We start from the raw sequence: 41,341 nt of genomic DNA on the forward strand, positions 1-41,341 counted from the left end.
GTGCCGGTGTTCATGGAGTCGGCAATGATACCTGCGACGGTACGTTTCTGGGCCGGGTGGACGAAGGCGTCGGTGATGATCTGGTTGTCGATGTGAAGTTCAGCCGGTACGTCATAGACCGTTTCAGGTTGGGCGATTCCTTCTTCGATGACAGCTGCAGTCGTTAGAATTTTTTCGGTTGAGCCGGGCTCAAAGACCTGGGTGATGGCGCGGGGGTTCATATCGGCCAGTTCAAAGTCCTTGGAGCCAGGGTCCATGGTGCTGGAATCGGCCATAGCGAGAATGGAGCCGTCACGGATATCCATAACGATGACGGTGCCCCACTCTGCCTTGAGCTCCTGGGCCCGGGCGGCGATAATCTGCTGGGCGAAGTACTGGACGTCCTGGTTAATGGTCAGGCGCACGGACTTGCCGTTTTGGGCCGGAGTGATGGATTCTTTGCCGATGGGGATACGGATGCCGTCAGCTGAAATCTCGTAGGTCCGGTGGCCGTCAACGCCAGCTAGTTCCTTGCCCATGGTCCGTTCGATACCTACCGAGTTATTGCTGGTGCGGGTTTCAGTAGGGCTTCCTTCGACAGCTTCTTCAATCACGGAGTAGCGGCCAACGACTGATCCGGCGACCATGCCGTTGGGGTATTTCCGGTCGGAGAGAATTTCCCCGTAGATGAAGGGGGCCTCTAACTCATCGACCTTGTTGAAGATTTCGGGTGTGACGTTTTCTTTGACGATCCAGTATTTGCGGTCCCCGTCCAGGGCTGCTTTGACGTCAGCGTCGTTCATTTTGAGGATGTCAGCGAGTTCGTAGACCAGTTGGGTGGGGCTCACTGAAACGTATTCGTCGCGGGTTCCTGGCACCCGGCGTTCAAAGGTGGAGACGGCGCTTTGGTCAACGGTGATGTTGTATCGCTGGACGCTGCGGGCCAGCACGTTCCCGTTGATGTCGAGGATTTCACCGCGCAGGGCCGGGATGGTTTGGACGCGGGTGCGGTTGGAGCGGGCTGTTTCGGCAAGTCCGTTGGGGTCAAGGCCCTGCAGGTAGGCCATTTTTGCTCCGACCGCCCCGAGGCCGGCGAGGGCTATGGTGCCTGCGATGAAGCCCCGGCGGTTGATGCCGCGTTGGATTTCATCCACTGGTGTTGGATGCTGCTTCCCGCTCACGGGGCCCCCTTCTCTAGTTTCCTCTTTTGTGGTTCGTCAGGTTTGCGCGTTGATCAGCCGGTGAGAATTCACCAGGTGCCTACCGTTGGGGCAGGCACCTGGTGGACGCTGGTGGTTATTGGCCACTCTGGCTAGGTTGCGGGGCTGGTGCGCTGGGATCGCTTGAGGCTTTCGCTTCGGCTTCTTGCTTAGCCTTGGCTTCGGCTTCTTCCTTCTTACGTTGTTCTTCAGCCCGGGCACTTGCTTCTTCGTAGGCTTTGGTATCAGCGAGGGCAGGTGGGGAGATGAGGTTTTTGGTGGCTGGATCTTCCCCGGTGACGGCCATGGGGATACCGCTAATTTCGCCGGTATTCAGGTCAATGGTTGCCTGGCTTGAGGCGGCGACGAGGCCGAGTTGGCTGGCGCGGATTGCAAGGTCTTGGGGGGCCTGGTGGAATTCGATTTCCTGGGCGAGGGCTTCGTTGCTTTGGATCAGGGCCTGTTCCTGGGCGCGAAGGTCAACCAGTTCGTATTGGCGGGAGGCCATGGTAATACTCAGGCTAAGGACGACGATCAGTGAGAAGAGGAGGGCGCCGAGGCCGAAGAAGACCCGCCAACGGTTGTCGTAGGCGCGGACGTAGCGGGCACGGGAGAGCGGACGACGGGCGGGGCGGGGTGCGCCGTTACCGTCGCCTTTGACCAGGGTCAGCCTGGGTTTACTGCTGCCCTGGGTGGCGTCTCCGGTGGAGTGGGGGAAACGGGGTTCCGCGCTCATCGTGGTGCCTTAGTGGTTTTGATTTTTTCTGCGGCTCGGAGCTTAGCTGATGCGGCTCGTGAGTTCTCTTCTATTTCTGCTTCGGTGGGGGGTTCTGCCCCGCGGGTGATGATCTTGAGTTCAGGTTTGTGTTCTTCAAGTTCAACGGGGAAGCCCTTGGGTGCGCTGGAGGTTGCGCGGCTGGTAAAGGCTCGCTTGACGATTTTGTCTTCGAGGCTGTGGTAGCTCATGGCAACGCAGCGTCCGCCGAGGTTGAGGGCGTCGATGGCTGCGGGAATTGCCCGTTCGAGGGCGTCGAGTTCGTGGTTGACCTCGATTCTCAGGGCCTGGAAGGTTCGCTTGGCGGGGTGCCCGCCCTTGCGCTGGGCGGCAACGGGGACTGCCTGCTGGATGACTTTGACGAGCTCGCCGGTGGATTCGAAAGGACGGCTGGCGCGGGCTTCAACAATTTTTGAGGCTATGCGGGCGGCGAACTTTTCTTCACCCCACTGGCGGATGATGCGGCGCAAATCGTGTTCGTCATAGGTATTGACGACGGTGGCTGCGGTGAGCTCATCGGTGGTGTTCATGCGCATATCCAGGGGCGCGTCGTAGGAGTAGGCAAAGCCCCGGGAACGTTCATCTAGCTGCATGGAGGATACGCCAAGGTCGAAGAGGACGCCATCAACTTCGCTGACGCCTGCTTCGGCAAGGGCGCGGGGGATTTCGTCGTAGACCGCGTGGACCGGGATGAAGCGGTCGCCGAAGCGGGCCAGGCGCTCCCCTGCCAGCTTATGGGCCATGGGGTCCCGGTCAATGCCGATGAGGGTCAGATCCTCAAAGCGTTCTAGCATGGCTTCTGAATGGCCACCCATGCCCAGGGTTCCGTCGATGACGACGGCGCCGGGGCGGGAGATTGCGGGCGCGAGCAGGTTCAGGCAGCGGTCAAGCATGACCGGAATGTGCCTGTCTTTGGCTTCCTTGCCGGGTGAGAGGTCCTCTACCTGAGTCAAGGTGCGCTCCTCTGTTTGGGTGGTTGGTGCGATATTTTAGGGGGTGGGGCCGGTTCCTACAGGAGGAGGCCGGGCAGGAGCTCTTCGTCTGTCTCGGCGAAGCTTTCTTCCTGCTCAGCCAGGTAGGATTCCCAGGCGTCAGTACTCCAGATTTCAGCCCGTGAGCCTGCGCCAATGACGGTGAGTTCTTTATCAAGACCGGCATAGTCCCTCAGATTCTGAGGAATGGTGATACGCCCTTGCTTGTCTGGAACCTCGTCTGATGCCCCCGATAGGAAGACACGGATGTAGTCTCGGGCCTGCTTGGATGAGAGCGGTGCTGTGCGAAGCTGCTCGTGAATCCGTTCAAATTCTGCCAGCGTGAACACATAAAGGCAGCGTTCCTGGCCCCGGGTGAGCACGAGCCCCTGCTCAAGCTGGTCCCGAAATTTTGCCGGTAGGATAAGTCGCCCTTTAACGTCCAGACGCGGGGTGTGAGTCCCGAGGAACATTCCACCACCGCCTCTAAGTCTTGCTTCGGAAACTCCCGGCTGACGGGAGAAACTACATCAGTGTTGTTCTATCCCCTCCACTTTACTCCACTCCGCACCACCATGGGCACAAAAACCCTCATATTTACCGGCTTTTTGAGAGTTTTCACAAGGTTTTTGCATGAAGGACTCTAGGACTGGTCGTTCCTTCTCAGGCCTTTTCTTCCAGCAGAAACAAACACTGCCCAGCTAAAAGCCGGGCAGTGGTGAAAAGTGGAGGGTCTCGGTGAGCACCCCAGAGCAGGTTTTAGCCTAGGGGCGGGAGCCGCCTTGACGTTCATCCCATTTATCTTCGAGGTTACGCATAAAATTTGAGTATTTACCGGACTGGGCCTTTGAAGCCTTGGCGGTGGAGGACGCTCCGGCGGTGGCTTTGGCCCCCGCCTTGGGGGTGAGGGTGGCGAAGTAGATGCCACCGCAGGTAATCAGGAAGCCCAGGACGCCAACCACAATGAGCTTGGTTGAGACACCGGCGATCAGGACGCCCAGACCCAGCACGGCAATCAGCGCCCCGATGACGAGGTTTCGGGCAGAAGCCTTGGGGGCAAGGTCGAGGGCGGGCTGGGCCCCGGTCATGGTCGAGCTAAAGGCCGGGTCTTCGTTGAGCTGTTTTTCAAGCTGGGCCAGTAGTGCTTGTTCCTGCTCTGATAGCGCCATGGGTGTCTCCTAGTACTGGGGGCAAGAGCGGCAATGTTCTTGCTCTCGTGCGGTGGGGCTATGCTTGCCCTGGCACCTACCCTCCTATCTTACATTTTTCAGGTGGCCGCTTCACCCGAACGTTTCGATTTTTGCGTCGATACCTCATACAGCCCCTAGCGGGATTTACCGGGCCGCTGACCTTCTGAATGGATTGGTTCAGAAAGCAGCCGGGCCGGCAGTAGGCCAGATGCCCCGAATTTCTGCTGGATGGTATCCATGGCCCGCTCCGCCCCGCCCCACCGCTGACGCTGGTCAGCACTGCCAGGGTCTAAGTCTTCACCGAGCAGGGAGAGCTGGATGCCAACGTCCTCCCCCTCAAGCTTTTCAGCCCTTACCCCCACCAGCCGCAGGGGCCTAGGGACTGCTCCGCCACCGTCCATCACCCCTCTTTTCTTCAGCTGGGCCAGGGCCGCCTCGTACATCAGACGGCCTGAGGAGGTGGCTTCAGGCAGGGGGCAGGCCCGGGTGAGGGTTTCAAAGTCACCGTAGCGCACCTTGAGGCTCAGGGAGCGGGTCTGACGGCCAGCAGCCCGCAAACGCCGCCCCACCTGCAGGCACAGGGCATAGAGTTCAGCAGAAATAACCTGGGGATCGCTTTGGTCCTGGGCGAAGGTATGTTCAGCCCCGATGGATTTTTCACTCCGCTCGGTCACAACCTCTCGGCGGTCAATCCCCCGGGCCATTTCATAGAGGTGGAGGCCAGCTGCCTGGCCAAAACGGCCCTGCAACCAGCCCAGCTCATACTCCCGCAGCTGGGCGACCTGGTGGATCCCTAAGCCCTCCAGCTGACCTGCAGTTTTAGCCCCCACACCCCAGAGCTTTCCGATGGGCAAAGGATCAAGAAACTCCTGGACGCGGTGGGGCGGCACCACCCACAAACCATTGGGCTTAGAACCGGTGGAGGCCATCTTAGCCACAAATTTGGTGGGGGCGATTCCGGCCGATGAGGGCAGGTGCAGGTCAGCGGCAATCCTCTCGCGCAGCCCCTGAGCAATGAGTACGGGATCCCCCTGATGCTTCACCGCCCCCGTCAAATCAACAAAGGCCTCATCCACACTCACCTGCTCCACCCGGTCGGTCACCTCCCGCAGAAGGGCCATGATTGCAGCTGAGTACTCGCGATAGGAGGCAGAGGGCTCCACCAGTACAGCCCCGGGGCAGATTTGCTGGGCCCGGGTCAGGGGCATGGCAGAGCGCACCCCGTACTGCCTGGCCTCATAGGAGGCAGAGAGGACGACCGACCTCGGGGAATTTCGGGCCACAATAATTTTCTGCCCCCTCAACTGGGGCTGGCTCAGCAGTTCGACATTGACAAAGAAGGCGTCCATGTCAAGGTGCATGATGATGCGCCCCCGAGCCGACTCAGAACTTGCCACCTGACGCACAGCGCCCTCCTTTCGCCATCCCACCCAGCATAATCGAAAATATGTTCTAATTTAGTTTAGGGCAGAAACCGGCCAAGCACCACACTTTTCAACTACACTAAAGAACACCAGGTCACCCCACTCAAGGAAGCCATGAACTCCGCATCCTCCCCCACAGCCGACGAAACCTCTCGTTACCTCGCTGCCCTTGAAACAGAGATGGGTAGCTTCTTCGCCACCCAACGAGAGATCATGGCCCATGTCTCTACAGAAACCCTGCCCCTGATTGACTCCATTGAAGCCCTCTCCACCGGAGGAAAGCGCCTGCGAGCGCTACTGGCCTACTGGGGCTACCGCGGCGCGGGTGGGGCTGAGTTGGCTGAATCCATCGTCAAGGCCGGGCTGGCCATTGAGCTCTTCCAGACGGCAGCCCTCATTCACGACGATATTATTGACGCTTCAGATACCCGCCGGGGGGCCCCGTCCGTCCACCGCAGGTTTGAAGCCATGCACACCGACCGGGCCTACAAAACCGACCCGGCTACCTTCGGTATCTCCAGCGCGATTCTTGCCGGGGACCTCTGCCTCTCCTGGTCTGAGATGGTCTTTTCCTCCATCCCTGAGCTGACCGCTACCAGTGAGGCCCGCTTTATCTTTGACCTGATGCGCACCGAAGTGATGGCCGGGCAGTACCTAGATATTGTGGGTGAAGTGGTGCCCGAGGAAGAACCCCAGGTTGCCCTGGAACGGGCCCTGAATGTGATCCGCTACAAGTCAGCTAAGTATTCCTGCGAGCACCCCGTTGCCCTAGGCGGTGCCCTGGGCCTAGGTCTGCAGCATGGCCATCCGTCGGAGCTGGTTGCCGGCTACCGGGCCTTTGCCCTGCCCCTGGGTGAGGGCTTCCAGCTGCGGGACGACGTCCTGGGGGTCTTCGGGGAACCAGAAACCACCGGCAAGCCTGCTGGCGATGACTTACGCGAGGGCAAGCGGACCGTCCTGACCGCCTTCACCGCCATGAAAACTGATGAGCCCGCCCGGGCCCACCTTGAGGCGTCCCTAGGTAAGCCCGACCTCGATGCGGCAACCATTGCTCAGATCCAGCAGCTCATGCGAACCAGCGGGGCCCTCGATGAGGTTGAAGTCCTAATCGCCCACAAGAGTGAGCAGGCCCTGGAGGCCCTCGCTGCTCTGCCTATTGCCCCGGAGGTTGGTGCTGCCCTGCACGCCATTGCCCTCAAGGCCTTACACCGCAGCCACTAAACCCACCTTGCCCCCACAAAAATAACCCCGCCCAGGATGAACCGGGCGGGGTCTAAAAATTTGGGTTACCAGGCCAGGGCTGAGGCGCGGCGGCGGATCTCGGTCTTACGGCCGTCAATCAGGGCGTCAATGGGGCGGCCGGGCAAAGAATCGTCAGCAGTGTACAGCCAGACGATGGATTCTTCAGCGGTAAAGCCCGCATCGGTCAGGACGCTGATGGTCCCCTTGAGGGGCTCAAGCACGCGGTCTTCTCGCATGAAAAGGGCCGGAACCTTCCGGACGCCGGTTTCCGGGTCGCGCAGGGCCAGGAGGGTGCCGTCTGCTAGCAGGTTGTGGACTCGGGTTACTTTGAGGTCGAGGGCTTCAGCGATATCGGGGATGGTGAGCCAATCGCCGACCAGGTCCATTACTTCTTGAGTGGTTTTTTCTTCAGTCACCCCTCTATTGTGCCCTAGAACCTGGCCTGGGAGAACTAGCAACCGCAGAGTTTTATGGTGGGGGGTGTCTCCTGCTTTCTCTTTCTCTGAGGGAACTCCCAGGGCTTTGCCCCTACAATAGTGGGGAGATGAGTGAACAGAGAACCGCCCCCACCTCGTGGCTGACCGGCCACGCTTTTGCTGACCGCTACGCCTTAGGTGCCCCCATTGCTCGAGGAGGCATGGCTGAAGTTTTCCATGCTGTTGATTTGTGGTCGAACAACCCGGTGGCGGTGAAGGTTCTGCTCCCCCACCTGGCCCATGATCCGGCCCAGCAGCAGAAGTTCTTCCGGGAGGGTAATGCCCTGCAGAAGATTAGACACACCAACGTCGTGGGTGTGGTGGCCTCCGGCAGTGAGGTCGTGCGGGGTCAGGAGGTCATGTACCTGGTTCTGGAGTATGTTCACGGCTGCACCCTGCACCAGCTACTCAAACTTCGGCCGGTCTTGTCGGTGGCTGAGATGCTGGAGGTGATGGTGCCCATCGTCGAGGGCCTCTCAGAGGTTCACGCCCACCGGTTAGTTCACCGGGACTTCAAGCCCGCTAACGTCCTGCTAGACGGGGCTGCCTGCACCATCAAGCTGTCAGATTTTGGGTTGACCCGCAGGGCTGACCAGGACGGCACCGGCGAGCTGATGGGGACCCCCGCCTACGTTGCCCCGGAAATTCTTGACCCTCGGGCTGCCCCCGGCCCGGCCGCTGACGTTTTTGCCGTTGGCGTGACCATGTACCGGATGCTGACCGGCCGGATGCCCTTTGACGGGCTAGAGAGCGACCAGCAGGTGCTCTACCACAACACCAACACCGATATCCCCTCCGTGACAGCCCTCCTGCCGGGGGTCAGCCCCGATATTGCCGGAATCATCAGCTGGTGTACCCGCCGGAACCCGGCTGACCGGCCCCAGGACGCCACTGAACTCTACCGGGCCTTAGCTGATTCCCAGGAGAAACTCACCCGGGCTGAGAAGGCCTACCGGGCTGAAGCTGCCGACCACCCGGTAACTACCCTGTGGGATGATGTCGCAGAAATTGCTGAACGATCCGGCCGCACCAGGGTGCTCAGCTCCACCCCGATTTCAGCCCACGGCCAGGCAGAAGACCTCATTGATGAAACCACAGACTGGCCCCTGACCACAGACCACGAGAAGGCTGCCCAGTTAGCTGCCGATGAACCGGCTGATATCTACGAGCCCACCGATATATCAGTGGGCCCGCAACCAGCCGATGATGCAGGCTATGACAGTATCAGCGGCGCCTACCGGAACCCCCGACCCGGCTACCAGCGGCAGGGGGACCAGGCCTCCCCGGCAGCTTCTGCAGGCACCTATTCGGCCCAGCCCCCCGCCTCACTCGATCCCCGCCGGACTCCCGAGCCCTGGCGTCCTGCCCCTTCTGTGGCCCTGTTGGTCGCCTATGCGGTGCTCTTTCTCCTAGGTTTTGTTGCTGCCAGTTTCCTGGGCTGGTGGCTGGCAACCTTCTTGATCTAAGCCCCTCCAGCCTCACCCACAAAATTCGCGGCGGGGGCGTCCTTGAGAAGTTTTCAAGGACGCCCCCGCCGCGTTTGAGTGCTACCGGTCAGCTAGTTGGGATGTCAGTCTGGCTGAGCCTCTCCACCCGGTTAGCGGCGGGCCAAGTACTCAGCGACCTGGAAGGCAATTTCCAGGGACTGCTGGTGGTTCAGGCGAGGATCGCAGAGGGTCTCGTAGCGGTCTGCAAAAGCTGCCTCTTCAATGGGGTCAGAGCCACCCAGGCACTCGGCAACGTCATCGCCGGTCATTTCAACGTGGATACCACCGGGGAAGGTACCCAGGGCCTCGTGGACCTCAAAGAAGCCGTTGACTTCGTCCACAACGTCGTCGAAACGGCGGGTCTTGTAACCGGAGGGTACGGAAATGGTATTGCCGTGCATGGGGTCGGTCACCCAAACAACCTTGGCGCCTTCCTTCTGCACACCCTCAACGATGGCAGGCAGGTTTTCCCGGATTTTGCCTGCCCCCATGCGGGTGATGAAGGTCAGACGGCCCGGCTCGCGGTTGGGGTCCAGCTTATCGATCAGGGCCATAGCGTCATCTGCGGTGGTGGTGGGGCCCAGCTTGACGCCGATGGGGTTGCGGACCTTGGAGAGGAAGTTGACGTGGGCGTCCTCCAGGCCGCGGGTGCGCTCACCGATCCAGAGGAAGTGGGCGGAGGTGTCGTAGGGCAGGTGGGTGCGGGAGTCAATGCGGGTCATGGCACGTTCGAAATCCAGCAGCAGGGCCTCGTGGCCGGTGTAGACGTCGGTGGTCTTCAGGGGGCCGAAGTCGGTGCCGCAGGCTTCCATGAACTTAATGGCGCGGTCAATTTCACCGGCGATAGCCTCGTAGCGGGCGTGGGCTGGGTTGGAGGTGAAGCCCTTGTTCCAGGAGTGGACGGAGCGCAAATCAGCAAAGCCGCCCTTGGTGAAGGCCCGGATCAGGTTCAGGGTGGAGGCGCTGGTGTGGTAGCCCTGCAACATGCGGTTGGGGTCGTGGACGCGGGATTCGGCGGTGAAGTCGAAGCCGTTGACCATTTCACCGCGGAAGGAGGGCAGGGTAACGTCGCCGCGGGTCTCGTCGTTCGATGAGCGGGGCTTGGAGAACTGACCTGCCATGCGGCCCATTTTAACCACGGGCATGGAGGCACCGTAGGTCAAAACGACGGCCATCTGCAGCAGGGTACGCACGCGGCCTGAAATCTTGTCAGCGGTAGCACCGGCAAAGGTTTCAGCGCAGTCACCGCCCTGGAGCAGGAAGGCCTCACCGTTAGCGACGCGGGCCAGGTCTGCCCGCATCTGATCAACCTCACCGGCAAAGACGAGCGGGGGAACGGCGGACAGCTCAGTCATGACGGAGGTAAAGTCGGGGTGCTCAGCCCATTGGGGGTGCTGGTCGATGGTGAGTGAGCGCCACTCGTCGAGTTCGGGGAAGTCGTTGGGGGTGGGGACGGGGCCGGGGTTGGTCACGGCGAACTCCTTCGGTTGGTGGCGCTGGGGCCGGTGAATGGAAGCTTATATATAAAAGTAGAGGGGGGCCGGGAGGTCACCAAGATGAGTTCACATGGTGACATAGTGTGTTGCTTGATGACGGTGACAACCAGCTCTCAGCGGACCACCTGGCTTATTTCTGGTTCTTTGCTGCCAGCAGCCGGTCGGTAGCTTCAGAGGCTGGGATACTCTCAGCTGCCATCAGCTTTTTGACGTCGGCAGCATAGACCGGGGTGATAGGACGGCCGGTCATCTCACTGATCCGGTTCATGACAAGGTCAGCCAGTTCCCGCTGGGCGGCATGGGTATCGGCCCTCCCCTGGAAGGGGGTGGTGTCGATGGGTTCGCCGATAATGGTACGGATGTGGATGGCCCGGCCGTCCTTCCGCAAGCGCAGGCGGTTAGAGCCGGGGACCTGGACGTCCTCATTGCCAAGCTGGGCAACCGGCAGGATCGGCACCCCGGCCTCAAGAGCCAGGCGGGCCACCCCCACCTTGGCTCGGTAGAGGCGGGTGTCAGGGCTGCGGGTTCCCTCCGGATAAATACCCACCAGCTTGCCCTCGCGCAGGGCATTAACAGCAACAGCGAGGGAGGCAGCAGACTTAGCCCCGCCTGAGCGGTCCATCGGCAACTGGCCGACGGAGGTAAAAAACCACTTCATCAAGCGGCCCTTAACCCCGGGGGTGGTGAAATAGTCCGACTTTGCCAGGAAGAAGACCTGCCGGGGCGCTGCCAGCGGCAGGAAGATGGAGTCAATGAAGGAAACGTGGTTGGACGCCAAAATAGCCCCGCTGTTGGCAGGGATATGGTGGGCACCCTCCACCTGGTGGTGATAGGCCTTCTGCAAGAAGGGCTTGAGCAGGGTGCGCAGTTGCATATACATGGCTGGTCTCCGCGACGGTAAAGTGTGTTTCCTGCATTCCATTGTAAACCTGCCCTGGATCTGCTCAGAACCGTGTTACACCGCGCTTACTCTGTTAGAAAGCCGGTAAACTTTCAGATAAGCGCCCCTGCCCACCTCCGGCTGGGCCCCAGTAGAAGAAGGCACAGTGAAAGAAATCCACTCCCCTCAGATTGTTACCGTTGATCCCTCAACCAATATCACTGACATGGTTGAACGTCGCGCCCAAGATAGCCGCAAGCCCGTTGCCTACCGGGTGCAGAAGTCAACCGGTAACTGGGTCAACATCACCACGGTTCAGTTCCGTGACCAGGTCATCGAGCTGGCTAAGGGCTTGATTGCAGCCGGTATTGGCCAAGGTGATGTGGTCGGCATTATGAGCCGCACCCGCTACGAGTGGACCTTGATCGACTTCGCGATCTGGTACGCGGGCGCAATTTCAGTTCCGGTCTACGAGACTTCCTCCCCCGCCCAGGCCGCCTGGGCCCTCTCCCATTCCGGGGCCAAGGCTATCTTCGTGGAGAACGCCAAACTTGAAGCCGTCATCGCTGAAGCCCGCACCCTTGAAGACCCCGAGCTTGACCTCTCAGCCCTCAAGGACGTCTGGGTAATTGAGGATTCTGCCCTGCCCGCCCTGGTCTACCGCGGCACCGACGTCCCTGACCAAACGGTAGAAGAGCACCGCTCAGCAGCCGGCCTTGAAGATATCGCAACCATCGTTTACACCTCCGGTACCACCGGCCGCCCCAAGGCCTGCCCCATTACCCACGGCAACTTCGTCCGCCTGACCGCCAACACCAAGCTGACCATCCCCGAAATTGCCAATGAAACCAACTCAACCCTGCTCTTCCTCCCCCTGGCCCACGTCCTGGGCCGCCTGATTCAGGTTCTGGCCTATGACTGCGGCCTGGTCGTTGGCCACGCCCCCGACATCAAAAACCTCTCAACCGACCTGGCCTCCTTCCAGCCCACCATGCTCCTGGTTGTCCCCCGGGTCTTTGAAAAGGTCTATGAGGGGGCCATGAAGAAGGCAGAGAAGGGCGGTAAGGTCAATGCTGCCCTCTTCAAGCGCTCCATTGATATTGCCCTTGCATGGTCTAAGGCTAAAATTGCCGGCGATGTCCCCGCCAAGCTGGCCCTGCAGCATAAGCTCTACGACAAGCTGGTCTACTCCAAGCTGCGCGCTGCTATGGGTGGCAAGGTCAAGTTCGCTGTCTCCGGCGGTAGCCGCCTGGCCCCCCACTACGGCCACTTCTACCACGCCGTTGGTATTCAGGTCGTTGAGGGCTACGGCCTGACCGAAACCACCGCCCCCCTGTCCGTGGGGCGAATCCGCAACTTCGATATCGGAAACGTCGGCTCCCTGATTCCCGGCGGTTCAGCCCGTATCGCTGAGGACGGCGAACTCGAGTTCAAGGGCGTCGGCCTAATTTCTGGCTACCTGGATAACCCCGAAGAGAACGCAGCCGCCTTCACCGAGGACGGCTGGTTCCGCACCGGTGACCTCGCCCGCATTGACGACGACGGCAAGATTTACATCACCGGCCGCAAGAAGGAAATCATTGTGACCGCCGGTGGCAAGAACGTCATGCCGGTTCCCGCCGAAGACCGCCTGCGCCAGGCCCCCATGGTCTCCCAGGCCATGCTGGTGGGCGACGAAAAACCCTTCATCTCAGCCCTCATCACCCTGGACCCGGACGTCCTACCCGACGAACTCGAACGGATCGGCCTGCCCCGCACCCTGACCACCAAGGAAGCCTCAACCCACCCGGGCGTCCGTGCCGCCATTCAAAAGTTCATCGACGAGGCCAATGCCTTTGTGTCTAAGGCAGAGTCCATCCGGGAATTCCGTATTGTCGATAAGGACTTCACCGAGGCTGAAGGCCACCTCACCCCCTCTATGAAGGTGCGTCGCAAGCAGGTTCTGGCGGACTTCAACTCCTATGTGGAGGACATCTACGGCCGGGCCAAGACCACCGTCACCGAAACCGCAGCCCAGACTGCTGAGCGGGTCCAGGAGCTACGCGCTGAGCAGAGCGAAAAGTGGGAAGAGTTCAAGGCCGTGCAGGCTGAGAAGCTGCACGAGTTCACCGAGTCCCAGGCTGAAAAGCTCCATGAGCTAGCCGACAAGCTGCACCTGCCCAGCAAGGACGATTCCGCCCCAGCTGATGCAGATAAAAAGCAGGAAGGCGACGAAAAGGCCCTCTAAACCTAGCTGTTAACTGAAGAATCCCCGAGCCGTATGTGGCTCGGGGATTCTCTCTATTCTGTCTGGAGTTTAGTCGATCTCTAGGCCCAGCAGGGCGTTTTCTACGACCTCGGTGAGGGCCGGGTGGATCCAGTACTGGCCGCGGGCCATATCGCGAGCGCTCAGCCCGAAACTCATGGCCTGAATGAGGGGCTGAATCAGGTTGGCTGATTCTTCCCCGATCAGGTGGGCTCCCAGTAATTCTCCGGTGTCCTTGCGGGCAATGAGCTTGCAGATACCTTCGGTATCGTCCATGGCCCAGCCGTAGGCGACATCGCCAAATTTCTGTTCCTTGACGGTGATTTCAAAACCTTCTGCCTCAGCCCGGGTGAGGGCCTCGGCTTCGGTCAGGCCGACGGTGGCAATCTGGGGGTGGGTGAAGACGGCAGCCGGGACGTAGCGGTGATCTGTGGAGCGCAGCTGGTCGGGGTGGATGAGGTTCCACTGGACGGTGCGCATTTCTGCGTTCGCTACATGCTTGAGTTGGAAGGGTGAGCTCACATCGCCCAGGGCCCAGATTCCCTTGACGGGTTGGCCACCTGAGAGCACCCGCTGGTGTTCGTCGACCTGCACCAGGCCCCGGTCATCAACATCGAAGTAGGTAGCGGCGGATAGGGTGTCTGAGTTAGGGGTGCGGCCGGTGGCAACTAGCACGGCGTCAGTTCCAACCTGAACCGCGCCGTCCGGCCCCTCAAAGTTTACGAGGGCGGTGCCGTCGGCACCTTCTTCAACTCCGGTGAAGCGGTGGCCGGTTAGCAGGGTCCACTGGCGGGCAGCTTCGCGGGTGAAAGTCTCAGAGATGGTGGCGTCGTGGGTGCGGAGCAGCTTCTGCCCCCGAATGACCTGGGTGACCTGAGCGCCCAAGCCGTTGAAGACGTGGGCGAATTCGGCGGCAATGAAGCCGCCACCTATGACCACGACCCTCTGGGGGAAGGACTGCAGGCGCATGATGGTATCTGAGGTGTGGACCTGGGGCAGGTCAAGGCCCGGAACGTCCGGCAGGGTTACCCGGGAGCCGGTCGCCAGGACGATCTGGTCGGCTGTCAGCTGGATGCCGGAGTCGGTGGTGAGGGTCTTGGGGCCGGTGAAGCGGGCGTATTCTTCGTAGACGTCGACGTTCTCAAGGGACTTGCGCCAGGCAAGCCCACCCTCGCTAATGGCATCGATTCGCCCAAAGATCCGGTCCCTAATGGCGGGCCAGTCAGTGCCCTGGTGGTCCAGGCTGACGCCCAGGCGGCTCCCCTCCTTTGCTCGGGCAACGGTTGAGGCCGGGTAGACGTACATCTTGGTGGGGATACACCCTACGTTGAGGCAGGTGCCGCCGAAGCGGCCGCCGTCAATGATGGCGATTTTCTTGCCCTCGAAGTCTTCGTTGGGCAGGGAATTGCCGGAGCCTGAGCCAAGAATGATGAGGTCGTAGGTGCGAAGTTCAGCCACGGTGTGCCTTTCGTCGGGTGCAGGTCCCCCTCGAGTTGGGGTGCGGTATCGACTATAACCCGGGACCAGGGCCCTTTATTCCGTTTCTATGAAGAAAAAGTCAGGATGAACCTTTGGCGGTTCCCCCTGGGCGGTCGTATATTTAAGAAAGATTTTTTTAACCTAACTATGTGGTTAGGTTTACCTATCCTGAAAGGACCGCTGATGTTCCTGGCTACCTTCCTCATCGGCCTGCGCGAAGGGCTCGAAGCTGCCTTGGTCATCGGAATCCTCCTTGCCTTCGTGACAAAAGTCGGCCGAGCCGACGCCCGCCCCAAGATCTGGTGGGGCGTCGCCCTTGCCACCACCGTCTCCCTCATCGCCGGAGCTGCCCTGACTTTCGGCCGCTACGGCCTGAGCTTCGAGGGCCAAGAACTACTCGGCGGGGGCCTATCCCTCCTAGCCGTTGCTATGGTCACCTCAATGGTTTTTTGGATGGCTAAAATCGGCCCCACCCTCAAACAGGAATTGGAAACCTCTGCCCGGGCAGCCCTTGCCGCAGGCAGCGGCTGGGCCCTCTTCTGGCTGGCGGCTGTGACCGTCGGCCGGGAGGGCCTTGAGACAACCCTCATGCTCTGGGCCTGGTCCACAGCCCCTCTGGCCCTCGCTGGAGCCCTCATCGGCATTATCCTCGCCGTAGCCCTCGGAATAGCCATCAATCGGGGCATGATGCGTTTTAACCTCAGCTACTTCTTCACCGCCACCGGGGCCCTGCTCATCGTCATGAGCGCTGGCATTTTAGCCTACGGTATCCATGACCTCCAAGAGGCCCGTTTCCTGCCCGGCCCCTTCTCAGGGGCCCCCATCACCCCCACTAATTTCAGGACGGGCGAAGTCCTGGTTGGATTCACCACCACCCCCTTCTGGGGGGCCTCCTTCCCCTTCGGCTGGGCCTTCGACCTCCAAGACCAGATTGACCCCGCCGGGGCCCTGGCCGCCGTCCTCAAGGGAACCATCGGTTTCACCCCCCTCATGTCCTGGCTAGAGCTACTGGCCTGGGCCCTCTACCTTGCCCTCGTTTTTCCCCTCTGGGTCAAGCGCCTGCGCCGTCCTGGGCTAGAGCCTACCCCGGCCCAGCCCAGCGTCCAGTAAACCGCTAGCCCCCTCCCCTCCCCCAACCAGCCCCAGAAAGGCCCACCATGAAAACACACCGCCCTGCCCTCAGCGCTCTCACCATCGCCAGCCTGGCTTTGACCCTGACAGCCTGCGTCGATAAGCAGGCCCAGCAGTCTACCGGGCAGGCAATTACCGTCTCCTCCACCACCTCAGACTGCGCTGTTTCAACCAACACCACCACCTCCGGCACCAGCACCTTCAACATCAAAAACGATGGGGAAAAGACCACCGAGTTCTACCTCCTCGGCTCAGACGGCCTCCGCATTGTCTCTGAAAAAGAAAACATCGCCCCCGGCCAAACTGTTGATCTGACCGTCTCCCTGCAGCCGGGCGACTACTACACCGCCTGTAAGCCCGGTATGCGGGGCGAAAACGTTGGCACCGCAGCCTTCACCGTCACCGGCGATCCCGTTGAGCTGACCGGCGAACAAAAAGAACTCTATGAGCAGGCTGTTGCCAACTACGTTAATTTCGCCAAGAACGAGGTCGGCGAGCTGCTCCCCGCCGTCGAGGCCTTTGCCACGGCCTACATGAAGGGGGAAGACGACACAGCCCGGGAACTCTACGCTTCCACCCGCGTCCACTACGAACGTATTGAACCAATCGCTGAAGCCCTGGGCATCCTTGACCCCCGCATTGACTACCGCGAAATCGACTACCTGGCAGAAGCAGAGCTGCTGGCCCAGGACGACCCCACCTTCACCGAATGGCTCGGCTTCCACCGCATCGAAAAGGACCTCTGGGTACCGGCAGCCGATAAGCTCCAGCCCGACGGCAGCTCAGCCCACGACGGCTGGCAGCCCTCCAGCGAGGAAGACCGCCAGCGGATTGGCCAAACCCTCATCGATGATGTCCAGGCCCTCTACGATGAGATCCACTCCTCCAGCTTTATTGAAGACCAGCAACTCAATATCACCTCAGTCTCCAACGGCGCAGCTGCCCTGCTAGAAGAGATTGCCGTCGGCAAAGTCACCGGTGAGGAAAACTGGTGGAGCCACTACGACCTGTGGGACTTCCAGGCCAACCTTGAAGGCTCCCGAATTGCCTTCGACCTGGTAGCCCCGATCGCTTCTGCTGCGTCCGATGATAACGCCCAGCTGGTAGAGACTATCGACAAGGCCTTCAATGACCTGCAGGCTGAGCTAGATACCTACGGCTCCTACGAGGAAGGTTTCACCCTCTACAACGACGTGAGCGAGGAACAGCGCAAAGAACTCACAGCTAAGCTCGACGCCGTCAGGGAGCCCCTCTCCCAGCTCACTGCAGCCCTCGTCGACTAACCCCCTGCCCCCATCATCGAAAGGACAACCATGACGCGCCAAGATTCCACCCCAGCTCCGGCCCACCGGGGCCTTTCCCGCCGCGCCGTCCTTGCCCTGATGGGGGCTGGCTCGGGGGCCTCCCTCTTAGGCGGCCTGGCAGGAGGCTATGCCCTGGGGCAGGGGTCATCCAGCCCTGCCCACCAGGCCGACCTCATCTTCGATTTTTATGGCCCCCACCAGGCCGGAATCATCACCGAAGCCCAGGACCGAATGCACTGTGCGGCCTTTGACCTGGCAGAAGGGGTCAGCCGGGAGGACCTTATCTTACTCCTCCAGGACTGGACCTATGCGGCAAGCAGGCTCACCCTGGGCTTGGACGTCACCGCCGCCGGGGCTTTCGGGGGCGGCCCGGCCCTCCCCCCACCCGATACCGGGGAGGCAGCCGATCTGGGGGCCTCCGGGCTGACCATCACCTTTGGCTTTGGTCGGAGTCTCTTTGTCCAGGAGGACGGCAGCGACCGGTTCGGGCTGGCAGGAAAGCTCCCGGCAGAGTTCCAGCCCCTACCCAAGATGGTCAATGACTTTATCGACCAGGCCCAATCTGGTGGTGACCTTTTCATCCAGGCCTGCGCCTACGACCCGCAGGTGGCCGTCCACGCTATCAGAAACCTCACCCGAATCGCCTTCGGGGTGGCCACTCTCAGGTGGTCCCAGCTCGGGTTTGGGCGCACCTCCTCCACCACAACTGCCCAGGCTACCCCCCGAAATCTTTTTGGGCAGAAGGACGGCACCTCCAACATCAAGGCTGAGGAAACCGACCGGCTAGCTGAGCATGTCTGGATCAACCAGGGCATCGCCCAGGGAGGCACCTACCTCATTGCCCGGAAGATAGCCATGTCCATTGAAGTCTGGGACGGGGTTCAGCTCCAGGAGCAGGAGAGGGTGACCGGGCGGGATAAGCGCCTAGGGGCGCCGCTCTCAGGGGGCGACGAATTCACCCCACCTGATTTTGCAGCCACGGACGAGGACGGCAACCTCCTCATAGATGAACGGTCCCACCTGGCTCGGGTCCATCCCAACCACAATCAGGGCATCGCCATGCTGCGGCGGGGCTACAACTATGTAGACGGCAATGACGCCCAGGGCCGACTCGCCGCTGGTCTGTTCTTTATTGCTTTTGTGAAGGATCCGGCCCGTTTTGCGGTAGTCCATAAGAATATGGCCCGCGACGACCTCTTTGTCGAATACCTCAAAACCCGCTCTAGCTCCGTCTTTCTGGTGCCGCCGGGGGTTACTGAAGAAGGCGGCTATATCGGCCAGGGCTTCTTTGAGAAAGGTTAGTCCTCCTGCCGGCTTTCGTCCCGGCCCTGCTGGGCCGCAGCCTGCGCTGCTGCTTCTGTGTTGTCTCGGAAGTTCTTCTGCATCTGCCGGAAGACTAAAACGTTGCCGACCGCAATGTGGATAAAGCCTAGAATCATCACATAGATGTTCCAGCCGCCCTGCGGGGCCAGAACTCCAAGAAGCAAGAGAATCGCGCCAAAGCCAATGATCATCAGGTGAGTTACGTTCATGCTTCCTAGCCTAGCACCCCGCCACCCCTGGTCTGGGGGCTAGGCTTTCTGCCCCCCTCCTTCTAGCTAGCAGGCCACAGACGGACGCCCGCCCCGACTTTCGCAAGCCGGGGCGGGCGTCCGTCCTTTAGGGAGTCAAAGGGTGGGGTTACTTGACGTTGACCACGATCAGCAGGTCACCGCCAGCTACCTGGGAGACTTCGTTGTAGACAACGCGCTCGACGGTACCTGAGACAGCTGAGGTGATGGAGGCTTCCATCTTCATGGCCTCGATGGTGGCTACCTGGTCGCCCGCTGAGATTTCGTCGCCGGGCTTGACGGTGATGGTCACGCCACCGGCGAAGGGGGCTGCAATGTGGCCGGGGTTGGATGCGTCAGCCTTCTCAGCTTCCTTGACGTTGGACTCAACGGAGGTGTCACGGACCTTGACGGTGCGCTGCTGGCCGTTGAGGGTGCAGATGACCTCGCGCATACCCTTTTCATCGGGTTCTGAGATTGCCTGCAGGGTGGCGATCAGGCGGACGCCCTTACCCAGGGAGATGACATGCTCCCGCTTGAACATCATGCCGTAGAGGAAGTCACGGGTGTGCAGGATGGACAGGTCACCGTACTCTTCGGTTGCCTTCTCGAACTCGCGGGTGGGGGCGGGGAAGAGCAGGCGGTTGAGGGTGGCGCGACGGGTTGCTGAATCCCCGTTCAGGCCTTCCAGGTCTTCTGCAGACAGCTCGTTGACGGAGGGCTTGGAGAGCTTGCGGCCCTCCAGGGCCCGGGTGCGGAAGGGCTCGGGCCAGCCGGCGGGCGGGGTGCCCAGTTCACCGTTGAGGAAGCCGATGACAGAGTCGGGAATATCGAACTTCTGCGGGTCCTTTTCGAAGTCTTCCGGTGAGACGCCCATGCCCACCAGCTGCAGGGCCAGGTCACCAACCACCTTGGAGGAGGGGGTTACCTTGACGATGTGGCCCAGCATGCGGTCAGCGGCAGCATACATGTCTTCGATATCTTCGAAGCGCTCCCCCAGACCCAGGGCAGTTGCCTGGGCGCGCAGGTTGGAGAGCTGGCCACCGGGAATTTCGTGGGTGTAGACACGTCCGGTCGGTGAGGACAGACCCATCTCGAAGGGCTTGTAGATGGTGCGGACGGCCTCCCAGTAGGGCTCCAGGGCGCAGGCCGCCTCCAGGGTGATGGAGGGGGCGCGGTCGGTGTACTGCAGGGCGCCGACCAGGGCTGAGAAGGAGGGCTGGGAGGTGGTGCCTGCCATGGAGGCAGAGGCGACGTCAACGACGTCCACACCGGCTTCGACAGCAGCCAGCAGGGTGCCAACCTGGCCGCCTGCGGTGTCGTGGGTGTGCAGGTGTACGGGCAGGTCGAAGCGCTCGCGCAGGGCGGTAACCAGGCGGCGGGCAGCTTCAGGACGCAGCAGACCGGCCATGTCCTTGATAGCAAGGATGTGGGCACCGGCTTCTACCACCTGGTCAGCCAGGTTCAGGTAGTAGTCCAGGGTGTAGGTCTGCTCATTAGGATCCAGCATGTCACCGGTGTAGCAGATGGCAACCTCGGCGACGGCGGTGCCGGTGGCGCGGACAGCCTTGATGGCCGGGGTCATCTGGGAAACGTCGTTGAGGGAGTCGAAGATACGGAAGATATCGACACCGGTTTCAGCAGCTTCCTTGACGAAGGCGTCGGTGACCTCGGTGGGGTAAGGGGTGTAGCCCACGGTGTTCCGGCCGCGCAGGAGCATCTGGATCGGCAGGTTAGGCATGGCCTCGCGCAGCTGGGCCAGACGCTTCCAGGGATCTTCGGTGAGGAAACGTAGGGCAACGTCGTAGGTTGCCCCGCCCCAGGCTTCTACGGAGAAGAGCTCGGGGGTTACATGGGCTACGGCAGGAGCTGCTGCCAGCAGGTCGCGGGTACGGACGCGGGTGGCCAGCAGGGACTGGTGGGCGTCGCGGAAGGTAGTGTCGGTAATCAGCACTTCCTTGGTCTCGCGTACAGCCTTGGCGAACCCTTCAGGGCCCAGTTCCAGCAGACGCTGGCGCCAGCCTGCCGGAGGCACGTGGCTTGAGGCATCGAAGGGGGACCGGTAGGACTCTTCGGTCTTATCACCGGGGAAGGAGGGGAGCTTCCAGCGGGGGTCAAGGCCCTCGATGCGCTCACCGTGGGGCTTGTTGACGGTGACGTTGGCCAGGTACTGCAGGGCCTTGGTGCCGCGGTCAGCCGAGGGCTTCTTGGTCAGCAGCTCGGGGTGCTCATCGATGAAGGGGGTGGAAACATCGCCTGCCCGGAAGGTGGGGTCTTCAAGCACCGCCTGGATGAAGGGGATGTTGGTGGCGACGCCGCGAATACGGAACTCTGCCAGGGCTCGGGAAGCGCGGCGGACGGCGTCCTCAAAGGTACGGCCGCGGCAGGTGAGCTTGACCAGCATGGAGTCGAAGTGGGGAGAAATCTGGGCACCGGTGTAGACGGTACCGCCGTCCAGACGGATGCCAGAACCACCGGCTGAGCGGTAGTAGGTGACCTTACCGACGTCGGGGCGGAAGCCGTTAGCGGGATCCTCGGTGGTGATACGGGACTGTAGGGCGAAGCCGCGCACACGCAACTCGTCCTGACGGATACCCAGGTCTTCTAGGGTCTCACCGGCAGCGATACGCATCTGGGACTGGACCAGGTCAACGTCGGTGACTTCTTCGGTCACGGTGTGCTCAACCTGAATGCGGGGGTTCATTTCGATAAAGACATGCTGGCCAGCGCGCTCACCGGCGGTATCGACCAGGAACTCCACGGTACCGGCATTGACATAGCCCAGTTCCTTGGCGAACTTAACAGCATCGCGGAAGAGAGCCTGGCGAATCTCTTCATCGAGGTTGGGGGCAGGCGCAATTTCAACGACCTTCTGGTGGCGGCGCTGTAGGGAACAGTCACGCTCAAAGAGGTGGACGATATTGCCCTCACCGTCAGCCAGAATCTGCACCTCAATGTGGCGTGGACGCAGCACAGCCTGCTCAAGGAAGACAGTGGGGTCACCAAAAGCGGTATCAGCTTCGCGCATAGCCGCTTCCATAGCGCCGCGCAGGTCTTCACGCTTTTCGACGCGGCGCATACCGCGTCCGCCACCACCGGCAACAGCCTTAACGAAGATGGGGAAGCCGATTTCTTCAGCTTCGGCCAAAAGCTTGTCAACATCGGCGCTCGGCTCGGTTGACTTCAGGACGGGAATACCAGCCCGCTTAGCAGCCTTGAGGGCCTCGACCTTGTTACCTGCTAATTCCAGGACCTCCGGCGGGGGGCCGATGAAGGTGATACCGGCTGCCGCAGCGGCGCGGGCCAGATCGGGATTTTCTGAGAGGAAACCGTAACCGGGGTAGATAGCATCAGCGCCGGCTTCTTTGGCGACGCGAATAATCTCATCAATGTCTAGGTAAGCACGGACGGGATGGCCTTCTTCACCGATGGGGTAGGCCTCGTCTGCCTGCTGACGGTGAATGGAGTGGCGGTCTTCATAGGGGAAGACGCCGACGGTCTTAGCGCCGAGTTCGTAGGCCGCGCGGTAGGCGCGGATCGCAATTTCGCCGCGGTTAGCGACCAGGATCTTTGAAAACATTTTTTTCCGTTCCGTCTCGTCACCCGGAAGGGGCGAGACTAAGCCACAGTGCGTGTGTGAACACCTCAAATATAACCTTGAACACGGCCTTGACCATGCTTAAGTCCGGTTTTTGAGCTGAAAGGCGTAACTTTTAGATTTTATTGTGAATATAGCAACACTGCTGAGCGGGGTGGGTTGGGCGAATGTTCATCTGGGCGCCGGTCAGGACGCTTGCCCGGAAGGTAGCATAGACAGGTAAGTTTTCGTAAGGATTGGGTGGGGATAGATGGGCCAGGTAGTCAGCGTTTCAAGTTTGAAAGGTGGCGTCGGGAAGACCTCCGTTATTTTGGGGTTTGCCTCAGCTGCCCAGGCAGCTGGTTTACGCACCCTGGTCCTTGATCTTGATCCCCACGGGGACGCCTCAACCGGCCTTGGGGCCTCCCCGGCCGCCCCTGAGATAGGTGAGCTCCTGCTCTCCCCCACCTCCATGTCCTTGGAGGACGCTGCCGCCCCGGCCTCCTGGTCAGCCTTGGGGTCCTTGGGGAACGCTTCGGTGACCGGCCTTGACGCTGGCACCTGGGTGGTGCGGGGTTCGGCTAGGTCTTTGGCTTTTGAATCTCTTCCCTACGCCCAGGCTCTCGGGGTGCTCCCCAGCCTGGTGGGGCCCGTCCGTCCTCTCTTTGACCTGGTTCTGGTGGACTGCCCACCGACCCTTGGACGCCTGACCGAAACAGCCTGGGCGGCCTCAGATCAAGTGGTATCGGTCGCTGAGCCCTCCCTCTTTTCGGTGGCCGGCACCGAACGGACCCTGCGGGCCCTTGCCCGCTTTGAGGCCAATACGTCCTACTCGGTGGGGGCTGCCTCCGTCCTGATCAACAAGGTGCGGGCCACCGACCCTGAGCACATGTACCGGGCTGAAGAGATGCGGGTCCTGTTCGGGGATCTCGTGGCAGCGACTACTATTCCTGAATCCCCGGTGATCCAGCGTCTGCAGGGGGCAGCCTACCCGGTTCACTACTGGCCAGAGGCCGCAGCCCAACCCCTTGCCTCAGCCTTCACCCTCCTGCTCTCAGGCCTCATGTCCTCAGCTTCCTAAGCGACGCTGGTCAGCAGGCCCCTAACAGCAAAGAACCCAAACGCGCTCTAGCGTTTGGGTTCTTTGCTAAGACTCGATAGTTTAGGCTCCAGCCTTGCGGGCCCGGCGGGCAGAGAGCTCGTCGTGGACTTCTGCGGTCTCTTCCAGGGCACCTGCGGTATGCTCGCCCGGCAGTTCGCTCAGGGAGACTTCAAGTTCTCGCCAGACCCGGCCGATGGCGATACCGAAGACACCCTGGCCAGCCTGCACCAGGTCAATCACCTCGGTCGCTGAAGTACATTCGTACACGGAGGCACCGTCTGACATCAGGGTAATCCCGGCCAGGTCTTCGACACCGCGAGAGCGCAGGTGGTCAACGGAAGTACGGATCTGCTGGAGGGATACGCCAGTGTCGAGCAGGCTCTTGACGATTTTCAACACAAGGACGTCGCGGAAGGAGTACAGGCGCTGGGAGCCAGATCCCTGGGCAGACCGGACGGTGGGTTCAACCAGCTGGGTACGGGCCCAGTAGTCAAGTTGCCGGTAGGTAATACCGGCTGCCTTGCAGGCGGTCGGCCCCCGGTAGCCAAGGTTTTCGTCCACGAGAGAGACCGGATCATCGAAGAGGACTCCCTGCTCACCTACCGGTGAGGTGCGGGGCATGACCTCCTCAAAACCCAGGAGGGGTTCGTCCATGGGGACAGGCAGGCCTCGGAGGGCGCCAAGAGCGCCGTGCTGTTCATCGTGGTGAGTCACGGTGTAGCCTTTCCTTCCCTCACGGTTTGTTTGACGTACCCAATACTACCTGCCGGCGGAGTCATTTTCCGATTTATTGGCCCAGCCGGAACCGGCGTTTTAACGTGCTGTGTGTCATTAAGCAAGAACACGATAGGACGCCGGTTCATGCACAATTACGCGGTTGGCCCCTGCTCGTAGCTGGGCATAGAGCCTGCCACCAGGGCCATGTGCAGGCGCAGCAGGAGGTTAGCGATATCGCCTGCCAGGGCTGCTGCCCGGGCCTGGGATTCTTCATCCTTGCGCAGGGCTAAGGGCCCGACTGCTGTTTCAACCAAATCTACCTCGCGATCTGCCGCTGCCCTAAAGGCCCGCAGGTGGCGGGGGTGCAGGCCGTGGGCGGTCAGCTGGTCACTGACGCGGGTCACGGCTAGGTCGTATTGGTCGTATTCTTCCTTGCCTTCAGCCAGCAGGCCGTAGGTCATCAGTTCCCGCAGCAGGGGCATGTCAACCCCCGCGGCAAGGCCTAGCTCTCTGAGGGTATAGGTGGCCCCGGGGTCTGCTACAGGCTCTTCGGCCTGTGCCACCTGGGGCGCAGAAGGTGCGGACGGTACCGCCCCACCCCCCTGCCCGCCGGTAGCACCCTCGGTGATGGGCAGGGTGACACGGCCAGCGTCGACGTCCTCCAGGCGCTCCCGGATCACTTTCAGGGGCAGGTACTGGTCGCGCTGCAGCTGCAGGACGTAGCGGAGGCGCTCAATATCAGCGTCAGAATACTTGCGGTAGCCGGTGTTGGTGCGCTGGGGGCTGACCAGCCCCTTGTCTTCCAGGAACCTAATTTTTGAGGCGCTGATACCCTCAAATTCCCCCTCAAGGGCAGCAAGAACCTGACCGATGGTTTTGTTCTTAGCTGCAGATGATTCGGCCTGCGTCATACCTAGTTACCCTGGCCCAGGTAGAAGGCAAAGTGGAACTTGCCGATGTAAATCTCATCGCCGTTCTTCAGGTAGGCCTCATCAACCCGGTCACCATTGACATAGGTGCCATTGAGGGAGTCGGCGTCAGTCAGAATGTAGCTGCCAGCGTTCGGAATGAAGAGGGCGTGGCGGCGGGAGACAGTCACATCGTCCAGGTAGATATCTGACTGGGGGCTGCGGCCTGCAATAGTGATACCGCTTTCATCTTCGGTATCAGGGGTAATTAGGAAACGGGCACCCTTAAACTGCCCGTCCAGGCCGATCAGAATAGCTGAACCTGCAGGCAGGGTTGCCAGGAGGTTGTTCTCTTCGCTGGTGGGCGTGTGGGCATCAGAAACACCCAGGGTGCTCACGAGGTTCATTACACTGGTGGCGGGATGTGCGGCGTTATTCTGCGACATGGGCGACTGTTGGTCCTAGGGTTGATCGACGGCCCCAGTTTCAGGGCCGGGGGATGACTCAGGGTTTGTTGTTATTTTGTGATGGTTCCCGGTTCAAAGGTCACGAAATGGTAAACAGTGAACCGTTTGTTCAATCTTAGCCAGTTCAGGCCCATTCTGCCCAGGTTGGGTTCGTGTTCCACCGGCAATTTTTCAGGAATTTAACAAGCCCTTCATAAAACCTGCCCCTTCTCCTCTTCCCTGCCCCAACCGTCCTCAAGGTGAAGGACCATACGACACTGCCCCTCCCCGCAGGTGGCGGGAAGGGGCAGGTCACATATTCTAGGTTTGACTAGGCGATTTCTGCTTCGTAGTCAGCAGCTGACAGCAGACCCTCCAGGTCAGCTTCGTTGTCAGGACGGACCTCAATCAGCCAGCCAGCCCCGTAGGGGTCGCTGTTGACGGTTTCGGGTGAGTCAGCCAATTCTTCATTGACAGCAACAACTTCACCTGAAATGGGGGCAAAAAGGTCAGAGACGCTCTTGGTTGACTCGATTTCACCGAAGGTTGCCTCAGCTTCAAGGGTTTCGCCCACCTCGGGCAGGTCAACGTACACGACATCCCCCAGGGCGTCCTGGGCGTGGTCGGTGACGCCAACGCGGACGGTGCCGTCAGCGGTCAGTGCGCCTACCCATTCGTGTTCTTTGGTGTACTTGAGGTCGGCAGGTACGTTGCTCATCGGGGTTTTCCTTATCTGTTGTGGGATGACCGATCGAGGTGCGTGAAAACTCGATGTGGAGTGGGCTGGCGTCTGAGGGAGACGCAAGCCCTTCACCTCGATTATATGACACAGGGTACACAGGTGAGTGCCGCAGGTTACCTGCGTGTTGCACCTGTGCACCCTGGTCAGCCGGGCTTAGGCCCGCTTAGATGACTCCCTCGGAGTACTTGTAGGGGTTACCGAAGCGGTGAGCCGTGATAGAAACAGCCTGTTCGCGCAGGAAGGGCAGCATTTCGATACGACCTGCCTCGGTGACGGGCTGGAAGTAAACGGCGATATCGGGGCGGCCGTCCAGGGCCTCGTAGATGCTGGTGACGTCCCCACCGATGTAGCGGATTCGGGCGCCTTCAAGGGAGGTGCCTTCCAACTGCTTGGAGGGGGTCTTTGCAATCTTTGCCAGGGAGGAGCGGTAGACTTCGTCGCTCTGGGCAAGCAGGGTAACTCCTGCTGAGCGCAGGGCACCGGCAACAGCTACGGGCAGGTCCTGGCCGTGGCTGAACTCGATGGTGGCACCGGCTGCCAGACCGGCGAGCAGGACGCGCAGGGCCCGGTCGCGGTTGCCGTTCTCATCCAGTCGTACCTGGACGGTGGTCGGCAGGTAGCGCAGAATATTGCGTTCAACCCCCAGCTGGCTGGGGTCGTGGCCCACGCTGAACTCGCTGGCCCAGGCGGCTGCGTCAGAGCTGGCAGCGCGGGTGAGCATGGCCAGGCCAGCTTCGTCAGTGGCGGTAGGTTCGCGCAGGGCTGCCAGCAGGTTGCGGACGGCGGCACTAGCCGGGGCTGCGGTCGCGGTGGCTTCGGCAGTGGCCCAGTCGGTGAGGGCCACCAGGTAGTTGGGGCCACCGGCCTTGGTGCCAGAACCAACAGTGGACTTCTTCCAACCACCAAAGGGCTGGCGCTGGACGATAGCACCGGTAATACCGCGGTTGGCGTAGAGGTTACCTGCCTGGACCTTGGACAGCCACAGATCAAGTTCAGCTGAGTCCAGGGAGTGCAGGCCAGCGGTGAGGCCGTAGTCGGTGGCGTTCTGCAGCTCGATAGCCTCTTCCAGGGTTGCTGCCTTCATAATGCCCAGGATGGGGCCGAAGTATTCGGTCAGGTGGTATTCGCTGCCCGGGGCAACCCCAGCGCGGACTCCCGGGGACCAGAGGCGGCCGGTCTCGTCCAGCTGCTTGGGTTCAATGACCCAGTTCTCGCCGGGGCCCAGGGTGGTCAGGCCGCGCTTGAGCTTACCCTCGGGCACCTCGATGACGGGCCCCATCTCAGCTTCAATATCCTGGGGGTGGGCAACGTGCAAGGAGGTGACGGCGTCCACCAGCTGGTTGTAGAAGCGCTTGGACTCCCCCACTGAACCGACCAGGATGACGGTGGAGGCCGCTGAGCACTTCTGGCCTGCGTGGCCAAAGGCTGAGTAGACGACGTCCTTGACCGCCAAATCGAGGTCAGCGTTCGGGGTGACGATAATGGAGTTCTTGCCGGAAGTCTCACCGAAGAGGGGCAGGTCCTTGCGCCAGGATCGGAACATCTCGGCGGTCTCGTAGCCACCGGTGAGGATCAGGCGGTCGACGGCCGGGTGGGCGATCATGGTTGAACCGGCAGCCCGGTCGGTCACCTTGACCAGGCGCAGAACCTCGCGGGGTACACCGGCCTCCCAGAGGACCTCAGCAATCAGGGCACCAATACGGGCGGTGTTGCTGGCGGGCTTGAAGATGACGGCTGAACCGGCAGCTAGGGCAGCGACCACACCGCCGACGGGGATAGCTGTGGGGAAGTTCCACGGCGGAATGACCAGGGTCAGCTTGACCGGCTGGGGGGTGGCCCCGTCCATCTGATCAAGGCGCTCAGCCAGCTGGGCGTAGTAGTAGGCAAAGTCAATGGCTTCTGAGACTTCAACGTCACCCTGTTCCAGGGTCTTTCCTGCCTCGTGGGCCATGATTTCCATAAAGTCACCGCGGCGCACAGCCAAGCCAACAGCTACCTTGCGCAGGATTTCAGCGCGTTCAGCAGCTGGGCGGGCCCCCCACTCGGTTCCGGCGGCGACAGTCTCAGTCACCAGGGTTTCAGCCGCTTCACTGGAGCCCAGCTCGTTGGCCGCTAGGGTCTCAATACCGATCTGGGTGGTCTTGGAGCGTTCCAGGATAGCCCGGCCCCACTCGCGGTTGGGGGCCAGGGCGGCGTCGGTATCGGGGGTGTTTTCGAAGGTTCCTGCAGCCGGCTTGAAGACGGTGTCGGCGGTTTCGGTCAGACGGTTCTGGGTACGCTGGGGAGGCTGGACCTCATCGGTGACCGCTTCTAGGGATCGGAGGAAGCGGGTCTTTTCCCGCTCGAAGAGGGCCGGGGAGGAATCCAGGTCAAAGACAGCGCTCATGAAGTTCTCACTGGAAGCGTTTTCTTCCAGGCGGCGCACCAGGTAGGAGATGGCAACGTCGAATTCTTCGGGGCGGACGACGGGGGTGTAGAGCAAGAGGTGGCCGACGCGGCGGCGGATGACCTCGGCTTGCTGGGCGGCCATGCCGATCAGCATTTCGAACTCGATGTCCTTTTCAACCCCGCGGTCTTCAGCCAGCAGCAGGGCGAAGGCAACATCAAAGAGGTTGTGGCCTGCTACGCCCAGGCGGATGTTCTTGGTGTGCTTGGGCTGCAGGGCGTAGTTGAGGATTCGCTTGTAGTTGGTGTCGGAATCCTGCTTGGAGTCGCAGGTGGTTACAGGCCAGCCGTGCAGGGCAGCTTCAACCTTCTCCATGGAGAGGTTAGCGCCCTTGACCAGGCGGACCTTAATACGGGCCCCTCCAGCCTCAACACGCTGGGCTGCCCATTCCTGCAGGCGCTGCATGGCCGCGAGGGTGTCGGGCAGGTAGGCCTGAAGGACGATACCGGCTTCGAGGTTCTTGAGGTGGGGCTGGTCCAGGATCCTGGTGAAGACCTCAATGGTCATATCCAGGTCCTTGTACTCTTCCATGTCCAGGTTGATGAACTTGGGGGCAGGAGAGTTGGCGGCCAGTTCGTAGAGGGGGGTCAGGCGGCGGACGGCTTCAGCTACAACCTCGTCAAAGGCCCAGTGGGAGTGGGGGCCGGATACGGAGGAGACCTTGATGGAGACGTAATCGACGTCATCGCGGGCCAGCAGGCGCTGGGTTTCGCTCAGGCGGCGCTCGGCTTCGCGGTCACCGAGGACGGCCTCACCCAGCAGGTTGATGTTGAGCTTGTTGCCGCTGGCGGTCAGGTGCTTAATGGCGGGGCCCAGTTTGTTATCGCGGGCATCAACGATCAGGTGGCCAACCATCTGGCGCAGGACGGCGCGGGCTGCGGGAACGGTAGGCCAGGAGGCCTTGGTGGCTAGCTTGCCGCCGAGGGCTACCGCGCTCTTCATGTACCAGGGCAGGAAGGAGGGCACGATGGGGGCAATGCGGGCCAGGTTCTTGCCCGCTACCTTCTGGTCTTCAGGGCGGACGACGCCGTCCACAAACCCGACGGTGAACTCAAGACCGTTGGGGTCTTTGAGGACGCCTGCCAGTTTTTCAGCGGCCGGGTCGGCGGGAATTGCCTGGGCTTCTTTAACCCAGGTCTGAACGAGCTGGACGGCCTGGTTGGCCAGCTGCTGGTGGTGGTCGTCGCTAAAGGGTAGGGCCACGGTGGTTTACCTCCTGCTGGGCTGCCGGTGGGCAGCGCGTGAACTTTTCTGTTATCTATTTCACCAGCTTGTGGTCAGTAATACACTATTAGAAAAAGTGAATCTTTTTGAGCAGCTTTGTTTAGTTATGCTAATCTTTTGGGGTGGGGTAGGCCACTTCCTTGTATTTCTCCAGAAAGAACTGCCGTGTACGATATCCGCCGACTAGCCATGCTGCTTGAAGTCCACGAGCGAGGCACCCTCGCCGCTGCCGCCAAAGCCCTCCACCTCACGTCCTCAGCCGTATCGCAGCAAATCACCACCCTTGAAAAAGAGGTAGGAACCTCCCTGCTCCGCAAGGTAGGACGGCGGGTTGAACTCACCCCCGAAGCCCTGGTGCTGGTGGAAAGCACCCGCAATATCTTGACCGAGCTAGATACAGCCCGCACCCGCATCACCCTGCTGGAGGGAATCCCCGCCGGCTCCATCCGCCTTGCGATCTTCCAGACAGCCGCCCAGGCCCTGCTCACCGAGGCCTTGGCCTATCTTGCCGAGCACGCCCCCTTGGTTGAGCTTCATGTGGTCCAAATTGACCCTGAGTCCGGCCTCTCCCTCACCCGGTCACGGGAGTTCGACCTGGTCATCGCAGAGTCCTACCCCCACCACTTCATCCCCGAATACCCAGACCTCACCTCCGAACTCCTCACAGAAGACCCCCTCCAGCTCGTTCTAGCAGCCAACAGCCCGGTAAACTCGCTGCCGGACGCAGCCCACCTGCCCTGGGTGCTGGAATCTGAACACAACACGTCCCGAATCTGGGCCACCAACCAGTGCCGGGCTGCCGGGTTCGAACCCAAGGTCCGCTACGTGATTGATGATTTGAACACCCACCTACATCTGGCAGCGGCTGGAGCGGCGGCTATTATGCCGTCATTTGCACTGCCTGTCGCTGGCAGTGAGCTGGAAGAGTCGTACGGGGTAAAGGCTATTCCTCTGCCAGGTGCCCCCTACCGCGAGATTTATGTGGCCAGCCGCACCGAGAGCACCGGCCAGCCCGCTGTCCGCGCCGTCAAGGAGGCGCTGAAAGCAGCGGTAGCTAGTCGCCACCTTGCCCCCTAGATAGCCTCCAAGCTCGAATGCCCTTCGGCCTGTCGAGAGCCTGTATGTTTTACAGGATCTCGACAGGTAGACCTTTACGGTGCTTTCACCCCGGAAAATCAGCTAAACACGGGGTGCCCAGGTGCATGTCTATTCTGGAAGAATAGATGATTTCGTGCCGCTCCACATCACCACGAGTTCATCCCGGGCCCGGGTCGAGGCTACGTACAGAAGAGAGCGTTCGCGCAACTGCTGGTCTTTAAGTTCCTCAAACGGCACCTGACGTAACGCATTGGGCAGGGGCACTGATTTATCATTCACCTCGAAAAGAACAACCCGTTTATATTCCATGCCCTTTGCTCGGAACATGGTCATGATATGGGGAACATTCTTTGAGTTGTGCGGGGAACCTTCGATTTGCACCGCTACGATCCCCCGGTCGTCCAGGGCCTGAAGAACGTCGTTACTGATACTCTTGGTGCGCACCAAAATAGCAATATCGCTCAGGGACCCTTCTTGGTCGCGCCAGCGCTTCAGCAGCTCTGCCAGCGCGTCATATTCTTCGATGCGGGTAGAGAACTGCATGAGCTTTGGTTGGGGACCGGAACGGGGTGAGACGTACTGGTGGCTTTCTTCTCCGCTCTCGAGGTCTTCCCATTTCTCTGGATCGAGCATGCGCATGGCATAGGCTAGATTTTCTGCTGTGGTGCGGTAGTTGAGGCGGAGTCTGCGTGCCCGGCCTCGGATGTTGATTCCGAAGCGGCTGAGGGGGAATTTTTGGCCGTAGATCCGCTGGTGGGAGTCTTCTGCAATGAAGAGGTCGTCTTGGCTGTCGGGGACAAGTGCGCGTAAGAGCAACCAGTGGGCCGGGGTGAGGTCTTGGGCTTCGTCAACGATTACGTGGTCAGCACTGTAGGTGCCTGTGTCTTCACTTCGGTTTTGGAGGACGACGGCGGCGAGACAGAGCAGTTCGGGGAAGGTATAGCCTTCGGAGAGGTCGCGGTTGTTGCGGTAGAATTCGATGATTTTCCAGAGAGCTAGTCTTTGGCCCCGGTTGAGGGCTGTTCCTCGTCCTGGTCTGGGTACTTTGGTGTACTGGCGGGAGGTAGTGATGAGGTTGCCCAGTATTACGGTGACGTATTCGGTATCGAGGAAGGTGGTGGTGAGAAGCTCGTCGGGGAGATCGGTTTCGGCGTCTTCAATGGCGGTTTTCCAGTCGGAGTCGCTACTGACGTGGGTGCTGGTGTGGTGGCGGATGGGCCGTCCGGAACCGAGTACTTTTTCTACTGCTGCTCTTTTTTCCTGGTCGGTGGCTGAGCGCCAGATTGCTGCGGCGATGGCGTCGGTGTTTTTGACGTGGACGCCGGGCTGGCCGAGTTCGTTGACGGTTCGGATGCGGTCGTCTAGAAGGTTGAGCTGGTCGTGGAGGACGTCAGTGAGGGTTTTGTTGAAGGTGGTGAGGACAATGCGGCGGTTGGGGTTTTGGTCGTAGAGGTATTTGGTGCGGTGCAAAGCGACGACGGTTTTGCCGGTGCCAGCTCCGCCTGAGACTCGGTAGGGTCCTTTGGATTTGATACCGCGGGGGTCCTTGGGGTCATTGATACGGACGTATTTGCGCTGTTCGGGGTGGAGGTAGGTGCGCCAGAGGTCAAAGTTGCCGCTTTCAACAACTTGCTTGAGTTCGGCGAAGTCGTCAAAGGTTTTGAATTCTGCTTCGGTGCTGGGCTGATCGAAGGCTTCGATGACAGCCTGGTCGGTGGAGGGTCGCTTTTCGGCGAGGTAGGTTGCTGCTTCTGCCCGGATTTGGAGAGTGAGGGTTTCGATGACTGCTTCGATGGGTTCCCCAGCTTGGAGTTCGAGGAGGACACAGCCTTGCCAGACGGGGGCTTCATCTACGATTCGGTTGAATTCTGAGCTGGTGGTGGCGGCGATGGCGGGGGTGCTGTACCGGGGGTCGATTCCGATTTGGTTTTGAAGTTGGTCTGGGGTGTAGCCAAGTCGGTTGAGCTGGTTGACGAAGGTGTCAGCTACTTCTATAGCCCCGGGCAGGGTGGTGTTTTGGGTGGTTTCTGATCCCGATACTGGAGCTTCGGTAGCTGTTGGTTGTTGGGTGGGTAAGGCGGTGGTTGCTTCTGAGGGGGCAGGCTGCTGGGGTTCGGTGTAGCTGCTAGTTAGGTTGGGCTGTTCTGCCTTATTGAGGGCTTCTTCTGCCTGCTGGGCGATGAGTTCCAGTACGCCGGAGACGGGGTTGACGTAGAGAATTTTGGTGCGAGCGATTCTGATCGCTTCGTCGTGGTTGTAGGTGCCAGCGTAGACGTAGTGGGCTTCTTCCCCGCCTGCAATGCGGTAGAGGACGGCCCGGTATTTGTCGTCAACACGGCCAGTTCGGGCACGGGGGTCTTTAGCGTTGATCATGGGCTCGATGTGCAGGCCGGGGGTGGCGTCGTTGCTCATTAGCATTTCGAGGAATTTGAGGACCTTCTTGCGTAAGGTGGGGTCGGTGCGGCGGGCGTCCTTCACCATTGTGATGTGGGGCATTAGTGTTTCCTATCGGGTGGCGGGGCTAGTTCTGGTAACTGATAGCTTGAGCGACGGCTGCGTGGACGGCGTCAGGGTCACTGAGCTGGGCGGTGATGTAGTTACGGGCAGGTTTAGCAGGTATATCGTCGAGTTCGTCCTCTGTTTCGAACAGCAGGAGGACCGTGTCGCTGTCCGGCCAGTAGGCGGTGACGGGGCAACCGTCGATTTCGTGGCCGAAGTCGGGTAGTGGTGTTGAGGACTTGACTTCGCGGGTGAAGCTCTCAATCATGTTCCGGTCGAGTTCGTCGTCGAAGGTGGCCAGAGCTTCTTGCCATTCTTCGGGCAGGGCGCCGGTATCTGTGGTGGGTTCATCGGGTTCCGGTGCTAGGTTGTCGATGATGGCGGTTTGGCTGGTGCCCACGATGAGGTCGGGGTTGAAGGCAAGGAGATTTGAGTATCTGAGCCAGAGCCTCCAGGATTCTTGGTAGTCGTCGGTGGCGACCTGTGCTTCATCGTGTTTAAGAAAGACCGCAGGGCGGGTAGTTGAATACTTTCCGGCTAAATCGACATAGCAGGCGAAGTAGTCAACCTTGTTGCCCCACATTCTCCGGGGAATGGACTGTGGGGTGGCGCGGTTTACCGGACCGGTTTCGGTGAGATAAGCCTTGTGAACGTCCTGGAGTTCGGCACCTACGCTTTGGGCGGCGAACAGATCGTGGACGCCCCGGTCTGAGATGTAGTTGGTTCGCTTTGTTACCCCGTCGAGGTAAAAGGGGACAGTATTGGAGAACCTTCGCCAGAGGTCGGTGTCTGGGTTGTGGAGCCATTCCCAGAGGATGCTCATGGAGTCTTTACGGAGCAGGTTGATCATGGCGTTAGTTTGACTCAATTGATCTTGTTGCTGGGCGCGGTCAATCTTCTGTTGCGCAATACCTGTGGGCAAGGGCAGGTTTTCTTTGGTCTTGCCTGCAAACCTGTTGATGTCGTCGTCGGTGATTGCCCAGACGATTTCTCCCCGTTGGCGCAGGGAGTGCCGTTTTTCTGCGTCGTCTGTGATGCGCATGGCTGCTGCTGAGGCGTGGTAGCGGCGGGAGTCCAGGTAGATGAGGATATCTTGAATCTGGGGGTTAGGAGTGGTGAGTTTGAAATCAGGAACAGTGTTGCCGTATTCGCTAGGTTGGGGTTTGAGAGTCCAGTTAGTTGGTTTCCCTAGCGAAGGGATAGTGAAGGTTAGTTCATTACCTTCTAGCTTGGGACGTGTCTTGACCTTGGCGTTGGTGTTATGCAGGCGTTCGGCGAGGACATGGCTGAACTTTGATTCGAGGGCAGATTCGGGTGAAGCCTGCGGGGTGTAGGCCGAGTATTCGACCGTCCAGTGGTCGGTGTAGGGGCTGGTTGAATTGAGCTCGTGTTCCCCTGCACCTGGGTTGAGAATCTGGGTGAGAGCTTTGATGGCTGCTTGTTTGGAGAGGTAGCCGCTGTCGCGGGAGGGCGCGAAAGGAAGGAGGCATTGGTGGCAGGCAGTGTCGCAGGTGCAGTTACTTTGGGTAAGCGAAAGATAGGCTGAGCGAAGGACCTCCCAAACCTTTTCAGGTGTTCCGAATTCGGTGAGGTAGCCGGTTCCGCCTGGCACGTTGTCGTGGAGCAGGAGGCTGAAAAGGTTTTGACCGTCTTTTTCCTGGCTAATGGAGAGGATATCGATGTGTTCTGGGCGGCCGCCGAGCACTGTTCTCATACCCATGAGTACGGCTGCTTTGAGGGAGGGAACGGCTTCCTCCCCTTCGAACTGGATGCTGCTGGGCAGGTGGAGTTGGACGCCTTGAGTGACGAGGGTCCGTCCCAGCAGGATGGCTTGGGATTTGTCTTCGACATCGTTGCGGTGGGAGCACCAGAAGCGGTGCTCGTCGTACCGATTACTGCCGCTGTCTTTGTCGAGGACGCCGCATTCTGGGCAGAGGCGGAATTTGAGTGCCTTGTAGGTTGAGCCAGAGATCCGCAGTTCGGAAGCGTTTTTGCTGACCGGGCCGAGATTGAGCCAGCGGAGGGTGACCCGTTTGAGGGGGTCGACGCCGAAGGTGTCACCAGAGAGTTTCCACCGGCGGCCAATATGGTTTTCTTCGGTGGTGATGGTGGGGACGATGGTGAAGAATTTTCGGTGGCGGTCGTCGGCCCGGTCACCGATCGTGGCTTCATCGCGTTCTACGTCGGCTGATACTTTTTGGAGTTCGACGACTTCGTGCAGGTTGCTGCGGTCCCCGATGGGGCTTGAGCACTGGGGGCAGGTTTTGAGCAGGTGGGATTCTGAGGCTAGCACTGAGGTGCAGCCGCACTGGTGGCAGATTTGCCAGAGCTGGACGTTGCTTCGGTCTGGGCCGAGGTCTACGGCATCAATTTTTACTTCGAGGGCGTTGGCATAGAAGGTGTTGCCGGGGGCGAATTCTGAGAGGGCGGTGGAGGCACCCCGGACGTAGGATTCCATGGTGGTTTCCCGTTCGGAGGTTTCAGGGTCCCAGGTGGTGACGCCTACAGCAAGTTCGACGCTGTCGTCGAGCAGGGTGTAGTTGGGTAGGATTCCGTAGAGTTCAAGGTTGCCAATCCAGTATTTGCTCCGGAGTTCTTCTATTTGTTTCTTGAAGAATCGGAGGTTGGCTTGGGCTTTTCGCAGGTCTTTTTCTGCGCGGACGCCTTCAGCGCTGTCACTGTTTCGGAAGATCTCTGCCTGTTCGCGTAGGTTGGGTATGAGTTTCTGGATAGCGGTTGCCCGGTGTTTGATGGTGGCGAGGTCCTTGGTGTAGGTGCGAGCGGCCTCAAGGATGTCGTCGGGCATCTGTTCTGTCGCCCAGGTTCGGAGGGAGGCGACAGTGTCGTCGGTGAGGAGATTCCCGAACTGCCGGGTGAAGGCTTCGAGGTAGCCTTCGTTGTCGGTAGCTGTTTGGATGAGGTCGTTGAGCAGGTTGCCTTCGCGGTCCACCCCGGCGAAGAGGTCGTTGGAGTTTGTGATTCGGTAGGTTTTGCCGCTGGCTGTGAAGGTATCGACGATGGAGGCGATGTATTGGCGGCGGAGCATTTCTTCTGCGTTGAGGAAGGTTGCTGGGGGTTTGACGTCGCCGTTGATGGTTTCGAGGGGGTTAGCTAGCTTGTGGAGGTTTTCTCCGGCTCCCCGGATGTAGCTGAGGACGAGGGCGTTGCCAGTTTGGCGGCCAGCACGGCCGATTCGCTGCTGGTAGTTGGCGACGGTTTTGGGGAGGGACGAGAGCATGACGGTGGATAAGTCCCCGATGTCGATACCCATTTCGAGGGTTGGGGTTGCTACCAGGACGTTGGGGGCGTCGGGCTCTGCGGTGCCGTTTCGGCCTTTAAACCCGTTTTCGTAAGAGAGGCGCAGGTCGGTGGGGAGTAGGGAGGTGTGTTCCCGGGCGATAACTCGCAGGGTGGCGGGGCTGGAGTAGAGCTTCCGGTAGTAGTTGCGGGGGTTGAGGGCCAGTCTTTCCAGGGTGCCTTGGCAGCGGTTGACGAAGCAGGGGGCTCCGTCCAGGTTGGTGATGGTGGTGGGGGTGCCCGGTAGGGTCATCTTGCAGATGGAGCAGCTGACGTGGAGTTGCTTTTGGTCGAGCTGGGTATCTGTTGTGGGGTGGATTGTGATGTTCCGCGGGTCGATCCAAAAGACTTTAGCGCGGAGGGGCGTGTTGTTTGGGTGGTGAGGTACGGTGACGCCGATGATGTTTTGTTCGGCGAGGGCGGTGAAGAGGTTGGTGACGAGGAAGGGGGATGTGCTGGGACTGGTGCCGAGGACTCGGCTGGTCCAGGTGGAGTACCAGCTTTGGGCGTGGGCGATGTTGTCCAGGTTTTTGGAGTGTTTGCTGGTTTCTTCACCCAGTCGGGGGAAGGAGGGCATGGGGCGGCCTCCGCCGAAGCCTAGCATGCCTTCTTTTTTGGCGCGGCCACCCTGCAGGAACCAGGTGGCGCCGTCATTTTTGATGAATTTGTCGAGCCAGGGGTGGTGTACGCCGCCCTGCATTCTCATGCGTTCCAGGATGCCGGTGACCCACTGGAGTTTTTTCTTAGGAGGGATGTTTTGGAGATCTTCGGGGGTGAGCATTCCGCTATGGTCGATGAAGCGGCGGATGGTGGCGTCGATGATAGCTAGGATCTCAGCTTCTGTTCCGTAGTCGACGGCGGCTGCTGCGGATCCGGTGAGTTCGAGGGTCCGGCCCATGCGGGAGTTGAGGCCGAATTCTAGGACGGCGTCAAAGGTGATGCGGCGGGTGGCGTAGGTCTTTGCCTGGTTACGGCCGGTGGTGGTTTTGGTTGTGCTCCAGAAGGGTTTGAAGGCTTGCCGGTTGGCGATGCTGGGGTCGAGGAGCTGGTATTTTGCTTCGGGGGTGGTGGCTTGGTCGATGGTTGCTGCGGCGAGGTCGCGGACGTTGGTGGATGTGGTGGCCAGGCTGTCGAGGGTGTGTTTGAAAGTTGCGCGGAGGGTCATGCTGTGTGAGCGGGCCTGGACGAATCCGGCGCGGTGGGCGGCGTCCTGCACAGAGTCGGTGAATACGAGGGCTTTTTTCTCGTCTGCCCCGATGGAGGATGAGCCGAATAGTGTGGAGATCGTGACCGAGAGCATGGTGGCGATGGCGCTACCGACGAAGCGGATGGAGTCGTTGGCGTTGCAAGCCGGGCAGATTTGGGCCTTAGATTGGTCGACGGCTTCTAGGCCGGGGTAGGTGAGGACGGGCAGAATTCGGGAGCTTTCCCAGTCTTCCGAGGTGAAGTTGTGGGTGAGGTCCCGGCCGTTGCTGTGGAGCTCTTCGTGGTCGATGTGGAACCAGCGGAGCTCGTCGCGGGGGGTGTCGCCTTCGTGGGTGATGTAGTTTTCACCTTCTGTAGGGGCGTAGATGAGGGGGCGGAAGTCGCCGGTGCGGCGGGCGGCTGCTTCTCGGATGGCGGCGGGGCCGATGTCGTAGTTGTTTTCTAGTTTGCCTTTTTTGATGCCCCACCCGGAGCGGCCGCAGTTACGGCAGAAGATGGCGGGGAGGTAGAGGTCTTGAGTGGTGGGACCGCCGGTGTTTTCTGACCAGCTGAAGCTTGGGACGGCGTCGACTTTTCGGTTGATACGGGATAGTTCGCGAACCCATTGGTGCAGTTCTACAGAGGGGATGTTGCGGCCCAGGTGTTTGCGGATGACGGAGAGCCCGGAGAGGGCAGTAGTGATGATGCTGGTGCGTAGTTCGCGGATACGTTGGGGGTCGCGCTCCCCTACCGGGCGTTTGTTGCCAGGGACAATCGCGGTGGAGAGTTCGAGGATGTTGGTGGCTTGTTGGGTGTTGCGGATGATGGCCTGGATGTAATCGTGGCGGAGGAAGGCGTGGACGGGAATGAGGTGGGGCTGGTCCTGGCTGGCGTCGGTGAGGGGGTCTTCGTAGAGGGCAGCGCGGAGGCCTGGGTGGCTGATAGCTCCGAGGGGGTAGTCGTCTGGGTTTTTGCCGTGGTTTTGGGCGACCTGGTCGGGTGTGAGGTAGGTGGGGGTGACGTTGAAGTTGTAGATGTGCTGGCCGTTGTGAGTGGCAAAGACTTCGCTGGCGGTTTGGACAACGGAGGCGGCGTCCTTGGCGATGTCGTTGTGGCCGCTGGTGTCTTCTGGGATGCTAGCTAGCCATTCGTCGGCTGTGGTTCTGGATTCGGTGATAACGGCGTCGGGGGTGAAAGGTTCGCCAAAGACGGTGTAGGCGAAGTCGAGCATGGCGGAGGGGTCTCCCCCGCTGCCGAGGGTTGCTGAGGTAGCGACTGGGGTGACTCGGCCGAGGGGGCGGGCGAGGTCGTCGGTGGTGAGGCCGTGGGGGTTGTCGAGGGGGTTGTCCGTGAGGGGGCCGGTGACGGCCGGGGTGAGGTGGTGTTTAAGGGTGAGGCCGAGGCGGCGGAGAAGCATGGCGACGTCGGTGCCCTGGGCACCGTCGTAGGTGTGGAATTCGTCGAGGACGATGTATTGGAGGCTGAGGGCTGAGTCTTTCCAGAGTTTTGCGTCTGCACCGCGGAGGAGCAGCATATCGAGCATTTTGTAGTTGGTGAGGAGGATGTCGGGCGGGCTTTGGCGCAGGGTACTACGGTCTGTAATGAGGCTGGTGGCGGTGACAACGGTGGAGCCGTTGGTGTTTTCGCCGGTGTAGATGCCAGCGGTGACGGGGTGGTTGCCTTCGGTGATAAGGCCGGCGAGGCGTTGGGCTTGGTCGTTGGCTAGGGCGTTCATGGGGTAGAGAATCAGGGCTTTCATACCTGTGATTCCTGCCCGGTTGGCGCGGATAACGTGGTCGAGGATGGGGTAGAGGAAGGATTCTGTTTTGCCGGAACCGGTGCCGGTGGTGACGAGGGTGGGTTGGGGGCGGCGCCAGGTGGCTTGTTCGCTGGCTGCTTCTGGGGTGGTGTCGGACGCTGGTGCGCTGCTGAGGCGCATGAAGGCTTGGGCCTGGTGGCCGTAGGGTGGGAAGGCTGGGGTGATGTGGTGGAGGCTGTTGTGCCAGCCGTGGGGGGCTGGCGAGAAGGGCAGGCGGGTGCGGATGTAGGGGCCTTTGAAGATGCCGTCACCAATGTGGCCACCTTCTTCTGGGCTGGTTTCGGGTGCCTTGAGGAAGGCTTCGAGGGCTTGGCGGGTGTCTGTTTCAGTGAGGGCGAAGGTGGTGGTGAGGAAGTCGGTGAGGCCCTGTTGCAGGTCGCTTGCTTGTAGGCTGGGGACGAGCATGGGGGTGGGGTTCTCGGTCATGGTTCCTCAAGGTACGGTTGGGCTGGGGCTGGGTGCGACCAGCTAAGTGACGGTTAGCACCTATTTTATCCCCTCCCCTAGCCAGAAGCCCGGTCATGGGCTGGGTTTGGGGTGTGCCGATAAGAGCTCTTATGTCAACCAAGCCCGCCAAGACCCCACCCACACCCGCTTCTTCACAGACTCAGCCACCGGCATTGCAGCCACCTCAGAGTTCCTCTCCCACAAGGCAACCTACCCCCTACTAAACGGACTGCAACCAGACCTCTACCGGGCCTTCATGGTCAAAACCTGGCAGAACAACTCCGGTAGAGGAGTGGTATCCCTGATCCACCCCGAATCCCACTTCAAGGAAAAGAAAGCCGGAAATCTCCGTGCTAATGCTTACCATCGCCTCAGACGACACTGGCAGTTCATCAACAAGTTAATGCTTTTTGAAATCAGTGACCACGTTGTTTACGGGGTACACATCTACGGAGGATACCAGCAAGATATCCAATTCGATATGGCCTCGTCTCTGTATCACCCCAACATGGTTTCAGGGTCGTATCTGCATGACGGATCGGGGGAAGAACCCTATCTGAAGTTGAACGGTTACTGGGACCTGCGACCTCACAAAAACCGAATCATCACAGTCACTCAGGATGTCTTGACCACGTGGAGGGATCTACTGAACACAGAAGACACACCAGCCGACCAAGCTTCGATGATCTATACCGTAAACAAGACCTCGGAACGGGTTCTTCAAAAGTTATCGCTGGCTCCTCGCGTGCGCGAACTTGGCCTACAGTACTCCCGTGGCTGGGATGAATCTATTGACCGGAAGAAGGGGTACTTCCAACCTGGTTCCAAGGTCAATGAGTCCTGGGCGGATGTCATCTTGCAGGGTCCCTTCTTCTCGGTGGCCAATCCTTTTGCCAAGCAGCCTAACGCGACGATGCGGAGCAATGAAGACTACACCCCGATCGATCTTGAAGCCCTCCCCGTAGACTTCATCCCCCGCACCTCCTACCAACCTGTCGGCTCTACC

The 41,341-nt window shown here is 60.3% G+C and carries 27 protein-coding genes and 1 pseudogene (1 of these 28 running past the window's edge); 9 read left to right on the top strand and 19 right to left on the bottom strand.

The features are described 5' to 3' along the window. The 6 genes from ACMXX3_RS09975 to dinB form a co-directional block, all read right to left on the bottom strand. On the bottom strand, positions 1 to 1,160 hold the 5' portion of the coding sequence (locus ACMXX3_RS09975; protein ID WP_421084557.1) for a peptidoglycan D,D-transpeptidase FtsI family protein. 694 nt of this gene lie to the left of the window's left edge; the window shows 1,160 of its 1,854 coding nt (coding positions 1-1,160); it begins with the start codon at positions 1,158 to 1,160; its stop codon lies beyond the left edge, outside the window. A 115-nt stretch (positions 1,161 to 1,275) separates the two neighbouring features. Further along, entirely contained in the window at positions 1,276 to 1,914 is a 639-nt protein-coding gene (locus ACMXX3_RS09980; RefSeq protein ID WP_421084558.1) for a hypothetical protein, read from the bottom strand. Beyond that, complete coding sequence (gene rsmH, locus ACMXX3_RS09985; RefSeq protein WP_421084559.1) at positions 1,911 to 2,906, bottom strand: 16S rRNA (cytosine(1402)-N(4))-methyltransferase RsmH; 996 nt, start codon at positions 2,904 to 2,906, stop codon at positions 1,911 to 1,913. Before rsmH ends, ACMXX3_RS09980 begins: the two co-directional genes overlap by 4 nt. Positions 2,907 to 2,962: 56 nt before the next feature. Next, complete coding sequence (gene mraZ, locus ACMXX3_RS09990; protein WP_421084560.1) at positions 2,963 to 3,397, bottom strand: division/cell wall cluster transcriptional repressor MraZ; 435 nt, start codon at positions 3,395 to 3,397, stop codon at positions 2,963 to 2,965. Positions 3,398 to 3,688: 291 nt separating this feature from the next. Further along, positions 3,689 to 4,093 carry a DUF3040 domain-containing protein gene (locus ACMXX3_RS09995; RefSeq protein ID WP_421084561.1) on the bottom strand — a complete coding sequence of 135 codons (405 nt, stop codon included), beginning with the start codon at positions 4,091 to 4,093 and terminating at the stop codon, positions 3,689 to 3,691. Positions 4,094 to 4,248: 155 nt separating this feature from the next. After that, positions 4,249 to 5,520: a DNA polymerase IV gene (gene dinB, locus ACMXX3_RS10000; protein ID WP_421084562.1), complete on the bottom strand. Its 1,272-nt coding sequence runs from the start codon at positions 5,518 to 5,520 to the stop codon at positions 4,249 to 4,251. Positions 5,521 to 5,652: 132 nt separating this feature from the next. Here dinB and ACMXX3_RS10005 point away from each other — a divergent pair, with 132 nt between their 5' ends. Next, positions 5,653 to 6,759, top strand: a complete 1,107-nt coding sequence (locus tag ACMXX3_RS10005; protein WP_421084563.1) for a polyprenyl synthetase family protein — start codon at positions 5,653 to 5,655, stop codon at positions 6,757 to 6,759. Between the two features lie 65 nt (positions 6,760 to 6,824). Here the strand turns inward: ACMXX3_RS10005 and ACMXX3_RS10010 are convergent, their stop codons facing one another. After that, positions 6,825 to 7,166, bottom strand: a complete 342-nt coding sequence (locus ACMXX3_RS10010) for an Rv2175c family DNA-binding protein (RefSeq protein ID WP_237188690.1) — start codon at positions 7,164 to 7,166, stop codon at positions 6,825 to 6,827. A gap of 158 nt (positions 7,167 to 7,324) precedes the next feature. Between ACMXX3_RS10010 and ACMXX3_RS10015 the strand changes: the two genes are divergently transcribed. Continuing rightward, positions 7,325 to 8,722, top strand: a complete 1,398-nt coding sequence (locus ACMXX3_RS10015; protein WP_421084564.1) for a protein kinase domain-containing protein — start codon at positions 7,325 to 7,327, stop codon at positions 8,720 to 8,722. Between the two features lie 131 nt (positions 8,723 to 8,853). Here ACMXX3_RS10015 and ACMXX3_RS10020 read toward each other — a convergent pair whose 3' ends face one another. Then, positions 8,854 to 10,215 carry a class II 3-deoxy-7-phosphoheptulonate synthase gene (locus ACMXX3_RS10020; protein WP_421084565.1) on the bottom strand — a complete coding sequence of 454 codons (1,362 nt, stop codon included), beginning with the start codon at positions 10,213 to 10,215 and terminating at the stop codon, positions 8,854 to 8,856. A 154-nt stretch (positions 10,216 to 10,369) separates the two neighbouring features. Then, a complete protein-coding gene (locus ACMXX3_RS10025) occupies positions 10,370 to 11,113 on the bottom strand; it encodes a lysophospholipid acyltransferase family protein (protein WP_421084566.1) in 744 nt (247 codons plus the stop codon). A gap of 172 nt (positions 11,114 to 11,285) precedes the next feature. Here ACMXX3_RS10025 and ACMXX3_RS10030 point away from each other — a divergent pair, with 172 nt between their 5' ends. Then, positions 11,286 to 13,346, top strand: coding sequence for an AMP-dependent synthetase/ligase (locus tag ACMXX3_RS10030; RefSeq protein ID WP_421084567.1), 2,061 nt, complete (start codon positions 11,286 to 11,288; stop codon positions 13,344 to 13,346). 69 nt (positions 13,347 to 13,415) lie between these two features. Here the strand turns inward: ACMXX3_RS10030 and ACMXX3_RS10035 are convergent, their stop codons facing one another. Next, the gene (locus ACMXX3_RS10035) at positions 13,416 to 14,822 is read right to left on the bottom strand and encodes a mycothione reductase (protein WP_421084568.1); all 1,407 of its coding nucleotides are present in this window, start codon (positions 14,820 to 14,822) and stop codon (positions 13,416 to 13,418) included. 204 nt (positions 14,823 to 15,026) lie between these two features. On the opposite strand from ACMXX3_RS10035, the gene efeU reads away from it, so the two are divergent. The 3 genes from efeU to ACMXX3_RS10050 are packed head-to-tail and all read left to right on the top strand — an operon-like array spanning position 15,027 to position 18,580. Beyond that, on the top strand, positions 15,027 to 15,953 hold the full coding sequence (gene efeU / locus ACMXX3_RS10040; RefSeq protein ID WP_421084569.1) for an iron uptake transporter permease EfeU: 927 nt from the start codon (positions 15,027 to 15,029) through the stop codon (positions 15,951 to 15,953). Positions 15,954 to 16,000: 47 nt separating this feature from the next. Then, positions 16,001 to 17,257 (top strand): iron uptake system protein EfeO, encoded by a 1,257-nt coding sequence (efeO, locus tag ACMXX3_RS10045; protein WP_421084570.1) that lies wholly within the window; start codon positions 16,001 to 16,003, stop codon positions 17,255 to 17,257. Positions 17,258 to 17,287: 30 nt separating this feature from the next. Beyond that, entirely contained in the window at positions 17,288 to 18,580 is a 1,293-nt protein-coding gene (locus ACMXX3_RS10050; protein WP_421084571.1) for a Dyp-type peroxidase, read from the top strand. Here the strand turns inward: ACMXX3_RS10050 and ACMXX3_RS10055 are convergent. Together ACMXX3_RS10055 and ACMXX3_RS10060 are read right to left on the bottom strand one after the other, a co-directional pair. After that, a complete protein-coding gene (locus ACMXX3_RS10055; protein ID WP_421084572.1) occupies positions 18,577 to 18,810 on the bottom strand; it encodes a hypothetical protein in 234 nt (77 codons plus the stop codon). The genes ACMXX3_RS10050 and ACMXX3_RS10055 overlap by 4 nt on opposite strands. A gap of 148 nt (positions 18,811 to 18,958) precedes the next feature. After that, on the bottom strand, positions 18,959 to 22,408 hold the full coding sequence (locus ACMXX3_RS10060; RefSeq protein WP_421084573.1) for a pyruvate carboxylase: 3,450 nt from the start codon (positions 22,406 to 22,408) through the stop codon (positions 18,959 to 18,961). 268 nt (positions 22,409 to 22,676) lie between these two features. On the opposite strand from ACMXX3_RS10060, the gene ACMXX3_RS10065 reads away from it, so the two are divergent. Then, the gene (locus ACMXX3_RS10065; protein WP_421084574.1) at positions 22,677 to 23,486 is read left to right on the top strand and encodes a ParA family protein; all 810 of its coding nucleotides are present in this window, start codon (positions 22,677 to 22,679) and stop codon (positions 23,484 to 23,486) included. 81 nt (positions 23,487 to 23,567) lie between these two features. Here the strand turns inward: ACMXX3_RS10065 and ACMXX3_RS10070 are convergent, their stop codons facing one another. From ACMXX3_RS10070 to ACMXX3_RS10090, 5 genes are all read right to left on the bottom strand, one after another. Next, positions 23,568 to 24,161 carry a MerR family transcriptional regulator gene (locus ACMXX3_RS10070; protein ID WP_421084584.1) on the bottom strand — a complete coding sequence of 198 codons (594 nt, stop codon included), beginning with the start codon at positions 24,159 to 24,161 and terminating at the stop codon, positions 23,568 to 23,570. Positions 24,162 to 24,376: 215 nt separating this feature from the next. Next, positions 24,377 to 25,135 carry a MerR family transcriptional regulator gene (locus ACMXX3_RS10075; protein WP_421084575.1) on the bottom strand — a complete coding sequence of 253 codons (759 nt, stop codon included), beginning with the start codon at positions 25,133 to 25,135 and terminating at the stop codon, positions 24,377 to 24,379. 2 nt (positions 25,136 to 25,137) lie between these two features. Then, positions 25,138 to 25,539, bottom strand: coding sequence for an FHA domain-containing protein (locus tag ACMXX3_RS10080; RefSeq protein WP_421084576.1), 402 nt, complete (start codon positions 25,537 to 25,539; stop codon positions 25,138 to 25,140). A gap of 370 nt (positions 25,540 to 25,909) precedes the next feature. Next, positions 25,910 to 26,296 carry a glycine cleavage system protein GcvH gene (gene gcvH, locus ACMXX3_RS10085; protein ID WP_421084577.1) on the bottom strand — a complete coding sequence of 129 codons (387 nt, stop codon included), beginning with the start codon at positions 26,294 to 26,296 and terminating at the stop codon, positions 25,910 to 25,912. 187 nt (positions 26,297 to 26,483) lie between these two features. After that, positions 26,484 to 29,969: a proline dehydrogenase family protein gene (locus ACMXX3_RS10090; RefSeq protein ID WP_421084578.1), complete on the bottom strand. Its 3,486-nt coding sequence runs from the start codon at positions 29,967 to 29,969 to the stop codon at positions 26,484 to 26,486. 186 nt (positions 29,970 to 30,155) lie between these two features. Here ACMXX3_RS10090 and ACMXX3_RS10095 point away from each other — a divergent pair, with 186 nt between their 5' ends. After that, complete coding sequence (locus ACMXX3_RS10095; protein ID WP_421084579.1) at positions 30,156 to 31,067, top strand: LysR substrate-binding domain-containing protein; 912 nt, start codon at positions 30,156 to 30,158, stop codon at positions 31,065 to 31,067. Between the two features lie 129 nt (positions 31,068 to 31,196). Here the strand turns inward: ACMXX3_RS10095 and ACMXX3_RS10100 are convergent, their stop codons facing one another. Together ACMXX3_RS10100 and ACMXX3_RS10105 are read right to left on the bottom strand one after the other, a co-directional pair. Continuing rightward, positions 31,197 to 33,584, bottom strand: coding sequence for a 3'-5' exonuclease (locus tag ACMXX3_RS10100; RefSeq protein WP_421084580.1), 2,388 nt, complete (start codon positions 33,582 to 33,584; stop codon positions 31,197 to 31,199). 25 nt (positions 33,585 to 33,609) lie between these two features. Then, a complete protein-coding gene (locus tag ACMXX3_RS10105; protein WP_421084581.1) occupies positions 33,610 to 40,314 on the bottom strand; it encodes a DEAD/DEAH box helicase in 6,705 nt (2,234 codons plus the stop codon). 46 nt (positions 40,315 to 40,360) lie between these two features. Here ACMXX3_RS10105 and ACMXX3_RS10110 point away from each other — a divergent pair. Next, positions 40,361 to 41,341 (top strand): annotated as a pseudogene (locus ACMXX3_RS10110) (hypothetical protein); the annotation flags it as partial.

The sequence above is a fragment of the Rothia nasimurium genome (assembly GCF_049068285.1).
GTDB lineage: Bacteria > Actinomycetota > Actinomycetes > Actinomycetales > Micrococcaceae > Rothia > Rothia nasimurium_I.

What these genes read in the sequence shown, in the direction of transcription:
- ACMXX3_RS09980 (WP_421084558.1), bottom strand. Translation starts at nt 1,914, where the DNA reads ATGAGCGCGGAACCCCGTTTCCCCCACTCCACCGGAGACGCCACCCAG.
- mraZ (WP_421084560.1), bottom strand. Translation starts at nt 3,397, where the DNA reads ATGTTCCTCGGGACTCACACCCCGCGTCTGGACGTTAAAGGGCGACTT.
- ACMXX3_RS09995 (WP_421084561.1), bottom strand. Translation starts at nt 4,093, where the DNA reads ATGGCGCTATCAGAGCAGGAACAAGCACTACTGGCCCAGCTTGAAAAA.
- ACMXX3_RS10005 (WP_421084563.1), top strand. Translation starts at nt 5,653, where the DNA reads ATGAACTCCGCATCCTCCCCCACAGCCGACGAAACCTCTCGTTACCTC.
- ACMXX3_RS10010 (WP_237188690.1), bottom strand. Translation starts at nt 7,166, where the DNA reads ATGGACCTGGTCGGCGATTGGCTCACCATCCCCGATATCGCTGAAGCC.
- ACMXX3_RS10015 (WP_421084564.1), top strand. Translation starts at nt 7,325, where the DNA reads ATGAGTGAACAGAGAACCGCCCCCACCTCGTGGCTGACCGGCCACGCT.
- ACMXX3_RS10025 (WP_421084566.1), bottom strand. Translation starts at nt 11,113, where the DNA reads ATGCAACTGCGCACCCTGCTCAAGCCCTTCTTGCAGAAGGCCTATCAC.
- efeU (WP_421084569.1), top strand. Translation starts at nt 15,027, where the DNA reads ATGTTCCTGGCTACCTTCCTCATCGGCCTGCGCGAAGGGCTCGAAGCT.
- efeO (WP_421084570.1), top strand. Translation starts at nt 16,001, where the DNA reads ATGAAAACACACCGCCCTGCCCTCAGCGCTCTCACCATCGCCAGCCTG.
- ACMXX3_RS10050 (WP_421084571.1), top strand. Translation starts at nt 17,288, where the DNA reads ATGACGCGCCAAGATTCCACCCCAGCTCCGGCCCACCGGGGCCTTTCC.
- ACMXX3_RS10055 (WP_421084572.1), bottom strand. Translation starts at nt 18,810, where the DNA reads ATGAACGTAACTCACCTGATGATCATTGGCTTTGGCGCGATTCTCTTG.
- ACMXX3_RS10060 (WP_421084573.1), bottom strand. Translation starts at nt 22,408, where the DNA reads ATGTTTTCAAAGATCCTGGTCGCTAACCGCGGCGAAATTGCGATCCGC.
- ACMXX3_RS10065 (WP_421084574.1), top strand. Translation starts at nt 22,677, where the DNA reads ATGGGCCAGGTAGTCAGCGTTTCAAGTTTGAAAGGTGGCGTCGGGAAG.
- ACMXX3_RS10070 (WP_421084584.1), bottom strand. Translation starts at nt 24,161, where the DNA reads ATGGACGAACCCCTCCTGGGTTTTGAGGAGGTCATGCCCCGCACCTCA.
- ACMXX3_RS10075 (WP_421084575.1), bottom strand. Translation starts at nt 25,135, where the DNA reads ATGACGCAGGCCGAATCATCTGCAGCTAAGAACAAAACCATCGGTCAG.
- ACMXX3_RS10080 (WP_421084576.1), bottom strand. Translation starts at nt 25,539, where the DNA reads ATGAACCTCGTGAGCACCCTGGGTGTTTCTGATGCCCACACGCCCACC.
- gcvH (WP_421084577.1), bottom strand. Translation starts at nt 26,296, where the DNA reads ATGAGCAACGTACCTGCCGACCTCAAGTACACCAAAGAACACGAATGG.
- ACMXX3_RS10100 (WP_421084580.1), bottom strand. Translation starts at nt 33,584, where the DNA reads ATGCCCCACATCACAATGGTGAAGGACGCCCGCCGCACCGACCCCACC.
- ACMXX3_RS10105 (WP_421084581.1), bottom strand. Translation starts at nt 40,314, where the DNA reads ATGACCGAGAACCCCACCCCCATGCTCGTCCCCAGCCTACAAGCAAGC.